The following is a 41,440-nucleotide window of genomic DNA, read 5'->3' as shown; positions in this document are numbered from 1 at the left end:
GCCCCGGCGCAGCCGGGGCGACGGCGGGGTTTTTCTCGGAGAGGGTTGTTCGGGGCCGCGGGGGCTGCGGTTGTTACTGGGGTTGCTGGGTATGCGGTGCACTCGGCGGTTGACACTCAACCTACTCAGGCTGCCGACACCAACGGGCCGGTGGATTTTCACGGGCAGCATCAGGCGGGGATTGTTACGCCGGTGCAGGATCGGCTGCACTTCGCGGCGTTTGATGTGACGACGACCAGCCGTGACGACCTGATCAGCTTGCTGAAGGAGTGGACGGCCGCGGCCGCGCTGTTGACGGCTGGGAAGGACATCGGCCAGTACGGCGCGGTGAACGGACCCGGCGAGGCACCGCCGGAGGACACCGGCGAAGCGGTCGGCCTGCCACCGGCCCGTCTGACCCTGACGATCGGCTTCGGCCCGGGCCTGTTCGACCAGCGCTTCGGTCTCGCCGCGAAACGACCGAAGGCTCTCGTCGACCTGCCGCATTTCATCGCCGACAACCTGGATCCACAGCGATCCGGCGGCGACATCGCCGTACAGGCCTGCTCCGACGACCCGCAGGTAGCAGTTCACGCGATCCGCAACCTGGCCCGGATCGGCTTCGGCCGGGTCGCGGTCCGGTATTCACAGCTCGGCTTCGGGCGTACGTCCTCCACCTCGCGCGCGCAGTCCACCCCACGCAACCTGTTCGGCTTCAAAGACGGCACGAACAACCTCAAACTCGAAGAGGCCGACAAGCTCGAGCAGCAACTGTGGGTACAGTCCGAGGACGGCCCCGACTGGATGGTCGGTGGGTCGTACCTGGTGTCGCGCCGAATCCGGATGCACATCGAGACCTGGGACCGTACGTCGCTCGGCGAACAAGAAGCGGTGATCGGCCGCGGCAAGGGGACCGGCGCCCCGCTGGGCAAGGCGAACGAGTTCGACGCGATCGACTTCGGGTCGAAGAACGCGGACGGTGAGCCGAAGGTACCGACCGATTCGCACGTCCGGCTCGCGCATCCGCAGTTCAACAACGGCGCCGAGTTGCTTCGTCGCGGGTACAACTTCGTCGACGGATCGGACGGTCTCGGCCGCTTGGACGCCGGCCTGTTCTTCCTCGCGTACCAGCGCGACCCGCGCAAACAGTTCATCCCGATCCAGAAACAACTGTCCCGCAACGACAAGATGAACGAGTACATCGAGCACGTCGGCTCCGCCATCTTCGCCTGCCCACCCGGCGTCACCCCCGGCTCCTACTGGGGCGAGAAACTCTTCGCCTGAACCGGCCGCGCACTAAATTGTGGCGGTGGGCAACCAGCCGTTCGATCAGCCGCCGTACCACGAGCAACCGCAGCAGCAACCAGAGCAGCAGCCCCAGTACCAGCAGGGGTACCAGGGGTACCAGCAGCCGCAGTTCGGGCCTGGGCCGTACACCGCGCAGTTCCGCCCGCCGCGCCGCCGCGGCGGTCTGCTGGCGCTGGGTGTGGTGCTCTCGGTGGTCCTGGTGCTGCTCCTGGTGGGTGCCGGCATCTTTCTCCTCACGCCGAAGAAACAGTCCACGAGCGGCCCCGTCGCCCCGAGCTCTGCGACCGCCGGTTCAACCACCTCCGCGTCGAACGGTCCGACCGTGCCGACCGCCGGACCTGCGACCACCGCCCCCACCACGGTTGTCCCGACGTCCGGCCTGGTGCCGTGCGTTGCCGGTCACAGCTTCCAATGCCTGCCGAAGGCGACGCTGGCGAGCGCGTCGGCCTATCTGAAGACCAAGGGTGCGGTCTGTTCGAAGGATGACCGGAACTCGATCAAGTGCGTCAAGGGCGGCAAGGACGAGAGCATCGACATCACGCTCGAACCCGTCCCGCTGGACTCGATCGGCATCGGCCGGATCTCGACGTTCCGGGCGATGACGTTCAGCAACGGCGCCGGCGACAACCCGAAGGGCCGCGCCCTGGTGATCGCGAACCTGCATCGCTCGATGAAGAGCCTGATGGCGGCGGCCTTGCCCGGCGACGCGGCCGGTGCGCAGATCATCAAGTGGCTGCCGAAGGACATGGAGCAGTGCACCGGGGTGCCGGCAACGGTGTCGGGCTACCAGGTGATGTGCGCCAAGCCGACCCGGTTCAGCATCACCGACCACGGCAAGACCCTCTCCAGTTGGTCGGCCTCCTTCACCCTGAGCGGCGTGTACTGAGGCACGTACCTGAGTCCTCGTCGACCGCATCGGCCGGTTCAGGCCCAGCTTGGCAAGTTGCCGGGTGCTCCGTCGGTGTCGAGGGAAAGCACGGCGAGGAAGTTGAGCACCTCGCAGGAGAACACGCGGACGTTGTCCTGGTTGAACAGCTCGGCCCTGGTCCGTACGATCCCGCGATCGGGCTTCGACTGCGACACCCGGGCTTCCATCACCTCGGTACGCAGCCGCAGTACGTCACCTGGACGCACCGGAGCGAGCCAACGCAGCTTGTCGATCCCCGGTCCGCCCAGGCTCGCGACCTTGGTCAGGTACTGGTCGGCGAACAGCCGCATCATCAGGCCGGCAGTGTGCCAGCCACTCGCGATCAGGCCCTTGAACGGCCCGTCGGCAGCCGCGTCGGGATCCGTATGGATGTACTGCGGGTCGAACTGTTCGGCGAATTCGATCAGGGCTGCCTGGTCGACGGTGACGGTGCCGGGATGGTCGGTACGAACGCCCGGCACATAGTCCTCGAAATACATAGGGTCCCCTTTCATCAGGTGCGGCGCAGGAGATTACCCGCTGAAAGGGGACCGCGAAATTGATACTTGCTATTTAACTGCGCCTGCAGTTACCCCCGCAACAAAATGCCGCTGGGCGAGGAGGAAGCCGATGACTACCGGGATGCTGACGATCAGTGCGGCGGCCATGATCTGGTTCCAGTAGATGTTGGTTTGGGTGGAGTACTGGCGCAGACCGACCGACAACGTGCGGTTCGCCTCCGTCGTCATCACCGACGCGAACAGCACCTCGCCCCACGCAGTCATGAACGAGTAGATCGCCACCGCGATCACACCAGGCCGCGCCGCCGGTAGTACGACCCGCCAGAGCGCGCCCATCGGACCGCAGCCGTCCACCAGCGCGGCCTCGTCCAGCTCGCGGGGAATGCTGTCGAAGTACCCGGCCAGCATCCAGATCGAGAACGGCAAACTGAAAGTCAGGTACGTGATGATCAAGCCCAGTCGCGTACCCACCAATTGCAACCCGAACGAGTTGTTGATGTTCACGAAGATCAGGAACAAGGGCAGCAGGAAAAGTACGCCCGGGAACATCTGCGTCGACAGCACCGTCGTGGTGAACACGGTCCGCCCGCGGAACTTGAACCGCGACACCGCGAACGCGGCGAGAATCGCGATCGCCACCGAGAACACCGTCGCCGCCACCGAAACAATGGTGGAGTTCACGAAGTACCTGGCCAGCGGCACTGTTTTCCACATGTCCACGAACGGCGTCAGCGTCAGGTTCGACGGCCACCAGGTGAACGCGCCCTGGACGTCCTTCAGTGGTTTCAGCGAGGACGTCACCATCACGTACAGCGGGACGAGGACGAACAGCCCGAGCACAGTCAGGACGACACCGCGGTAGATCTTGAAGCCCCTGGTCTCACGCACGACGCGACCTCCTTCCGGTGATCAGCAGGTACGCGCCGGTGACGATCATCAGGAAGATCAGCAGCAGGACGGACATCGCCGCGCCGGTGCCGAAGTTCCAGGTCAGGAACGACGCGTTGTAGATGTGGAACGTGATCAGGTCACCGGCCGGCGGCTGCGCGGTCCCGAACAGCACGTACGGCGTGTTGAAGTCGCTGAACGTCCACAAGAACAGCACCAGGACGAGGACGAGATTCACCGGCCGCAGCGAAGGCAACGTGATGTTGCGCCATTGCCGGATGTTGCCGGCGCCGTCGACCGACGCGGCCTCGTACAAATCGCGCGGAATGCTCTGCATACCGGCCATCAGGGTCAGGAACGCGAACGTCCACAGTTTCCACCCGGCCACCGTGATCAGGGCGATCAATGCATTGCCACCGATCAGCCAGAACGTCTTCCCGTCGCTCAGGTGCAATTGGTTCAGGACGTGGTTCACCGCGCCGGTGTCGCGCTGGAGCATGAAGTTCCAGGTCAGGATTCCGGCGTACGCGGGCAGGGCGTACGGCACCAGGAACAAGGTCCGTACCAGGCCACGCCCGCGAAACTCGGGCTGCAGCGCGACCGCGGCCGCCATCCCGAGCACCCACGAGAACGCGACGGTGATCAGCGAGAACGCGATCGTGACGCCGAAGGACTTCAGCAGGCCCTGCCCGACCGCGTTGTTGAAGTCGAGCGCGACCTTGTAGTTGCCGAGCCCGGCGCTGGGGGCGGCCGACCAGTTCGCGATGAAGAACTTGGTCAGTTTGATGAAGCTCATCCAGATCCCGACCAGCATCGGGACGATGTGGATGAACAGTTCCAGCAGGACCGCCGGGGCCAGCAGCGCGTACGGCAGCCACCGTTTCAGCCCGGGCCGGTGCTCGGGGCGGCCCCGGCGCTTGGTCGGCGCCGGAGCCGCGGTCTCGGTTGCGACGGCCATCGTCAGCTGCTCGCCGCCACCTGGTCTTCAGCGGTCTTGAGCGCCGCCTTCACCTCGTCCGCGCTGACCGTCCCGCCGGTCGCGATCTTGGCGAACATCGTGTTCATCGCCTTGCCGACGGTGCTCTCGAACTGGTCCTCGGCCGGCACCAGCGGCAGCGGCTTGGACTTGGTGTTGTAGATGTCCTGGAAGGTCGCCGCCTCGGCCGCGTCGGTGGTGAAGTTCGGCTTCGCGTCCTTCAGCACCGGCAGCGCGGAGAACGGCTTGTCCAGCGTGCTCTGCGTGGTCGCGTCGGTCATGTACTTGACGAACTTCAGCGCCGCGTCCTTGTGCTTGGTGTTCTTGAACACCGACAGGTTGATCCCGGCAACGTGGCTGGCCACCTGCTCACCGCCGGCCGGAGCCGGGAACGGGACCACCCCGTACTCGCCGGCTTTCATGCCGTTGGCAACGATCGAGGAGTCGGCGTTGTTCTGGTTGATCACCATCGCGACCTTCTTGGTGGCGAAGTCGTTCACCGACTTGGTGCCGTTGTCGTACTGCGCGTTCGACGGGTTCGCGACCTTGTCCTTCTGCATCAGGTCGAGGTACCGCAGCACGCCCTGCACGTTGCCGTCACCGGTGAAGGTCGGCTTGCCGTCGCCGTTGAACCAGTCGGCCTTGTTCTGCGCGGCGTTGATGAACGCGAAGTGCACGTTCTCGGTGTAGCTGCCGGCCGCGAGCGCCATCCCCCACTGCTTGCCCGGGACGGTCAGCTTCTTCGCGTCGGTGACCATTTCCTCCCAGGTCTTCGGCGGCTGCAGTCCGGCCGCGGCGAACATCGCCTTGTTGTAGTACAGGCCGTACGCCAGACCGTAGAGCGGGACCGAGGTCGGGTCCGTGCCTTCCTTGCCGCCGGTCGCCAGGGCCGTCGGAACGAACTTGTCCTTGCCGCCGATCGCCGTCATCGCGTCCCCGTCGAACGGCAGGAACGCGTCGGTCGCCTGCAGCGAGGCGGCCCAGGTGTTGCCGATGTTCACCACGTCCGGGGCCTGGCCGGAGGTGATCGCGGTCTGGATCCGGGTCTGCAGGTCGTTCCAGCCGATCACCTCGAGGTTGACCTTGATCCCGGTCTCGTCGGTGAATTTCTTCAGCACCGGGGTCAGCACCTCCTTGTCGTTGTCCAGGCTGGTGCCCTGGTTGCTGGCCCAGTAGGTCAGCGTCTGATCACCGGAGCTGCCGCCGGAGGAGCCGCTTTTGTCGTCGCCACCACCACAGGCGGCGAGGCTGATTCCCATGGCGGTCGCCGCAACCGCGGCAACAAGCGAACGCAGTCTCACGTCGGACTCCCTCGTCCCGTCGAGCCCCCGCGGACCTGCGGGGGCGGATCGGGCCCATCCTGACCTAACCGGTTAAGTTTAGAAACCCTAACCGGTTCAGCAACCCCCTGTTCGTTACGACCTCGTAATCTGTAACCACCCACCCCACACCCCAACCCCGCGCCCTCCGCGCCCCACACCTGCGCCCAACCCCGCGCCCCCACACTCCGCGCCCCTCACACTCCGCGCCCCTCACGCTCCGCGCCCGACAGTCCGCGCCCCCACACTCCCCGCCCCCACACTCCGCGCCCCCCACACTCCGCGCCGCGCACCTACGCCCCGCGCCTGCGTCTCCGCGCCCGCGCCTATACCTGCGCCCCCGCACCAGCCCCCCGCACCAGCGCCCCCCCGCGTCCCGCGCCTGCACTTGCGCCCCGCGCCAGCAGCCTGCGCATCGCACCTGCGCCCCGCGCCAGCGCTCCGCATCTGCGCCAGCGCCCCGCCCTGCGCCCGCGCCCGTGCCCCGCCCTGCGTCCCGCGCCAGCGCCCGTGCCTCGCCCTGCGTCCCGCGCCAGCGCCAGCGCCCGGGCCTCGCCCTGCGTCCCGCCAGCGCCAGCGCCCCGCCCTGCGTCTCGCGCCAGCGCCCGCGTCGCGCCAGCGCCTGCGTCCCGCGCCCTCACGCCGGCGCCCCGTCCGACGTCATTTCAGGGGTCAACCCCTCAGATGGTGGGTTCGCCTACCTGTATGCGAGGGGTCAAGGGGCCATCTCAGGGGTTGACCCCTGAAATGGCCAGCTGCTGCGGGACGGCCGACGGCTCGCGGGCAGCTAGCGGCTCGCGGGCGGCCGGCGGCTGGTGGCGTGTGGGCGGTCAGTGCGTTGGGTGCGCCAGCGGGTTGGGGCTAGGGGTGGGCGAGTGCGCTGGGGTGCGCCACCGGGCTGGGGTGCGCCACCGGGCTGGGGGCTGGGGGGTGGGTCAGTGTGCTGGAGTGCGCCGGCGTTCTGGGCTGTGCCAGCGGGCTGGGGGAGTGAGTGTGCTGGGGTGCGCCACCGGGCTGGGGTGTGAGCGTGCTGGTGTGCGCCACCGGGCTGGGGGTGTGAGTGAGTTGGGGTGGGACCACCTGGGCGCGCCGGTGTACGCGCTCGGCTTGGTGGTACGCAGGTTGCCGACCTTTCACCTGATCAGTTGGTGAGCGGGCTGGGGGTGGGTCAGCGGGCGGGGCCGGTGGATTCGCGGCGGTGGAGTTCGCCGGCGGGGGCCTGCTCGTGGACGACGGTGCCGCCGGTGACGATGCGGAGGAGCAGGTCGGCGGCGGCGCGGCCGCGTTCCATCGTCTTCTGGTCGACCGCGGTGATCCCGGGCCGGGCGAATTCGCACAGTGGCGAGTCGTCCCACGCGATCACCGACACCTGATCGGGTACGGCGGTACCCAGCTCGGTCGCGACCCGGAGCGCCGCGACCGCCATCAGGTCGTTGCCGAGCACGATCGCGGTCGGCGGGTTCGGCCCGGTCAGCAGTTCGCGGGTCAGTTCGGCACCGTCGTCGTACCGGTAGCTGCCCTCGATGTGCCGCACGGTGATCCCGCGCCGCGCGGCCCGGTCCTGCAGGATCTGCATCCGCAGCCGTTCGTGTACGAACGTGAACGGCCCGCTGATGTGCGCGACGTTCGTGTGCCCGAGCTCGTCCAGATGATCGAGCAGCAGTGTGACGGTCTCTTCCGGCGAGCTGATCAACCGCCCGACCGCGTCGTCCGGCGCGTTCGAGCTGACCACCACGCACGGCACCCCGAGCTCCTTCAGCAGCGGGATCCGCGGGTCGTCGTCGAGCTCGTCGAACAGGATGAACCCGTCCACCCGGCCTTGCCGCGACCACCGCCGCAGTACGTCGAGGTCTTCGCCGTGCTCGCCGGTGAGCCGGAGCAGCAGCGACGAATCGACCTCGTTCAGGTACTGCTCGATGCCGACCAGGGTGCGCATGTAGAACGCTTCGGTCGAGATCAGCGTCGGGTCGCGGGCGATCACGATCCCGATCGTCCGGGTCCGGCTGGCCGACAGCGCGACCGCGGCCGAGTTCGGGTGGAAGCCGAGTTCTTCGGCCAGGGCGAGCACCCGCTGGCGGGTTTCCTCGCTGACGCCGGCGCGGCCGTTCAACGCGTACGAGACCGACGCCTTGGAGATCTCCAGCCGCCGGGCGAGATCGCTGATCGTGACTCGATGGCTGCGGCGCGTACTGCCACCGGCCCCGTCCTTGTCGCCGCCACCGTCCGTCCCGGCACCGCTCGTGGTCATCGCCTGGCTCCCCGCACAGACGGGAGATTAGCAGCGGCCTGCCGGCGCCGACTGCCCTGAGGCGGAAGTTCGACTCGGGGCACTAGCGGCGCGGCGAAGTTTTGGATAGCGTTTTCCCATGTCTCCGACGGAACCGTTGCGCCTGGATTTCCTGCCCTGGGAGTACGCCCGGAACGCCGCGGATGCGGAGCGTGCGCGGCAGGCCGAGCGGCAGGCCCGGCTCGGCGGGTCGCTCGAACTCGCGGCCGACGCGTACGTTGCCGAGTCCGCCGCTGTGTACTGCGACGAGCTGCGAATGGGTGATCGGTCGTACATCGGCGCGCACGCGTACGTGACCGGGAAGATCGCCCTCGGGCCGGATTCCACCATCAACCCGTTCTCGGTGGTTCGGGGCGAGGTGACGATCGGCGACGGCGTCCGGATCGGCGCGCACACCTCGCTGCTCGCGTTCAACCACGGCACCGCGCCCGGGCAGCCGATCTTCAAGCAGCCGCACACAGCCCGCGGCATCATCGTCGGCGACGACGTCTGGATCGGCTCGAACGTGACCATCCTGGACGGCGTCACGGTCGGTCCGCACACCATCATCGGCGCCGGCGCGATCGTCACCAAGGACATCCCGGCGAACTCGGTGGCAGCCGGCAACCCGGCGCGCGTTCTTCGCTCACGGACAGGAGAGTCCATGTCAGCTGCACGGACAGGAGCGTCGGTGTCAGGTGATCTCGGGGCCAAGCTGAAGGACTTCGCCGCGCGGGCGCGCGAGCAGGTCGACGACGTGCTGGCGCGTTGCTGGGACGGTGAACGGTTCGTCGACCGGCCCGGTCCGCGGCGGGAGCCGGAGATCCGCCCGTGGTGCGATGCGGTCGAAATCGCGGACGTGCTGGTACGACGTACGCCAACGGGCCACGCCCGCGACGACCTGATCCGGCGCTTCCGCGCTCGCCAGGACCCGGTCAGCGGACTGGTATCGCCGGGGGACCTGTCCGACGACGGTATCGGCAAACCATCTGATGCCAAACTCGCTGTCCTGGAAGGGCCTGCGAGCTACCACGTGCTCTGCGTCGGGTACGCACTGCAGGTCCTTGGCAGCAGCTTTGAACACCCGATCGCGATCGACTACACCCTCGACGATCTGGACAAGTTGCCCTGGGCAAGGAGGGCGTGGTCGGCCGGCTCGGGCATCGACGCATTGGGTACGGCACTGGCCCGGAACCTCCATGATCACAAGCAATCCGGGCCACTCGAACCGTTGATGGGATGGTTGCTCACGCGCGCGGATCCGACGACCGGGGCATGGGGTGAACAGCACCCGGACGACGGTTGGCTGCAGGTGGTTAACGGATTCTATCGCCTGACCCGTGGTACGTACGCACAGTTCGGCCTGCCGTTGCCGTACCCCGAACAAGCTGTCGCCACGGTACTTGCTCATAGCAATGATCGGCGGATGTTCAGCGGCGACAACTACAACGCGTGCAACGTACTCGACGTCATCCATCCGTTGTGGCTGGCCCGAAAGCAGACCGCGTACGGGGAGCAGGATGGGCGGCGCTGGGCGGAGCAGCAGTTGCAGGCGATCCTGCCCCGGTGGGTCGACGGCGAGGGTTTCGCGTTCGCACCGGACGGTACCGATGACCGCGCGATTCCCGGTCTGCAGGGTACGGAGATGTGGCTGGCGATCATCTGGCTGTTGTCCGACTACTTGGGCCGGTCCGACGACCTCGGTTACCGGCCACGCGGAGTGCACCGGCCCGAACCCCTGGTCAACTCGCGTTGACCAGGACCTTCCGCCTACCCTGACGGGGTGGACCCCCGCACGCGCCGATTGGTGACCTCGCTCGTACTGGCCGCCCTCGTCGCCATCGTGGTGGTCGCGGCGCTCCTCCGGTGACGCTAACGTCGGGCGCATGACTGCCACCTCCACCAGCCCGCGGTCGTCGTACCTGATGCGAGCGGGCCTGGTCCGCAACGTCCGGTCGGGGGAGCACCTGACCACCTTCGTGGTGTCCGGGGTGGCGACGGTGCTGATCACCCGGCTGCTGCTCAGCCTGAGCGGGTACCCGCAGATCGGCGGCAAGGGCCTGCACATCGCCCACGTACTGCCGGGTGGTCTGCTGATGCTGATCTCGATCGCACTGCTGCTCGGGTACGTCGGACCGGTCGTCCGGCCGGCCGCCGCGACCGTCGGCGGCATCGGCTTCGGGCTGTTCATCGACGAGGTGGGGAAGTTCGTCACCTCGGACAACAACTACTTCTACAAACCGACCGCCGCGATCGTGTACGTGGTCTTCGTACTGATCGTGCTGGGCTTCCGGTTCCTCACCACGCGGCGGCCGATCGACCAGCGGGAGGAGTTGGCGAACGTGATCGACCACGCGGTCGAGGGCATCGCCGGTGGCCTGTCCCGGCGGCGCCGTGCGGAGGCGGTTGAGCTGCTGGGTGTGGTGGACCGCGGTGTACCGGGGCGGCGTGAGACGGAGGACCTGCTGGCTGTCTGTCCGCCTGACGAGGTCGAGCTGGCCGCTCCGGTCGATGCGGCCTGGCGGGCGCTGCAGCGCGGGTTCGAGCGGCTCGCCACGCACCCGAAGGCGCCGACTGTTGCGGTCGTGGTGCTGGCGGTCCAGGTGGTTGGTGAGATGGTCATCGCGGCTGTGGCGGGGGAGGGCATCGACCACCTGCCGGTACTCGGCGTGACGGTCGGGAGCTTGCTGTCGGCAATGTTCACGGTGCGGGGCGCGCTGGCGCTGCGGAAGGGCAATCGGGCTCGTGCGGTCCGGCTGTTCGAGCTGGCGGTGCTGGTGTCGTTGCTGATGACGCAGGTGTTCCAGTTCGCCGCTACTCAGTTCGCTGCTGCCTTCGGGATGCTGCTGGACCTGGTGATGCTCGGTCTGCTGCGTGCGGAGCGCGAGCGGATGCGGCGGGTGCTGGGCGACACCGGGCTGGGTGGCACCGGGAAGGCGGCTGTTGGCACTCCCAAGACTCCGCGGCAGGGCGTCAGGATGCGCTCACTGCCACCTGACCCGGCTCAGCCGCCGTTTCCGGAGGACCCGTCGGACCCGGTGTAGCTTTCCAGTTCTCGTGCCGGCCGATCAGCACTGGTGACATGGTGGCGATGAGGTAGATCGCGCCACCGGCCAGTAGGGCAGGTGCCATGCCGATCCCTGCGATGGCGACACCGGCGATGACTCCACCAAGCGGTACGCCGGTCCAGCAGACCGCGTCGGCCAGTGAGTTGACCCGGCCGAGCAAGTGCCGGGGGATGCGCTCGATGAAGAGTGCACCGAGTACTGGGTTGATGAAGCCGGCGCCGACACCGCCCAGCGCGTACACGGCCATCAGCGTCCAGACCGGTGCGTCGGTAGCCATCGCCACGAACCGTGGCGCACCGGCGATCAGGAACGCGATCGTGAAGACCAGCTTGCGCGGTATCCGCTCGCCGATAGCTGCCGCCAGCAACGCGAAGGCGGTGGCAGTCGCTCCGAAGCAGGTGAGGATCAGGCTGGTGTGGCCTGGACCGTAGCCGTGGTCCTTGATCCAGACCGGTAGCAGTACGGCGCCGACTGCGGCATCGAGCAAGTTGGTGACCGCGATCATCAGCACCAGCGGCAGCATCAACTTGTCGGTCCGGAGGAAGCGCCATCCCTCCAGCAAGCGGCGCCCGTACCCCTGCTCGTCCTCCTGCTCCGGCGCTTCGACTCGCTCTTGCTTGGGCAGCCAGCGGGCGATCAGTACCGCACAGATGCCGAAGGATGCGGCGTCGATCCACAGTGCGTTGACCGAGCCGACCAAGGCGATGAGTCCGCCGGCCAGTGCGTACGCGAAGAAGCCGGCCAGGCGTTCGGTCGTACTCTCCAGGCCCGTGACCCGCTCCAGCGGGACCTTGGCGGCGCGGGCGATGTCCGGGATCAGCGTGCCCTTGGCGGCATCACCTGGTCCACGGAGTGCGCCCGCGACCGCGACCAGTGCGATCAGGGTGGGGAAGTGCAGTAGGCCGAGAGTGTGCAGAAGGGGGATGAGGCCTACTACTGCCGTACTCGCTGTGTCGGCCACGATGCTGATGCGGCGGGCGCCTACCCGGTCGATCAGGGGGCCGCCGATGGCCTTCGCGAGTACCAGCGGCGCCATCTCGGCCATGGCGACCAGACCGGTCTTGACCGGCGATCCGGTAGTGATCAGGACGAACCATGGGATCGCGATCGAGCTGACCCGAGTACCGCAGATGGACACCACGTTCGCCACCAGGAACGCCGCCAGTGGCGCCCGGTTCCGTGACTCGCTCATCGTCTTGCCCCCCTTACTTGTCGCTGCTAGCGCGTCTCGCGCGGGAATGCCTGGATCTGGACGGTCACTTGCTCGGCGCCTTCGGGCAGCGGAGCTCTGAGGTCGGTCGCGCGGTACTTGTCCAGCACCGCCAGGACCTCGCGCATCATCTCCGCGAGCTGATCGGGCCGTAGCTGGAAGGCGTAGTCCGCGAGCAGGCTGGCGTCGCGCCAGTCAGCCGGCATGGTCTGCATCGCGTCGATGTAGCTGAAGATGTTCTCCGCGTACGTCTGCCCGACTCCGTGCAGGAAGCCGAGAGCCAGCTCCGGCTCCTGGTCCAGCAGCTCGGACGAGTCGAACTCGGTGCTCTGATGCGCCGCCTGCCACCAGCGGTCGCGGGCGTTGCCGCGGCTGTCGTCCTCGACCACCAGGCCGGCGTCGGCCAGCTGGCGGAGGTGGTAGCTGGTCGCGCCCGTGTTCACACCGAGCCGGCCGGCCAGCGTGGTCGCGGTCTGCGGGCCGTAGACCCGGAGCAGGCCGACGATCCGGTTCCGCATCGGATGCGCCAGGGCGCGGACCAGATGCCGGTCCAGCCGGACGGAGTTCGTCTCGTCGTTGTCGCTCATGGGGTTGAGCATAGAACTGCAAAGACTCTTTGCAAAGAGATTCTGCAAAGAAGTTTTGCGATTGGTTGTCCACAGGGTGCGAAGTCGTGGGCGCGGCGGGGGCGGATCGCGGCATCTTCTCTGGCGATCGGAATCCCGCTGCGGCGAAACCCGATCCCCGCGGGACCCGACCCCAGTGGGAGCAATCCGAGCGGGACTCAATCTCTGCGGGACCCGATCCAGCGAGAGCCAATCCAGTGAAACGGAGTACAGCGATGATGCGTGTGATGCTCGAGGAGGCCGACTACTGCGATGTCGCGGCCGATGTGATGACGTTCGACGAGGGCGCGGTGGTGTTCTGGCGCGACGGCGAGGAGGTCGGCCGGCAGCGCCAGGCCCGGATCCTCTCGCTCGAGGTCCTGGACGAACGCTCGACGAAAAAGCGCATCCAGCGCGCCCGGAAAAACCACCCCAAGGCCTGGCTCCAATGGAGCGCCGAAGACGAGCAAACCCTGATCACGATGTTCAACCAGGGCTCCAGCAAGGACCAACTCGTCGAAGCCCTGGGCCGCCAGGAAGGCGGCATAGCCTCCCGCCTGAGAATGCTAGGCCTCCTGGAAGAAGACCAAAAACTAACCTGACTGCCGCGCCAGAGTGCCGTCGCAGTCCCGCATCGAGGTCGCGACGTGCGCCGGATGGTCAGACGGCGATGACCTCAACCAGTCCGCGGAGTGCGTGGAAGTTCTTCGGGTTCCGGGTGTACAGAGCAGCCTCGTGGGTGGTCGCGGTCGCCGCGATCACCAGATCGTAGGCACGGGCGCGTGGTTGCGCCCCAGCCGCCGCGACCGTCGCCGCGAATGCACCGTAGGTGCGTGGGTGGTGCCTGCGGAGGTGAGGGGTGGGTTGTCGTCGGGTTGGTGCTTGGGAGATTGGTGCTTGGGAGAGTGGGGCGGCACCGGACGGGAGGTGGGTTTTGCGGCGGTGGGAGAATGGCGCGATGCAGTCTGAGGTGCGGTCGGAGGGTTTGGCGCGAACGGCGGAGGCCGGCGCGCGGATGTCTGCTGCCCAGCCGCATGAGTCTTCCGCGGTGCACGACGCCTCGCCCGCAGCCGACGGAGCGGCTTCGGCGGTGCGCGGCGCGGCAGCTGCAGTGGATTCTGAATCGCGTGGTCAGTCGGCTGATGCGTCTGGTTCGCCCGGTGGGCTTGGGGTGGTTCGGGGGGCTTTGCTCGGGCGCGAGAGTTTGGTGCGGGGGCTGGCTTCGGGGCGGCGGCGTGGGGTGGACGGGCCGCCGTACCTGCGGGTCGAGCTGCGGTACGTGGATCTGAAGGGCGTGCGCCACCTGCAGATCACCGAGTTCGACGAGCGCCAGGCACACACCCGCAACGTCGCGGCAGCGGAGCTGGAAGAAGCTGTCGACGAACTGCTCGGTCAGGCGTACGGGTCGTGGCATGTGGAGACGACCAGCGAGACGCTGCGGCTGCGCTACACCAAGAAGGGCAAGGAGTTGCTGCACCGGCAGGACGATCACCGGGAGCAGGAGACCCGCCACGACCGGGTGAAGCGCCGGGTGCTCGACCCGGCGGCGCCGTTCCTGATCGAGCTCGGGATCAGCGATCACCAGGGCCGGGTGAAACCGTCGCGGCAGGCGAAGTACAAGCAGATCGAGGAGTTCTGCAAGCTGCTCGCCCCGGCACTCGACGAGGCGATCGCGGCCGGGCGGATCGCGGCCGACCGGCCGTTGCAGGTCGTCGACCTCGGCTGCGGGAACGCGTACCTCACGCTCGCCGCGTACCACCTGCTGACCGCGGCCGGGCACGACGTACGGATGACCGGGATCGATCACAACCCGGCCGCGCGGAAGCGGAACACCAGGGTGGTCGAGGCGCTCGGCTGGCAGGAGCACCTGCGGTTCGTCGACGCGACCATCCAGGCGGCCGAGCTGGACGTCCAGCCGGACGTGGTGCTGGCGCTGCATGCCTGCGACACCGCGACCGACGACGCGCTCGCCCGGGCGGTCGGGTGGCAAGCATCACTCGTTCTGGCGGCTCCATGTTGTCATCACGACATCCAAACGCAGCTCAAGAGCGTCTCACCACCGGCGCCTTACGCGCTGATGACCAGATATGGCATCGTTCGTGAGCGGTTCGCCGACGTCCTGACAGACTCCCTGCGGGCGGCGGTGCTCCGACAGGTCGGTTACCGGGTGGAGGTCGTGCAGTTCGTGGACAGTCAGCACACGCCGCGCAATCTACTGCTCCGCGCGGCCCGAACCGGCGCCAAGCCGACCCCGGACCTCCAGTCCGAGTACCAGACCCTGATCGCCGAATGGCAGGTGAACCCCCGCCTGGCCCAACTCCTGCTACCCCCGCAGCCGGCGGACGCTGACGGCCGCGAGGTGCCGGCCGACGCCGCGGCATCCGAGTCACGCGGGGCGTCAGACGCATCCGGCGCATCCGGCGCGGCTCGGCAGGCAGGGGTGGTTTCGTGAGGTGGTTGCGGGCGGCTCTTGCTCTGGCCGGGGCGACGGTTTGTGTACTGGCGGGTGTGGCGCTTCCCACAACCGCCTCCGCGACCCCGACGGCCGATCCGACCGCGCCGAAGAAGCTGTTCACGATCCAGGACGACCGGCTCAAGGAAACGACCGGCCTGGCGAAGAGCGTGAAGCACGACGGCATCTACTGGGCCGTCAGCCGCTCTGGCGAAACCGGCCGGGTGTTCGCGGTGGACCAGACCGGCAAGGTTAAGGCGGTCCTGCGGATCAACGCGAAGGTGGTCGACGTCGAAGCGGTCGGCGTGGACCGGAACGGCTTCATCTACCTCGCGGACATCGGCGACACCAAGGGCAACCGGGACCAGGTCGAGGTCTACACATTCCCGGAGCCGGAGACGCTGCAGGACCAGGACAAGATCCCGTACCACCGGTACGACTACACCTATCCCGACGGAGCGCACGACGCCGAGACACTGCTGATCGAGCCGGGTACGAGCCAGCTGTACTTCGTCACCAGGTCCTCACAAGGTGCCGGGTCCATCTACGCGGCACCACCCTCGCCGTCCCGTCAGGGGACGAACAAGCTCACCAAGTTCTCGGCGGCACCGCCCGGGGCGATCACCGACGGGACGTTCCTGCCGGACGGTCAGCGGGCCGTGCTCCGAAGCTCGACCGAGGTGTCCACGGTCGCCTGGGGTGACACCCCCACCGTCGTCGCCCGCGCCGCCGCGTCGACAGGCGCGGGCAAGTCGGTCGCGGTCGGTCCGGCCGACGGGACCGTCGTGGTCGCCAGCAGCGGTACGGGCGCGGCGTTCTACCAGCTGACCGCCCCCGCGAAGGCGGCCGGCACCACCACCAGTACGCCGCCGTCGGCGACTGCCACTCCGAAGCCGGCCACCACCTCGGACTCGAGCAGTTCCACCGCCGGCAAGAGTCACAACCTCCGCTGGATCATCATTGGCGCCGCCGTGTTCGCGATCGTCATCACCGTCCTCACGTTCCCGCCCGGCCGCCGCGAACGCCAAGACCGCCAAGCCGAAAACGACCGCCTCACCGGCCAATCCCCCCCCCCCCCCCGCCGCCGCCAGCCCCAGTAGCAGTCACCCGGCAAGCACTTCCCCGTACCACGACCAACTCGCCCCACCGCCCACCTCAATCGGCAATTGCGGCCACGCCCGGCGGCTGCCTGCCTGACGTGGCGGACGTCTCTGCAGCAGCGGTGATCCACCGGGGCATGGAGCACCAACGGTGGTGCCATCGACCGTCATCCGCCTGCTCGGCGCGCGACCTGTGTGGTTCGTCTGGCATCCATGTGCTCGGCTCCTGGTTCGCGGAGGTCCGCCTGTTCGGTGAGCGGTCTGCGGTTGCGCGGGGTGTCCGCGTGCTCGGTGCTCGGTGCTCGGTGCGCGGTTCGTGGGGCGTCGGTGTGTTGGGTGCGCGGTCTGTGGTTCGCCGGGTGTCCGCTTGCTTGGCGCGCGGTACGTGGTTCGCGCGGTGTCGTCTCCCCGGGCTGGTTGTTCTGCGGACTGCTGCGTCGTGGTTGGCGGTGTTTGCGGAACATTTGTTGCGTTATTTGGCGAATTGTTTCCGAGGAGGCGGCGGCGATCGCTGGGGAGCACTGATCGGCAGGCGGGACGCGGCGCGCTGGTCGTGCGGCGGTGCGGTGGTGGGTGGTGGCGTGGGGAAATGGGACAGCCGCCAGGCCCGGGTGGGGTGGCGGCTGTGGGGGATGGGGTTGGGTTATTTGAGGTTTTCGACTACGTAGTCGATGGACTGGGTGAGTTTTTCGACGTCGTCGGGGTTGACCGCGGGGAACATGGCTACGCGGAGCTGGTTGCGGCCGAGTTTGCGGTATGGCTCGGTGTCCACGATGCCGTTGGCGCGGAGGGTCTTGGCTACCGCGGTGGCGTCGATCGAGTCGTCGAGGTCGATGGTGCCGACGACGAGGGAGCGGGCGTCGGGGTCGGTGACGTACGGGGTCGCGTACTCCGACTTCTCGGCCCAGGTGTACAGCCGGTTGCTGGAGTCGGTGGTGCGGGCGACGCTCCACGCCAGACCGCCCTGGTTGTTGATCCAGTCGGTCTGCTCGGCCATCAGGAACAGGGTGGCCAGCGCCGGCGTGTTGTACGTCTGGTTCTTGCTCGAGTTGTCGACCGCGGTGGCGAGGTCCAGGAACGCCGGAATCCAGCGGCCGGAGGCGGCGATCTCCTCGACCCGGGCGAGCGCGGCCGGGCTCATCAGCGCGATCCACAGGCCGCCGTCGGAGGCGAATCCCTTCTGCGGCGCGAAGTAGTACACGTCGGCCTCGTTCAGGTCGACCGGGAGGCCCGCCGCGCCCGAGGTGGCGTCGATCGCGACCAGCGCGCCCTCGTCGGCGCCTTCGACGCGGTGGACCGGGGCCATCACGCCGGTGGAGGTCTCGTTGTGCGGCCACGCGTACAGGTCGACGCCGGCTTCGGCCACCGGGATCGGGCGGGTGCCGGGATCGGACTTGATCACCGACGGGTCGCCGAGGTGCGGGGCGAGCTGCGACGCCTTGGCGAACTTCGAGGAGAACTCACCGAAGTTCAGGTGCTGGCTCTTCTCCCGGATCAGCCCGAACGTCGCGATGTCCCAGAACGCGGTCGAACCACCGTTGCCGAGCACCACCTGGTACCCGTCCGGAAGCTGGAAGAGCTCGGCCACGCCGTCCTGGACCCGCTTGACCAGGTTCTTCACCGGGGCCTGGCGGTGCGAGGTGCCGAGCAGCTTCGCGCCCTCGGACGCGAGCGCGGCGATGGCTTCCGGACGGACCTTCGACGGTCCGGCGCCGAAGCGGCCGTCAGCAGGCTTGAGCTCTTCAGGAATCTTGATGTCGCTGGTCACCAGCGTCTTCCCTTCGTCGTCTGCATCTCAAGTAGCCGACGACGCTGTCAGCAGCCCCATCCTCGCACATGCCCGCCAACCCACGTCCGCGGGTGCCCAAGACGAGAGACTTACTCGTGCTTGCGGGTGATCGTCTCCGTGCCGGTCAGTACCGCGACCGGGCCGTCCGGCGTGTCGGTCCACTCGCCGCAGGCGCCACCACCTTCGGCGACCTCCAGCGTGAGCTCGGTCCCGTCCATCCGCAGCGCCGGGTGGTAGTAGTGCGCGACCCGCTCCGCCTCGCCCTCGATGTAGTGGCCGATCAGCGCGCGCCGGAACCGGTCGGTGGTGACGTTCGGGTTGCTCCCGTGCACCAGCGCGCCGTGGAAGAACAGCACGTCACCCGGTTCCATCTCGACCGGTACGGCGTCCGTGGCCGACGGCAGCGGTACGGTCACGTCCGTGAAGCTGACCGTCGTATCGGCCTTCTCGGTGCAGAGGATCGGCCACCGGTGCGATCCGGGTACGACCTCGAGGCACCCGTTCGCCTCATCGACCTTGTCGAGGGCCATCCAGGCCGCGACGCACGTACCCGGGTCGGCCTTCAGGTAGAAGTTGTCCTGGTGCAGCGCCTGCCCGCGGGAGCCCGGCGGCTTGAAGTACACCATCGTCTGCACCGCGTACGGCGACCTGCCGAGCAATCCGGTCATCACGGCGTCGATGCGCGGATCGGTCAGCCACTGCAGTGACGCGTCGTCCCAGCGGTGCATCTGCGCCATCCGCGGGTACCGCTTGAGCGGGTCGCGGTCGGGCGAGTCGTGGCCGGCGAAGTTCTGCCCCTTCGGCCCGCGGTGCCGGGCGTCCATGTAGTGGTCGCGCAGCCGCTCGGCCTCGTCGGTACTGAACAGCCCGCGCACCATCGTGTACCCGGTGCGCTCGAACTCGTCTTTGAGGACGCGATCGTCGATGTTGGATGAAACGCTCATGCACAACTCCCGCATTCGTGCCGTACTGTGCCTGACATCAGCAATTCTCCGGCCGGTACTGGGCCCGTGACGACGGACGATTCACGCGAGGACTTGAACTTTTGAAGCAGAACGTGCCGATCGTACGAGTCGCGCTGAGGTCCGCGCCGACGTTGTGGCGCTGCGAACCGAGCTGGTCCTGGACGTGCCGCCCACTGGCCGATCACCTGCTCTGGTGCGTACTCGACGGCCGGGGCGTACTGGAGTACGCGGATCGCCGGCATGACCTGCACCCAGGTGTCTGCGCCGTGTTCCGGCCGGGTGACACGCCCCGCGCGACCCATGACCCGCACCGCCGGCTGCTCGTCTTCGGCATGCACTTCAGCGCCGTACCGACCGCGGCGCCGGACCCGCGGTGTGGTGAGGTGATGGACCGCGAGCTGCTCGGCATGCTCGCGCGGACCAGCGACGCGGCGTACCAACGGAAGGACGAGCTGGGGATGCATCAGGCCGAGCTGTGCCTTCAGCAACTGATCACGCTGGTCTGGGACGCCGTCCGCAACCCGGGCCGGAGCGGCGGCGATGCGGCGATCGACGAGATCGCCCGGTTGCTCCGGCAGGACCCGGGGCGGGTGTGGTCGGTCGCCGAGATGGCGCAGCGCGCGTTGCTGAGCCGCGCGCAGTTCACCCGCCGGTTCGTCGCGCGGCTGGGGATGTCGCCGGCGCAGTACCTGATTCAGGCCCGGATCGACCGGGCGCACCAATTGCTCACCGAGAGCGGCATGACCGTCACGGAGACGGCCGCCGCTCTCGGGTACACAGATGTTCCGTACTTCAGCCGGCAATACCGGCAACGCACCGGCCGCTCACCCAGCCAGGACCGCTGAGCCAAGACCGCTGAGCCAGGACCGCTGAGCCCGGGACCCTCAAGCGAGCGTCAGGCCCAGTCGTTGTTCCAGCCCTCGACCGAATCCGCCGGCCGGGAAGCGGGCCCGGAGTAGATCGCCGACGGCCGGATCAGCCGCCCGGTGCGCTTCTGCTCCAGCACATGCGCGCTCCACCCGGCCGTCCGCGCGCAGGTGAACATGGACGTGAACATCGGCGGCGGCACCTCCGCGAAGTCGAGCACGATCGCGGCCCAGAACTCCACGTTCGTCTCCAGCACGCGGTCCGGCCGCCGCTCGCGCAGCTCGGCCAGCGCGGCCTGTTCCAGCGCCTCGGCGACCTCGTAGCGCGGCGCCGCGAGTTCACGCGCCGTCCGGCGAAGCACCCGGGCGCGCGGGTCCTCGGCCCGGTACACGCGATGCCCGAAGCCCATCAGCCGCTCGCCGCCGTCCAGCAGACCTTTCACGTACGAGCGCGCGTCACCCGACTTCTCGACGCCCTCGATCATCGTCAGGACGCGCGCCGGCGCCCCGCCGTGCAGCGGACCGGACATCGCACCGACCGCGCCGGACAGCGCCGCGGCGACGTCCGCTCCGGTCGACGCGATCACCCGCGCGGTGAACGTCGAGGCGTTCATCCCGTGCTCGGCCGCGGACGTCCAGTACGCGTCGACCGCCTGGACGTGCTTCGGGTCCGGCTCGCCACGCCAGCGGATCATGAACCGCTCGGTGATCGTCTTCGCCTTGTCGACCTCACGCTGCGGCACCATCGGCTGCCCGGTACCGCGAGCCGCCTGCGCCACGTAAGACAGCGCCATCACCGCCGCGCGGGAGAGGTCGTCACGGGCCTGCACGTCGTCGATGTCGTACAGCGGCCGCAGGCCCCAGGCGGGTGCGAGCATCGCCAGCGCGGACTGCACGTCGACGCGGACGTCGCCGGTGTGGACGGGCAGCGGGAACGGTTCGGCCGGCGGCAGGCCCGGAGTGAACGCGCCGTCGACCAGCAGGCCCCAGACGTTCTCGAACGGCACCCGGCCGACCAGGTCCTCGATGTCCACCCCGCGATATCGGAGCGCCGAACCCTCCTTGTCCGGCTCGGCGATCTGCGTGTCGAACGCGATCACGCCTTCCAGCCCGTGCTGCACCTCGGTCGTCGGATCTGACATACGCTCCCTCGTCCTCTTGGTCGGCGCGAGGCCCACCAGGAGAGCCGCGCACCGTCGGCGCTCAGGCAGCATAGTTCGCCGGCCTCGGGACCGGACAGCTTTGTGACCGGTTCGAGCAACGGCGCGCCCGCACCACGCCGGAGCCGGGGCTGGTTGACCGGTCAGAGGTCTAGTCTCGGCCCATGGTGAAGCCCCTCCCCGCCCTCGGGTTCGTGATCGGCATCCCCGTCGCCTACGCCGGGATCGTCGCGGCCCAGTACGCAACCACGCGGCTGCTGTTGCGGATGCAGACGTACCGGTTCGACGCCAGTCACACGCTGCCGTGGATCGCGATGATGGTGGCGATCGCACTGGTGCTCGGTGGTCTGATGATCGTCCGGAGCATCGGACCCGGTGTGACCGCCGGGGCCGGTGCGTTCCTGTCCGTGGTCGGTCTGGTGATGGTGCTGCTCCCGCCGCCGCAGGCGTTCGAGCTGTCCGACTACTTCCGGGTTCCCGGCAGCAAGTTCAACAACGGCGTGATGCTGTTCGACGGATCGTTCATCGTGCTGGGCATCCCACTGCTGCTGGTCGGCATCCGCCGCTGCGTCCTGGACGCCAAACTGGCCAAACTGCCCCAAGGCCCCGGTGCGCTGCAGAACCCGGGCTACCAGCAGCAGAACCAGTGGGGCGGCTACCCAGGCCAGCCGCAACCGCAGGACTACCGGCCGCACCAGCCCGGCCAGCCGCAGCACTCAGGCCAGCCGCAGCACCCGGGCCAGCAGCCGCCTCAGTACCCCGGACAGCAGCCACGTCAGTAGGCTCGTCGTGTGGACCTAGCGGAGATGCGGCGTACGTACGGACTCGGCGAACTGCTCGAGAGTCAGGTGAACCCCGACCCGATCGAGCAGTTCCAGGTCTGGCTAGAACAGGCAAGAGCAGCCGGACTGGCCGAGCCCAATGCGATGGTGCTGGCCACCGCGGACGGCAACGGGCGCCCCTCCGCGCGCACTGTGCTGCTGAAGCGTGTCGACGAGCGCGGCTTCGTCTTCTATACCAATCAGCAGTCCCGCAAGGCCGACGACCTCGCGGCCAACCCGCACTGCGCTCTGGTCTTTCCCTGGCATGCGATGGAACGCCAGGTACGAGTAGAAGGCGCCGTCACCAAGCTGCCGACCGACGAGGTGGACGAGTACTTCGCGAGCCGCCCACGTGAGTCACAGCTTGGTGCCTGGGCATCGCAGCAGAGCCAGCCGGTGGAGTCCCGCGAGGACCTGGACCTGCAGTACGAGTCGTACGAGCGCCAGTGGCCGGAGGGGACCGAGATCGCCACGCCGTACTTCTGGGGCGGCTATCTGGTCGTCCCGGAAGCGTTCGAGTTCTGGCAGGGCCGCACCGGCCGGCTACATGACCGCCTGGCCTACCGCCGCGCCAGCTCCGGTTCCGACTGGGAGCTGTCGCGGCTCCAGCCCTGACTTTCCTCCCGGAAGCCGTGCTGCTTCCACCAGCGCGCCAGCGGCCGTGGAGCCCACCAGTTCAGCCGACCGAGCAACCGCATCGTTGCTGGTACCAGGAGCGCCCGGACGATGGTCGCGTCCAGTGCAATGGCGATCACCAGCCCGACGCCGATCATCTTCACGAACACGATGCCGGACGTGGAGAACGCGGCCACCACGATGATCAGCAGTAGCGCAGCACTGGTGATGATCCCGCCGGTGCGCTGCAGTCCGAGTGCGACGGCCTGGGTGTTGTCACCGGTCCGGTCGTACTCCTCCCGGATGCGGCTGAGCAAGAACACCTCATAGTCCATCGACAGTCCGAACAGTACGGCGAACAGCATCACCGGATTGGTCGAGTCGATGAACCCGGCCGCAGTGAAGTGCAGCAGCCCGGACAGGTGCCCTTCCTGGAAGATCCACACCATCGCACCGAACGCAGCCGACAGCGACAGTACGTTCATCAGCAGCGCCTTCGCGGGCAGTACGAACGACCCGAACGCCAGGAACAGCAGCACGAACGTCACCAGCACAATGAATCCGACCATGTACGGCGTGCGCTGCTTGAGTACATGCAGTAGGTCGATCACGGATGCGGTCTCCCCACCGACCTGCACCTGCGTACCGCTCGGCGCAGCCACCGCCCGTACGCCATGCACAACGTCCCGCGCCGGCAACTCCTGCCCGGTGTACTTGGTGTGTACGACAACCGATGCGACGCCATGGGCATACCCACCGACGCGTACGTCCTCCACGTCCCGCACTTGCTTCAGCTTCGCAATGTACGGCGCCAACGCGGCGGAAGGGTCACCCGGCAGTGCATCGAACCGCACCGCGGAGTAGATGTCCGATCCACCCGCACCGGGGAAGTCGCGCTGCAGCGTCTCGGTCACCGTACGAGAGGTCGCACCGGGCGGCAACGACCGATGATCGACACCACCCAACTGTGCACTCAGGAACGGGATGCCGAGCACCAGCAACACCGGTACGAGCACCAGCACGTACCGCACCGGGCGCCGCATCGCGCTGTGCGCCAGCCGGTACCAGGCGCCATGCTCCGCGGCGGCCTTGCGTGGTTTGAAGATCCGCAAGCTGTTCACCCGGTGCCCGAGCACAGCGAGCAACGCCGGCAGGGCAGTCAGCGCGGCGAGCATCGCGATCGCCACCGCGGCCGCGCCGCCGTACGCCATCGACTTCAGGAACATCACCGGGAACAGCACCTGGCTGCTGATCGCCACGCCAACGGTGATCCCGGAGAACGCGACCGTCCGGCCGGCGGTTGCCATCGTCCGGGTCAGCGCCGTCTCCACATCGTTGCCGTGCGCAAGCTCTTCGCGGAACCGGGTGACGATGAACAGCGCGTAGTCGATCGCCAGCCCGAGCCCGATCATGGTGACGATGTTGATCGAGAAGATCGACACGTCGGTGATCGCCGACAGACCGCGCAGCAGCACGAACGCGCCGAGGATCGCGAGCCCGCCGACGAACAGCGGCAGCGACGCCGCGACCAGGCCGCCGAACACGATCACCAGCAGCACCAGCACGATCGGCGTCGAGATGGTTTCGGCCCGGACGATGTCGTGCTCGGTCTGCGAGTTCACCTCGTCGAAGACCGCGACCTCGCCGCCGACCTTGCTCTCCAGGCCGGGCGGCGTGGCGCGTACGTCCGCCGCGATCCGCTGGAAGGTGGCGAGCCGGTCTTCCTGCGTCGCACCGGCCAGCGTGAGCACGGCGTACGTGCTGTGCCGGTCCTTCGAGACGAACGCGGGGGACTTGGTGCTCCAGTACGTCATGGTGCCGACGACATCGGCCTTCGGCAGCCCGGACAGATGCTGCTCCACGGACCGCTGGAAGGCCGGGTCGGCGACCGTCTCCGACTGGCTGCGGTAGAGCACGATCACGTCCGTACCGGTCCGGCCGACGTTCTTTTCGATGGTCTTGATCGCGTTCGCGGACTCGGTGTCCGGCGCGTCGAAACCGCCGTTCGCGAGTGAGCCGAACACGCCGGTGCCCCAGACCAGCCCGAGGGCGACGAAGACTCCGGTCAGGGCGAGCACCAAACGGCGCCGGCGGTAGGCGAAATGGCCGAGCTTCTCGAACACGAACGCTCCAAGACAGCGTAGATTGAACGGCAAGAGATAAGTGTGAACACCGTTAACTGTTAACGGTGTTCACTCTACGGCCGGGACCTACAGTGATGTCAAGGAGTGTTTGCGCAGTGGATTCACCGACGACCGGACGGGACCGGCGCCGGGCGGCGACAGTGGCCGAGATCAAGGCGGCTGCGCGGCGGCTGCTGGTCGGCGGCGGGACGGCCGCGGTCGGCCTGCGCGCGGTGGCCCGCGAGCTCGGGCTCACCCCGCCGGCCCTGTATCGGTACTTCCCGAGTCACGAGGCGCTGCTCAGCGCACTGGTCGCGGACCTGTACGACGAGCTGACCACCGCGTTGCTGGATCTGCAGAACGCCGACCCCGACATCGATCTCGGCACCCGGCTGTACCTGCTGGCGAACGGGCTCCGGGACTGGGCGCTGGCACATCCGGCCGAGTTCGGGCTGCTGTTCGGTACGGCCGTGCCCGACCCCGAGGGCGACTGTCACGACCAGACGCCGGGGCATCGGGCGGCGATGCGGTTCGGCGGGTTGTTCAAGGAACTGGTCGCCGCGGTCTGGCACCAGAAGCCATTCCCGCATCCGTCCGAGGAGCAACTCGGACCTGTGCTGGTCGAGCAGTTGAGGGCCGAGTCGGAACACTTCCGCGGGATGCCGGCCGGCGCGATCTACCTGTCGCTGAACTACTGGACCAGGCTCTACGGCCTGATCTGCATGGAGGTCTTCGGCCAGCTGCACTGGGTGCTCCCCGACGCGGCGGCGTACTTCGAGGCCCAGCTCTTCGAGATCGGCGAGGCCCTCGGCCTGGACTGCCCGATGCCGGAATAGTCCTGGGCCTGAACAGAAAGAAGCCCGCGGGCGCTTCCGTGACACCCCGACCGGGTGGTCGAAGCTCAGGGTCAGGCGGACTACCTGACTGCCCGCGGGCCCGGTGGCGGCGTTGAATTGGCCTACCACTTGCCCACAACTAGTGGTTGGCGGTCAGCCCGCCGCCACCTCACGAGTCCGATAGCACTTCATGCTTTGGACCACCTCCCTTCGCGTGTACTGCGAACCTACTGCCGGGCGGTTCGCCCTTCAACCGGTTTTCGCCCTGAGATGAACCGGCAAGATAGGACCATGAACGCGCTGCCGTCCCATCTCGAGCTGGTACGGGGCGTCGTCCTGCCCAAGCCGGTCGGCGCGCACCCGGTGCTCGACTTCGTCAACACCCGGTCCGAGTGGACCAGCCGTGCCTCCGCCCGGACCGAGTGGCTGACGTCGTACGAGGCCTTCCTGATCTGGAGCGCGTACGTCGGCCTGCAACCGTCCGGTCTGATCGACCGGCTGATCGAGCAGGCCGATCCGGTGGAGGGTCCGCGGCTGCTCAGGACCACCCTGGACTTCAGGGGCGAGCTGTACGACGTGCTGACCGGTGCGCCCGGCAATGCGTTCGAGCCGGTCGCGCGGTTGATCGAGAAGGCGTCCGGCCGGCGGCGGTTGGTGCAGTCCGGCGACGGCACCAGCTGGGAGCTGCCGGAGGATCTCGTCCTCCCGTTGCATCACCTTGCGGTGCTAGCGGGGGAGTTGCTCACCGGAGCGTCCCGCGAGTACATCAGGACCTGTCCGTCCTGCGGGTGGCTGTTCCTCGATCAGCGCGGCCGCCGCCGGTGGTGCTCGATGGCGACCTGCGGCAACCGCGCCAAGGCGCGGGCCCACGCGGCCCGAGTGCGGTGAGACCGCTCAGCCAGGACGGCTCAGCTGGGACGGCTCAGTTGAAGGCGGCTCAGTTGAAGGCGGCTGGGTCGACGGTGATCCAGGTGTGCTTCGCGCGGGCCAGGACGCGGCCGTCGGCGTCGTACAGGGTGCTGGCGGTGTAGGTCTTGCGGCCGTCCTCGCCCAGGTAGCGGCCGAGCGCGATGCATTCCTCGCCGATCTGTGGGCGGGCATCGATGCACGCGGTCAGCTGGCCGAGCACCGATGGGCGGCCGTCGAGGTCGATCGTCCAGCCGCCGGGGCAGTCGAGTGCTGCCCACAGGAACAGTTCGTCGACCAGGCCGTCGGTGCCGAGGTCGGACGCCGGCCGCCAAGTACAGGCCGTACGCCCGTCGCCGATCGGACCGGGCTTCAGCTGCAGACCGCCCTGGTTCGCGGGACCACAGACGAAGCAAGTCGGGAACGGATGGTTGTGCAGTCCGCGGTACGACTCCTCGGCCGCACGCGCTTCCTCCGGTGCGACCGGTTCGATCGTCGCGTCCGCGAGGAAATCACTGCCGACCGGTACGCCGTCAGCGACCAGCACGTCACCGTCGGTGAGGCGCGCACCGTCGCCAGTCGTCGCCAGTTCCAGGTCCTTCTGCAGCGGCGGTGGCATTCGCAGTGTGACTTTGGGTACGTGCGATTCATCGAGTCGCGCTGCCAGCGCGGTCCCGACCAAGCCGGCCACGTACCCACCGTTTCCGGACCGTTCCGGACCCTGGAACCGCCGCTCGACCCGCACAGAAGTCATGGTCCACGACCTTAGGCCATGTACGGAAAAGAGCAGCGCACACACGGGGCGTAGACAGGTGTGAGAGGTGTGGCCGGTGGGAAGAAAAGGGATTCAGGGAAATCTGAGGATTTCTCGGAGACAAACCGATTGGGCCCTCCAGTCAAACGGCCGTTTGACCTATGCTGACAGCAAGCTACTGCGCGTGAGCAGGTGGGGTGCCTGAGCGAGTGGTAGCCGGGGGGAAGGAGAACTCTGTGGAAACACCGGTCGAAACGACCCGGGAAAGATTGCTCAACGTCGCCGAGCAGCGGTTCGGCGAAGGGGGCTACGAGGGGACGTCGCTGCGCGCCATCACGGTCGCGGCGGCCGCGAACATCGCGGCGGTCAACTATCACTTCGGGTCGAAGGAAGCGCTGTTGCGGGCCGCGGTCGGCCGGGCGATGGCGCCGGTCAACACCGAACGAAGGCGCCGGCTGGACCAGCTGGAGGCGGCCGGGTCACCGACGCCCGAAGACCTGATCCGGGCGTTCATCGAGCCCGGCCTGGAGCTGGTGCTGCGCCGCGGCGAACGCGGCGCGGTGGTGGCCCGCTTCATCGGCCGGATCGCGTTCGACCCGAGCCGGCGGATCCGCGAGCTGTACGCGGCCGAGTCCGAGCCGGTCGAAAGCCGCTACCTGGCCGCGCTGCAGCAGGCCCTGCCGCACGCCTCCCCGGAAGCGGTCGCGTTCGGGTACCTGAACATGCTCGGCCTGCTCGCCCTGCACCAGTCCCAGGCCCTCTCGCCGACCCCGAGCGTCGAGAAGGCCGGCGCCGAGGGCCTCGGCGCGGACGACCCGGGCAAGCTCGCCGAAAACCTGATCGCCTTCCTGGTCGCCGCCTTCAACCAGGGCCTCCGCCCGTAACCCACACCAAGCACCGCAGCCCGTACACACCCGGTACGCCGGCCCGCCGTACGCCGCCCGCCCCTGCCTGGCCGACCGCCCTGCCAGGCGGCTCCGGCCGGGGCCATTTGAGACGTGAACCCCTCAAATGGCTGGGAAGTGGGACCGGGGAAGGTGGGGGTGGGGCACGGCTGGGCGCGGCTGGGGTGGGCTGACTGCCCTTTGGTGTGGGGCTTGGGGTGGGTGAGTTTTGTCCGGGTTTTGCTCATGGATGTTCGGACTGTCAGGTAACGCTGCATAATGGCGCTCTGTGGACCCCTGTGAAGTCGTGGTTGCCGTCGACCTCGGTGGAACCCGGATGAAGTGTGCCCTGGTCGCCGCCGACGGTGCCGTGCTGCACCGGGAGACCCGGCCGACGCCGCGGGCAGCCGGCGGCCGGGCCGTCCTGGACGCCTTGCTCTCGACCGTGGTCGAGCTCGGGCAGAAGGCGACCGCCGAAGGTCATCGCGTCCGCGCGATCGGTGTCGTGGTGCCGGGCGTGATCGACGCCGAGCACGGCACCGTCGGCGCCGAGAACCTCGAATGGGTCGGTACGCCGGTGCTCGCCGAACTGCAGGCAGCGGTACGAGCCGCGGGCAGCGACGACGTACCGATCGTGCTTGCCCACGACGTCCGCGCCGGTGGGTACGCCGAACTGCGCCACGGCGCGCTCGCGGGGACGACGAACTCGATGTTCCTCCCGCTCGGGACCGGGATCGCGGCCGCGATGGTGGTCGACGGCTCGCTGGTCAGCGGCGACGGGTACGCGGGCGAGCTCGGGCACTCCAAGTTCATCTACGGTGACGCCGCTGAGTTGTGCGCGTGCGGTCAGTGGGGCTGCCTGGAGACGGTCGCCTCGGCCGCCGCGCTGGCCCGGCGATACACGGCGCGTACCGGGCGAACGGTCGACGGTGCGCGTGAGGTGATGGAGCTGCTGGCGGCCGGCGACGAGGACGCCGCCGCGGTCTGGCAGGTCGCGCTGACCGCGCTGATCGACGCCTTGGTGCTCTACACGACACTGGTCGCGCCGACCCGGATCGCGATCGGCGGCGGACTGATCGGCGCCGGGGAGACACTGCTGCAGCCGCTGCGCGAAGGCGTCCACGCGCGGATCACGTTCCAGCGCGAGCCGGAGATCGTGGCCGCCGTCCTCGGTGACGAGGCTGGCTGCCTGGGCGCCGCGCGGATGGCCTGGGACCGCGCCGACGAGGAGGAAAAGAACGCATGACGACCTATCGGGTCGGCCGGGTGGTTACGCCGGATGACGTGCTGGAGCATGCCTGGATTCAGGTGGTGGGTGAGGACATCCACGCGTTCGGGCGGCGGTCCGAGGGGATGCCGGCGGACGGCAAGCGGCCCGAGGACCTCGGTGACGTGACGGTGGTGCCGGGGTTCGTCGACATCCACACGCACGGTGGTGGCGGGTCGTCGTTCTCGACCACCGATCCGGAGGAGGCCCGCAAGGTCGTGGCCTTCCATCGCCGGCACGGTACGACCACCACGCTCGCCAGCCTGGTGACGTCACCACTCGACGTACTGGTCGCGCAAACCGCCTGCTTGGCGGAGCTGGTCGCCGACGGGGACATCGCCGGCGTACACCTCGAGGGACCGTTCTTGTCCGAGGCGCGATGCGGCGCGCACGAGCCGTCACTGCTCCGGCCGCCGCTGACCGAGGACATCGCGACCGTGCTGAGCGACGCGGTGAAGATGGTGACGATCGCGCCGGAGCTGGAGAACGGACTGGAGGCGATCCGTCAGGTCGTCGACGCCGGTGTGGTCGCCGCGCTCGGTCACACGGACGCGACGTACGAGCAGATGGTCGCCGGCGCGGATGCCGGCGCGACTGTCGCCACGCACCTGTTCAACGGCATGCGGCCGTTCCATCACCGCGACCCGGGCCCGGTCGGCGCCGCGCTGAACGACGAGCGGCTGCTGCTCGAAGTGATCAACGACGGCATGCACCTGGACCCGCAGGTGGTCCGGGTCGCGCTGGCCGCGGCCGGCGTGCACCGGATCGCGCTGATCACCGACGCGATGGAAGCGACCGGCATGCCGGACGGCCGGTACAAGCTCGGCGGTCTCGAGGTCGACGTCGACAACGGCCTGGTCACGCTTGCCCACGGCACGCATTCGATCGCGGGCAGCACGCTGACGATGGATGTCGCGTACCGGAACGCGGTGAAGTCCGGGGTGTCCCTGGTGGATGCGTCCCGGATGGCCTCGACCACCCCGGCGCAGACCTTCGGCTGGTACGACGTCGGCTCGATCGAAACCGGTAAGCGGGCGGACCTCCTGCTGCTGGACGAGGAGTACACCGTCCAGAAGGTGATGCGGGCCGGGTCGTGGCTGGATCGATGATCGGCACGGTCACCCTCAACCTCGCGCTGGACGTCACCTACGAGGTGGACGAGCTGGTGGTCGGCGGCAGTCATCGCGTCGACCGAAGCCGGCAGCGCGCCGGCGGGAAAGGCGTGAACGTCGCGCGGGTGGCGGCGACGCTCGGGCATCAGGTGCTCGTCCTCGGCTTCGTCGGCGGCGTCACCGGTGAGCTGGTCGCCGAGGAACTGTTCGACGCCGGCCTCACCGCGCTGCTCACCCCGATCGCCGGTGAGACCCGCCGAACCGTTGCCATTGTCAACGGTTCGGACGGCGACGCGACGATCTTCAACGAAGCCGGGCCGACGGTCAGCGCGGACGAGTGGCGCGCGTTTCTGGACCGGATGCCGTGGGGCCGGCTCGGTGTGCTGGCATGCTCGGGCAGTCTGCCGCCGGGTCTGCCGGCCGACGCGTACGCCGAACTCGCAGTGCACGCCCGGCATCACGACGTGCTTTCGGTGATCGACACCGGCGGTGACGCCCTGACCGCGGCGGCACGCGCCGGTGCGGTCGTCCGTGCGAACGCGGCCGAACTGCGCGCCGCGGTCGGCGACGTCGAGGTCGAAGAAGGCGCGTCCGAGCTGGTCGCACAGGGCGCGGCCGCCGCGGTGATCACCGACGGACCACGCGGGATGGTTGCCGCCAGCAAGAATGGTGTCTGGCGCGCGCTGCCGGTGGAGACCGTTCGCGGCAACCCGACCGGCGCGGGTGATGCGGCTACGGCGGTGGTGGCCGCCGCGGTCGCGGAATCGGCCGAACCGGACTGGAGCATGGTGCTCAAGTCCGCCGTCGCCGCGTCCGCCGCGGCTGTGCTCACACCTGTTGCCGGCGACATCGATCTCGGCGCGTACCGCCGTTGGCAGCCCCAAGTTTTCGTTCAGTAGAAGGAGTTCTCATGCCGTTGGTTTCCGGAGCCGAGGTGGTCCTGGCGGCCGCCAAGGCCGGGCGGGGCGTCGGTGCGTTCAACGTGATCCAGCTGGAGCACGCGACCGCGCTGATCGCGGGCGCCGAGCAGGCCGGTGCGCCGGTGATCCTGCAGATCAGTGAGAACGCGGTGAAGTACCACGGCGCGCTGAAGCCGATCGGCGTCGCGACGCTGGCAGCAGCCGCGGACGCGACGGTGCCGGTCGTCGTACACCTCGACCATGCGATGGACCGCGACCTGGTCACGGAGGCGGTCGCGCTGGGGTTCACATCAGTGATGTACGACGCGTCGAAACTCGAGTACGCCGACAACGTGGCGAGTACGACCGAGGTGACGAAGTACTGCCACGACCACGGCGTTTTCGTCGAGGCCGAGATCGGTGAGGTCGGCGGCAAGGACGGCGTGCATGCTCCTGGTGCGCGGACCCGGCCGGACGAGGCGCTCGCGTTCGCCGAGGCGACCGGGGTCGACGCGCTGGCCGTTGCGGTCGGCTCCTCGCACGCGATGACCGAGCGGACCGCGACGCTCGACTTCGACCTGATCACCCAGCTTCGGCAGGCAGTGCCGGTTCCGCTGGTGCTGCACGGTTCGTCCGGGGTCGCGGATCCGGATCTGACCCGCGCGGTCGAGGCCGGGATGACGAAGGTCAACATCGCGACGCATTTGAACAACGTGTTCACCAGGGTCGTTCGGGAAACCCTGGCGGAGAACCCGAAGCTGGTGGACACCCGCAAGTACCTCGGCCCGGCCCGCGACGCGGTCGCCGCCGAGGTCGCCCGGCTGCTGGGTGTGTTGAAAGCAGTCTGATGTCCGACCAGCCCGGTTTGGCGCGGCGGCTCGGGGTGGGCGACGCGGTACTGATCGGGCTGGGGTCGATGGTCGGCGCCGGCGTGTTCGCGGTCTGGTCGCCGGCCGCCCGCGCCGCCGGCAGTGGCCTCCTCATCGGCCTGGTGATTGCGGCCGTCGTCGCGTACTGCAACGCCGCATCGTCCGCGCAACTGGCTGCTGTGTACCCGGTTTCGGGCGGCACCTATGTGTACGGGCGGGAACGGCTGGGGGAATGGTGGGGTTTCGCCGCCGGATGGTGCTTCGTGATCGGCAAAACCGCATCCTGCGCGGCGATGGCGCTGACCTTCGCGACGTACGTGACCTCGATCGGCTGGCTGCAGCGCGTACTGGCCTTGGCGGCGGTTGTGGCGCTCGCGGCAGTCAACTATCGCGGCGTGACCAGAACCGCGCGACTCACCCGAATCCTGGTCACCTGCACGCTCGCCGTACTCGCGCTCGTACTCGTCCTGCTCTTCACCACCGACTCGCAGCAGCACGTATCGACCGCGACCTCTCCTTACGGCGTCCTGCAGTCAGCCGGGTTGCTCTTCTTCGCGTTCGCCGGGTACGCCCGGATCGCGACCATGGGCGAAGAAGTCCGGGATCCGGCGCGGACCATCCCGCGCGCCGTCACGATCGCGCTGACTGTTGCTATCGGCATCTACCTGCTCGTCGCCTTCGCCCTGCTCCGGCACGGCGACCCCGCGTCGACCGCGGCGCCCCTCGCGGCCGCGGTCGACGGGGCCGGTGCGGCCTGGGCAGTACCGGCCGTCCGGGTCGGCGCCGCGCTGGCCAGTCTCGGTGCCTTGCTCGCATTGATCGCCGGCGTCGGCCGTACGACCCTCGCGATGGCCCGGAACCAGGACCTGCCCAGCTGGCTGGCCGCCGTACATCCCCGTTATCAGGTGCCGCACCACGCCGAGCTCGCCCTCGCCGCGGTCGTCGGCGTCCTCGTTCTCAGCACCGATCTGCGGGGTGTGATCGGCTTCTCCTCGTTCGGAGTCCTGCTGTACTACGCGATCGCGAACGCGTCTGCCTTCACCCAGCCGGCCGAGCAACGCCGCTGGCCACGGGCCGTCAACGTGCTCGGCCTGATCGGGTGCGTGGTCCTCGCAGTCACGTTGCCGTGGACCTCCGCAGTGGTGGCCGCGGCGTCCCTCGCCGCGGCCCTGCTGGTCCGGCGGTTCACGAAAAGTCGCGCCGGATCCGCCAGAAGCTGAAGCCGGTCAGCAGCAGCGCCAGTACGAAGAACAAGCCGAACTCGCGCCACTGCAAGGCCCAGAAGGCGTCCGCGGTGAAGTACTTGACGTGCTGCCGGTAGCCCTCGTCTGCGAGGCGCTGGTAACACGCGGTCGTGTCGGCGCGGGGCGTCGGCTTCTCCACACCGGATGGATTCGGCGGTGCCATCGGCGCGCACTTGATCGCCCAATCGGGGAGCGTGTCCACTACCTTGCCCGACTTGTCGACCGTCCGGTCATACAGCTTCCACGCGCCGATCGAGTCGACCGCGACCTCCATCGACTTGACCTCGGGGTTCGCGTCCGGGCCGGTGAGCTGGAATCCGCGGACGGTTTCGGCGGTCGCCGCCACGAGCTTGTCGGTCGGCGCCAGGAGATGCGGCCGGAGGTACGTCGGCGTGACGATCTGAATCAGGATCACCGCCGCCAGCGTGATCGCCAGCGCGACCAGCGTCCGGCGTACGACCAGACCGACCGCGACGCCGAGCGCGAACGCGAACGCGGCGTACCCGACCGGGACCAGACCGCGCGCCGAGAAGGTGGGTGGGAACATCCGCGGCAGGTACGTGTTCGAGTCCTGCCCCGCTTGCAGCGCATCGTCGATCGGGTCCGACCACCAGGTGACCGCGAAGCTGAGCAGGCCGGTGATCCCGACCGCGGTCAGCCCGGTCACGCCGAGCTTCGTCGCCAGCCAGCGGGTGCGCGAGATGCTCTGACTCCACGCCAGCCGATGCGTACCGGCCTCCAGTTCGCGGGCGATCAACGGCGCTCCCCAGAACGCGCCGATCACGGACGGGATGGCGTACAACATCACCTGACCGACCCGGTAGAGCAACGGGTTCAGGCGTTCGAACGCAAGGTTCTTGATGAAGCTGTCGGTCAGTTGGTGATAGCTGTCCAGCAGTCCCGGACCAGTGGCCGCGAATAAGATCCCGGCCGCCAGTACCACCCCCGCGATCACCAGGAACTGCACGCGGAACTGCCGCCACGTCAGCCAGATCATCGCTGCACCTCCAGCACCGGTCGCTCCGGTTGAACGTCGCGGCCCATATACGCGAGTACGAGGTCCTCGAGGGTGAGTTGGGTGACCGTCCAGGCCGGATCGAGAATCGGCTTGTCGGTGCGGATCAGGTACGTGGACTGGCGATCGGTGTGGCTCGCGGTCACCACGTGCTGATCGCGCGGCAGGTCCTTCTGATCGCGGCGCGGCCCGGTGAGCCGGAAGTGCGTTGCCAGCAACGTGTCGATCTCGCCACTGACCTGTACGCGCGAATCCACGAGCACGATCAGGAAGTCGCAGGCACGTTCCACGTCGGAGACCAGATGCGAGGACAGTACGACGCTCAGCTCCTGCTCCGCGACCGCCTCCATCAGGTCCTGGAGGAACTCGCGTCGCGCCAGCGGATCGAGCGCGGCGACCGGTTCGTCGAGGATCAGCAGCTCGGGGCGCTTGGCCAGGCCGAGGGTGAGCGCGAGCTGCGCGCGCTGACCGCCGGACAACCGGCCGGCTCGTTGTTTCGGGTCCAGTTTGAGGTGCTCGATCCGGCTCTGGGCCAGGGCTTCGTCCCACGCCGGGTTCAGTCCGGCGCCGAGCCGCAGATGATCCGCGACGCTCAGCCGGGCGTACGTCGGGGTGTCCTGTGCGACGTACCCGACTTTCGCCTGCTGCGTACCGGCCGGCGCACCGAGCACCTCGACCGAACCGCCGGACGGCGTCAGCATGCCGACGGCCAAGTTCAGCAAGGTGCTTTTGCCGGCGCCGTTCGGGCCGACCAGACCGACCACGTGCCCGGCCGGAATCTCCAGTTCGCAATCGGTCAGCGCCCAGCGGCGCCCGTACTTCTTGCCCAGATTGTGGGCCTGCAAGACAGCCGTCACGCTATGTCCTCCTGAGCGGCGGACCGAAAGGTGGTCAGGAACAACGCCTCGATGCTCTCGTCGTCGAGCCCCGCCTTGCGGGCCTTGGCGAGCCAGCGCCGCAGGTCCTGCCGGAGCGGGCCGTGCGCGGCGAGCGTGTTGTCGGTGAGGGTCCGGGTGACGAACGTGCCGCGCCCCGGCCGGGCCTGCACCAGGCCCTCGTGCTCGAGCTCGCGGTACGCCTTGAGCACCGTGTTCGGGTTGATCGCCAGCGCCGCGACGACGTCCTTCACGGTCGGCAGCTGATCACCCTCCCGCAGCAGTCCGAGCCGCAACGCGTTCCGGACCTGCTGAACGATCTGCTGGTACGGCGAGACCCCCGACCGCCCGTCCAGATGAAACTCGATCATCCGTTACCCCATTCATCTAGTTAACTAGCACTATAGGGGTGTGACGCACGGATGCGTCAAGATGGTGGCGTCAAGACGGCGCGTCAAGGCGGCGGGTCGAGTCGGTGGGGTCGAGACGGCTTGGTCGGTCGGTGCGCTGAGGTCAGCGGATTGCTTGGTACCGGCGGAGGGCCTCGCGCCGGGCCTCGTCGTGATCGACCACCGGAGCCGGGTACCCGGCCGCGCCGCCGTGCTTCCACGGCTGATGCGCCGCCTTGCCGTCCAGGTGGCGCACTTCGGGCACCCAGCGCCGTACGTACGCACCGCCCGGGTCGAACTTCAGGCCCTGCGTGACCGGATTGAAGATGCGGAAGTACGGCGCCGCGTCCGCGCCGCAGCCGGCCACCCATTGCCAGTTCAGTGCATTGGAGGCGAGATCGCCGTCGCGCAAGGACCGCATGAACCAGCGGGCGCCGTGCTTCCAGTGGATGTGCAGGTCTTTGACCAGAAAGGACGCGACGACCATCCGGACTCGGTTGTGCACGAAGCCGGTCGCTTCGAGCTGGCGCATCCCGGCATCCACGAACGGAAAGCCGGTACGGCCGGTGCGCCAGGCGTCGAACAGTTCGCCTGGCTCGTCGTACTGCAGCTTGGTGAACTCAGGGCGCAACGGTTCCCAGGCGGCACGCGGGTACCGGGCGAGCAAGTCGGCGCAGAACTCCCGCCAGGCGAGCTCCCGCCGGTACGCGTCCGCGCCCGCACTCTGATGCCGAGCCAGGTCGGCGAGCATGGTGCGCGGGTGAATCTCGCCGTACTTCAAGGGAACGGACATCCGCGAAGTACTGTCCAAATCCGGCCGATCCCGCTCAGTGTCGTACGCCTTCACACCTCCCAACCACCCCCGCCAACGCTTACTGGCAGTCACCTCACCCGCCGCGACATCCTTCACCCGCGGCACTTCGTCGGCAGACGCTTCCACCCAGTGCACGTTTGCCGGTGCGTCCACCGGTTTGCGCCAGCCGTGCTCCAACCACGCCCGGTAGTACGGCGTGAACACCTGATAGGACCGCCCCTGCTGGTTGAGCACCCGCCTCGGCGCCACCGCGTACGCCGATCCTGTCCGCACCAACGGGCACCCCAACGCCCGTTCAACCGCCAGATCCCGCTCCTGCCCGTACGGTCCGTAATCACCGCTCACATGGACACTCGCCGCCCCCACCTCACCCGCGACCGCCGGCACCACCTCAGCCGGATCGCCCGACCGCACCACCAACCGCCCACCCATCGACGCCGACAGCGCCCGCAGCGACGCCGCCAGCTGCTCCCGTCGCGGATCCCCCGATCGCCCCCACAACAACGAATCCAGCACGAACAACCCGAGCACCCGCCCGCCACCCGCAGCGACCGCGTCCAAAAGCGCCGGGTTGTCCGCGAGCCGGAGGTCGCGCCGGAACCACATCACTGCCGTCATCGCGCCCATCCTCCGCCTGTACCCCGGGGAATTGGGTAAGGCTTGCCTGCATAGGTGAGAATGGTTGTCGTGAGCGAGCTGATCGATACCACCGAGATGTACCTGCGGACCGTCTACGAACTGGAAGAAGAAGGCATCCTGCCGCTGCGGGCGCGGATTGCCGAGCGGCTGCACCAGTCCGGTCCGACGGTCAGTCAGACGGTCGCGCGGATGGAGCGGGACGGTCTGATCAAGGTGGAGGGCGACCGCCACCTGGAGCTCACCGACGTCGGGCGCAAGCAGGCGGTCCGGGTGATGCGCAAGCACCGGCTGGCCGAGCGGCTGCTGGTCGACGTGATCGGGCTCGAGTGGGAGGACGTCCACGCCGAGGCGTGCCGCTGGGAGCACGTGATGAGCGACGCGGTCGAGCTGCGGCTGCTGCAGCTGCTCGGCAACCCGACCGAATCGCCGTACGGGAACCCGATTCCGGGCCTGGAGGAGCTGCAGACCACGAGCCAGGCCAGCGGGATCGAGGAGTTCCGGATCGGCGTCGAGCCGCTCGACCAGGTCCTCGACCAGGCCACCGGCGAGAGCGTCCGGGTGCTGGTCCGCCGGATCGCCGAGCCGGTGCAGACCGACGACGGCGCGATGGCGGTGCTCCGCAAGGCCGGTGCGCTGCCCGGTCGCGAGGTCGACTCGACCCTCGACGCCGAGGGCGTCCTGGTCGGCAGCCACGAAGCCGGCGGCGTGATCAGCGACGAAACGGCCGGCCACATCTTCGTCAGCCGAGTCTGACAAGTCAACTCTCTGTTAACGCTGCGCACCCGGCGGGCGACGCCGGGTCGTCAGCGGGTACGGTCGGGCCGCTATGTCTGAGAATGATGCGATCGATTGGCCGGAGTACCTGCGGGAGTTCCACTCCGCGGCTCCGGGTTGTACCGAGGCGCTGCTGTCGCGGGCGGTGGCCGGCGACCACACGCCGTACCGCTGGCTGGTCCGTGCCGTTTCCGGTGAGGCACGCCGGGTGCTCGACCTCGCCTGCGGCAACGGCCCGGTGGCGCGCGAGCTGTACGGGCGCTGGGTGGTCGGTGTGGACAACAACGCGACCCAGCTGGCCGGTGCGCCGAACCCGCGCGTGCAGGCCGACGCGGTGCACCTGCCGTTCGCGAACGAGGTCTTCGACGTCGTCACCTGCTCGATGGGCCTGATGGTGCTGCAACCGCTTCCGGATGTACTCCATGAGGCAGCACGGGTGCTGCGGCGCGGTGGCGTACTGGCCGCGATCGTGCCCGCGGTCCGTCCGCTGCGGCGCGGTGATATCCGTACGCTCAGCGGACTGACCACGCGGCTGCGGTCGACGCCGCAGTTCCCCGCCGGTGGCGAGATCACCGAGCTGAAGGACCAGCTCAAGCACGCCGGGTTCGACGTGATGGAGAGCCAGCGCGAGCGGTACTCGTACCTGATCCGCACCCGCGACGACGCGCTCCGGCTGGTCAACGCGATGTACCTGCCCGGTACGCCGGACGTCCGCCGCGACGCCGCGATCACCTGGCTCGCGGACCGTGCCGAAACCAAGGACGGCCTCGAGGTGGCGATCCCGATCCGGCGGATCACCGCGATGCGTACCAAGGTCGCACTGACCGGCTCCTGAGCACTCAGCTTCCCGCCGGGCATTTGCTGGGTACGGTGTGCCTGTGAGTGCGCTGCGCTGGACCGTCCGGACGCTCGACCGGGCGCTCGACGGTGAAACGGTCTACCGCGAGCTGCTGGCCGGGGAGCCGGTGGCGTTCTGGCTCGACGGCAGCCTGACGGACCGGCTGCCGCGGCGGGTTTCGGTGCTTGGTACGACACTCGGTGCCGGCGCTGAGGTCCTGTCGCGGGATGTCGCTGATGGTGACGTGTTCGATGAGTTGGACAAGTTGCTCGCCGGGCGCGTGGGGGAGCCGCCGGGTGAGTTGGACGGGTTGTTCTGTGGTGGGTACGTCGGTTATTTCGGGTACGAGCTGAAGGCGCTGACCGGTGGCGCCGCCGCGCACCAGGCAACCACGCCGGACGCACTGTGGATCTGGGCCAACCGCTTCGTCGTCATCGACCACGACCGCGACGTCACGTACTTGGTCGCCGTTGACGATCGCGGCGGGCCGGTCGCCGGCCGGATCGACGAGCCGGGCGCCTCCGGGGAGGACTGGCTGGAGCGGGCCGAGCGGGTTGCTGCGGACTGGTGGATGTCCGGGGTGGACGTGCCGGCGATTGCCCGGCTGGATCTGGAAGCGCATCTCGAGCAGGACCGGGCGACGTACCTCGCGGGAATCGAACAGTGCCTGGCCGAGCTGACAGCCGGGGAGACGTACGAGGTCAATCTGACAAACCGCATCCGCCTACCCGCCGTACCCGACCCGTTCGAGTTCTTCTGCTGGCAACGCGCCGCGAACCCGGCGCCGTACGCCGCCTTCATCAGGTACGGCGACCTGGCGATCGCGAGCTCGTCACCGGAACGCTTCCTCACCGTCGACGCCGACCGCTGGGCCGAGTGCCGCCCCATCAAAGGAACCGCCCCGCGCGACCTGGACCCGACCCAGGACCAACTGGCCGCGAAGTCGCTCGCCGAGGACGACAAGACCCGAGCCGAAAACCTGATGATCGTCGACCTGATCCGCAACGACCTGGGCCGAGTCAGCGAACCCGGCACCGTGCACGTCCCGCAGTTGATGCAGGTCGAGAGCTACCGGACCGTACACCAGCTGGTGACGACAGTACGCGCCCGGTTGCGCCCGGCTGTCACCACGATCGGCGCGATCCGGGCCTGCTTCCCACCTGGATCGATGACCGGCGCTCCCAAGATCCGCACCATGCAAATCATCGACCACCTGGAGTCAAGTGCGAGAGGCGTGTACTCCGGCGCCCTCGGCTACCTGACGGTGGACGGCCGCGCCGATCTCAGCGTGGTGATCCGCACTGCGGTGCTGACCCCGGAAACAACCGATATCGGCGCCGGCGGCGCAATCGTCCTCGACTCCGACCCCCAATCCGAATACCAAGAAATGTTGCTCAAGGCAACAGCAACTCTAGGCAGGGAAAGCGGGGCCAACACAACTGATGGGTGACCCAACATCCCCGCTAGAGCGCACAGAACCTCCCGCGCCCACGCCCGTGCCGTGCGCCTGCGCCCGCCCTGCGCCTACGCCCCGCACCCCGCGCTTGCGGCTGCGCCCCGCGGCTGCGGCTGCGGTGGGGATGGGGTCCGTGCGAGCCGGGGGAGGTGGGGTGAGTGAGAGGTGTGGGCGGGATGAGTGAATTGGGTGGGCTGGGCGGATGAGTGGTTCAGAAAGGTGGGGGAGATGACTGAGTTGCTGGTGGCGGATTCGTTTCTGGTGGCGGGTGGGAAGGTTCGGGGGCTGGAACTGCACCGGGAGCGGTTTGTGGGTTCGTGTGCCGCCGCGGGGGTGGCTGCGGAACGGTTCTGGGATGAACAGATCGCCCGGCTCCCCGGGTTCGGCCGGTGGTTCCCGCGGTTCGAGCTGACCTCCGCCGGAGAACTCGCGGTGCAGTTGCGTCCGGCACCTCCGATCGGCGGCCCGGTGCGCGTCGCCGTACACGACGGACCGGACCCCCGAACCGCACCCCGGGTCAAAGGCCCCGACCTCGAACTCCTGGGCAAACTCAAAGCAGCCGCCCCGCACCGCGCCGACGAAATCCTCCTCCTCGACACCGACGGAACAGTCCTGGAAGCGGCGTACGCGGCAATCGCCTGGTGGGAGGACGACACCCTCTGCTTCCCCCCGTCCGACCGCCCCCTCCTCCCCTCCGTCACCGCCCACCTACTCCGAAACCTCGCCACCACCCAAGGCGTACAGATCGCCGAACACCCCATCACCCCCACCGAACTCCAATCAACCGAAGCCTGGCTCCTTAACGCCCTCCACGGCATCCGCCCCATCCACGCCTGGAACTCGTCCCCCATAGACCCCCTCCCCAACTCCCAAGCCCCCCACTGGCAATCCCACCTAACAACCCTCGCCACCCCCCTCCCATAACCCCACC

The 41,440-nt window shown here is 68.3% G+C and carries 38 protein-coding genes; 22 read left to right on the top strand and 16 right to left on the bottom strand.

Features of this window, described 5'->3' with window-relative positions:
* Both efeB and ABD260_RS35730 read left to right on the top strand, forming a co-directional pair.
* A partial coding sequence (gene efeB / locus ABD260_RS35735; protein WP_344241106.1) for an iron uptake transporter deferrochelatase/peroxidase subunit occupies nucleotides 1–1,263 on the top strand: 1,263 nt, incomplete at its 5' end.
* Between the two features lie 25 nt (nucleotides 1,264–1,288).
* Complete coding sequence (locus ABD260_RS35730; protein WP_344241104.1) at nucleotides 1,289–2,173, top strand: hypothetical protein; 885 nt, start codon at nucleotides 1,289–1,291, stop codon at nucleotides 2,171–2,173.
* A 38-nt stretch (nucleotides 2,174–2,211) separates the two neighbouring features.
* On the opposite strand, the gene ABD260_RS35725 is transcribed toward ABD260_RS35730, so the two are convergent.
* From ABD260_RS35725 to ABD260_RS35705, 5 genes are all read right to left on the bottom strand, one after another.
* The gene (locus ABD260_RS35725) at nucleotides 2,212–2,694 is read right to left on the bottom strand and encodes a MaoC family dehydratase (protein ID WP_344241102.1); all 483 of its coding nucleotides are present in this window, start codon (nucleotides 2,692–2,694) and stop codon (nucleotides 2,212–2,214) included.
* A 69-nt stretch (nucleotides 2,695–2,763) separates the two neighbouring features.
* The gene (locus tag ABD260_RS35720; RefSeq protein ID WP_344241100.1) at nucleotides 2,764–3,603 is read right to left on the bottom strand and encodes a carbohydrate ABC transporter permease; all 840 of its coding nucleotides are present in this window, start codon (nucleotides 3,601–3,603) and stop codon (nucleotides 2,764–2,766) included.
* The gene (locus tag ABD260_RS35715) at nucleotides 3,596–4,561 is read right to left on the bottom strand and encodes a carbohydrate ABC transporter permease (protein ID WP_344241098.1); all 966 of its coding nucleotides are present in this window, start codon (nucleotides 4,559–4,561) and stop codon (nucleotides 3,596–3,598) included. The genes ABD260_RS35720 and ABD260_RS35715 overlap by 8 nt, the downstream gene beginning before the upstream one ends.
* 2 nt (nucleotides 4,562–4,563) lie before the next feature.
* Nucleotides 4,564–5,880 carry an ABC transporter substrate-binding protein gene (locus tag ABD260_RS35710; protein WP_344241096.1) on the bottom strand — a complete coding sequence of 439 codons (1,317 nt, stop codon included), beginning with the start codon at nucleotides 5,878–5,880 and terminating at the stop codon, nucleotides 4,564–4,566.
* 1,186 nt (nucleotides 5,881–7,066) lie between these two features.
* On the bottom strand, nucleotides 7,067–8,146 hold the full coding sequence (locus ABD260_RS35705; protein WP_344241094.1) for a LacI family DNA-binding transcriptional regulator: 1,080 nt from the start codon (nucleotides 8,144–8,146) through the stop codon (nucleotides 7,067–7,069).
* A gap of 118 nt (nucleotides 8,147–8,264) precedes the next feature.
* On the opposite strand from ABD260_RS35705, the gene ABD260_RS35700 reads away from it, so the two are divergent.
* Together ABD260_RS35700 and ABD260_RS35695 are read left to right on the top strand one after the other, a co-directional pair.
* Nucleotides 8,265–9,920: an acyltransferase gene (locus ABD260_RS35700; RefSeq protein ID WP_344241092.1), complete on the top strand. Its 1,656-nt coding sequence runs from the start codon at nucleotides 8,265–8,267 to the stop codon at nucleotides 9,918–9,920.
* 130 nt (nucleotides 9,921–10,050) lie between these two features.
* Nucleotides 10,051–11,208: a hypothetical protein gene (locus tag ABD260_RS35695; RefSeq protein ID WP_344241090.1), complete on the top strand. Its 1,158-nt coding sequence runs from the start codon at nucleotides 10,051–10,053 to the stop codon at nucleotides 11,206–11,208.
* Here ABD260_RS35695 and ABD260_RS35690 read toward each other — a convergent pair.
* Together ABD260_RS35690 and ABD260_RS35685 are read right to left on the bottom strand one after the other, a co-directional pair.
* Nucleotides 11,138–12,424: an MFS transporter gene (locus tag ABD260_RS35690; protein WP_344241088.1), complete on the bottom strand. Its 1,287-nt coding sequence runs from the start codon at nucleotides 12,422–12,424 to the stop codon at nucleotides 11,138–11,140. The genes ABD260_RS35695 and ABD260_RS35690 overlap by 71 nt on opposite strands.
* A gap of 26 nt (nucleotides 12,425–12,450) precedes the next feature.
* Entirely contained in the window at nucleotides 12,451–13,029 is a 579-nt protein-coding gene (locus tag ABD260_RS35685; protein WP_344241086.1) for a helix-turn-helix domain-containing protein, read from the bottom strand.
* Between the two features lie 254 nt (nucleotides 13,030–13,283).
* Between ABD260_RS35685 and ABD260_RS35680 the strand changes: the two genes are divergently transcribed.
* From ABD260_RS35680 to ABD260_RS35670, 3 genes are all read left to right on the top strand, one after another.
* The gene (locus tag ABD260_RS35680; protein WP_344241084.1) at nucleotides 13,284–13,649 is read left to right on the top strand and encodes a hypothetical protein; all 366 of its coding nucleotides are present in this window, start codon (nucleotides 13,284–13,286) and stop codon (nucleotides 13,647–13,649) included.
* Between the two features lie 356 nt (nucleotides 13,650–14,005).
* The gene (locus ABD260_RS35675) at nucleotides 14,006–15,499 is read left to right on the top strand and encodes a class I SAM-dependent methyltransferase (protein ID WP_344241082.1); all 1,494 of its coding nucleotides are present in this window, start codon (nucleotides 14,006–14,008) and stop codon (nucleotides 15,497–15,499) included.
* On the top strand, nucleotides 15,496–16,599 hold the full coding sequence (locus ABD260_RS35670) for a hypothetical protein (protein ID WP_344241080.1): 1,104 nt from the start codon (nucleotides 15,496–15,498) through the stop codon (nucleotides 16,597–16,599). The genes ABD260_RS35675 and ABD260_RS35670 overlap by 4 nt, the downstream gene beginning before the upstream one ends.
* Before the next feature lie 643 nt (nucleotides 16,600–17,242).
* On the opposite strand, the gene serC is transcribed toward ABD260_RS35670, so the two are convergent.
* Both serC and ABD260_RS35660 read right to left on the bottom strand, forming a co-directional pair.
* A complete protein-coding gene (serC, locus tag ABD260_RS35665; RefSeq protein ID WP_425553481.1) occupies nucleotides 17,243–18,367 on the bottom strand; it encodes a phosphoserine transaminase in 1,125 nt (374 codons plus the stop codon).
* 110 nt (nucleotides 18,368–18,477) lie between these two features.
* Nucleotides 18,478–19,332, bottom strand: coding sequence for a phytanoyl-CoA dioxygenase family protein (locus ABD260_RS35660; RefSeq protein ID WP_344241078.1), 855 nt, complete (start codon nucleotides 19,330–19,332; stop codon nucleotides 18,478–18,480).
* A gap of 113 nt (nucleotides 19,333–19,445) precedes the next feature.
* Between ABD260_RS35660 and ABD260_RS35655 the strand changes: the two genes are divergently transcribed.
* Nucleotides 19,446–20,198 (top strand): AraC family transcriptional regulator, encoded by a 753-nt coding sequence (locus ABD260_RS35655; protein WP_344241076.1) that lies wholly within the window; start codon nucleotides 19,446–19,448, stop codon nucleotides 20,196–20,198.
* 50 nt (nucleotides 20,199–20,248) lie between these two features.
* Here ABD260_RS35655 and ABD260_RS35650 read toward each other — a convergent pair whose 3' ends face one another.
* Entirely contained in the window at nucleotides 20,249–21,361 is a 1,113-nt protein-coding gene (locus ABD260_RS35650; RefSeq protein ID WP_344241074.1) for a citrate synthase 2, read from the bottom strand.
* Nucleotides 21,362–21,543: 182 nt separating this feature from the next.
* Between ABD260_RS35650 and ABD260_RS35645 the strand changes: the two genes are divergently transcribed.
* Both ABD260_RS35645 and pdxH read left to right on the top strand, forming a co-directional pair.
* The gene (locus ABD260_RS35645; protein ID WP_344241072.1) at nucleotides 21,544–22,161 is read left to right on the top strand and encodes a hypothetical protein; all 618 of its coding nucleotides are present in this window, start codon (nucleotides 21,544–21,546) and stop codon (nucleotides 22,159–22,161) included.
* 9 nt (nucleotides 22,162–22,170) lie between these two features.
* The gene (gene pdxH, locus ABD260_RS35640) at nucleotides 22,171–22,815 is read left to right on the top strand and encodes a pyridoxamine 5'-phosphate oxidase (protein WP_344241070.1); all 645 of its coding nucleotides are present in this window, start codon (nucleotides 22,171–22,173) and stop codon (nucleotides 22,813–22,815) included.
* On the opposite strand, the gene ABD260_RS35635 is transcribed toward pdxH, so the two are convergent.
* Entirely contained in the window at nucleotides 22,761–24,938 is a 2,178-nt protein-coding gene (locus tag ABD260_RS35635; protein WP_344241068.1) for an MMPL family transporter, read from the bottom strand. The two genes, pdxH and ABD260_RS35635, sit on opposite strands and share 55 nt — an antisense overlap.
* 116 nt (nucleotides 24,939–25,054) lie before the next feature.
* On the opposite strand from ABD260_RS35635, the gene ABD260_RS35630 reads away from it, so the two are divergent.
* A complete protein-coding gene (locus tag ABD260_RS35630) occupies nucleotides 25,055–25,774 on the top strand; it encodes a TetR/AcrR family transcriptional regulator (RefSeq protein ID WP_344241066.1) in 720 nt (239 codons plus the stop codon).
* 291 nt (nucleotides 25,775–26,065) lie between these two features.
* The gene (locus tag ABD260_RS35625; RefSeq protein WP_344241064.1) at nucleotides 26,066–26,662 is read left to right on the top strand and encodes a CGNR zinc finger domain-containing protein; all 597 of its coding nucleotides are present in this window, start codon (nucleotides 26,066–26,068) and stop codon (nucleotides 26,660–26,662) included.
* 49 nt (nucleotides 26,663–26,711) lie between these two features.
* On the opposite strand, the gene ABD260_RS35620 is transcribed toward ABD260_RS35625, so the two are convergent.
* Nucleotides 26,712–27,434, bottom strand: a complete 723-nt coding sequence (locus ABD260_RS35620; protein WP_344241062.1) for a hypothetical protein — start codon at nucleotides 27,432–27,434, stop codon at nucleotides 26,712–26,714.
* Nucleotides 27,435–27,670: 236 nt separating this feature from the next.
* Between ABD260_RS35620 and ABD260_RS35615 the strand changes: the two genes are divergently transcribed.
* From ABD260_RS35615 to ABD260_RS35590, 6 genes are all read left to right on the top strand, one after another.
* On the top strand, nucleotides 27,671–28,318 hold the full coding sequence (locus tag ABD260_RS35615; protein ID WP_344241060.1) for a TetR/AcrR family transcriptional regulator: 648 nt from the start codon (nucleotides 27,671–27,673) through the stop codon (nucleotides 28,316–28,318).
* A 289-nt stretch (nucleotides 28,319–28,607) separates the two neighbouring features.
* Nucleotides 28,608–29,564: an ROK family protein gene (locus ABD260_RS35610; protein WP_344241058.1), complete on the top strand. Its 957-nt coding sequence runs from the start codon at nucleotides 28,608–28,610 to the stop codon at nucleotides 29,562–29,564.
* A complete protein-coding gene (nagA, locus tag ABD260_RS35605) occupies nucleotides 29,561–30,694 on the top strand; it encodes an N-acetylglucosamine-6-phosphate deacetylase (protein WP_344241056.1) in 1,134 nt (377 codons plus the stop codon). Before ABD260_RS35610 ends, nagA begins: the two co-directional genes overlap by 4 nt.
* Nucleotides 30,679–31,596: a 1-phosphofructokinase family hexose kinase gene (locus tag ABD260_RS35600; RefSeq protein WP_344241054.1), complete on the top strand. Its 918-nt coding sequence runs from the start codon at nucleotides 30,679–30,681 to the stop codon at nucleotides 31,594–31,596. Before nagA ends, ABD260_RS35600 begins: the two co-directional genes overlap by 16 nt.
* A gap of 11 nt (nucleotides 31,597–31,607) precedes the next feature.
* Nucleotides 31,608–32,444: a class II fructose-bisphosphate aldolase gene (locus ABD260_RS35595; RefSeq protein ID WP_344241052.1), complete on the top strand. Its 837-nt coding sequence runs from the start codon at nucleotides 31,608–31,610 to the stop codon at nucleotides 32,442–32,444.
* Nucleotides 32,444–33,685 (top strand): APC family permease, encoded by a 1,242-nt coding sequence (locus ABD260_RS35590; RefSeq protein ID WP_344241050.1) that lies wholly within the window; start codon nucleotides 32,444–32,446, stop codon nucleotides 33,683–33,685. Before ABD260_RS35595 ends, ABD260_RS35590 begins: the two co-directional genes overlap by 1 nt.
* Here ABD260_RS35590 and ABD260_RS35585 read toward each other — a convergent pair.
* The 4 genes from ABD260_RS35585 to ABD260_RS35570 all read right to left on the bottom strand — a co-directional run bounded on the left by ABD260_RS35585 (nucleotide 33,651) and on the right by ABD260_RS35570 (nucleotide 37,420).
* Nucleotides 33,651–34,706 (bottom strand): ABC-2 transporter permease, encoded by a 1,056-nt coding sequence (locus tag ABD260_RS35585; protein ID WP_344241048.1) that lies wholly within the window; start codon nucleotides 34,704–34,706, stop codon nucleotides 33,651–33,653. The two genes, ABD260_RS35590 and ABD260_RS35585, sit on opposite strands and share 35 nt — an antisense overlap.
* Complete coding sequence (locus tag ABD260_RS35580) at nucleotides 34,703–35,581, bottom strand: ABC transporter ATP-binding protein (RefSeq protein WP_344241046.1); 879 nt, start codon at nucleotides 35,579–35,581, stop codon at nucleotides 34,703–34,705. The genes ABD260_RS35585 and ABD260_RS35580 overlap by 4 nt, the downstream gene beginning before the upstream one ends.
* A complete protein-coding gene (locus tag ABD260_RS35575) occupies nucleotides 35,578–35,970 on the bottom strand; it encodes a GntR family transcriptional regulator (RefSeq protein ID WP_165549724.1) in 393 nt (130 codons plus the stop codon). Before ABD260_RS35575 ends, ABD260_RS35580 begins: the two co-directional genes overlap by 4 nt.
* A 142-nt stretch (nucleotides 35,971–36,112) precedes the next feature.
* Nucleotides 36,113–37,420, bottom strand: coding sequence for a cryptochrome/photolyase family protein (locus tag ABD260_RS35570; RefSeq protein ID WP_344241042.1), 1,308 nt, complete (start codon nucleotides 37,418–37,420; stop codon nucleotides 36,113–36,115).
* 60 nt (nucleotides 37,421–37,480) lie between these two features.
* Between ABD260_RS35570 and ABD260_RS35565 the strand changes: the two genes are divergently transcribed.
* The 4 genes from ABD260_RS35565 (at nucleotide 37,481) to ABD260_RS35550 (ending at nucleotide 41,433) form a co-directional block, all read left to right on the top strand.
* Entirely contained in the window at nucleotides 37,481–38,194 is a 714-nt protein-coding gene (locus ABD260_RS35565; protein ID WP_425553485.1) for an iron-dependent transcriptional repressor DtxR, read from the top strand.
* 73 nt (nucleotides 38,195–38,267) lie between these two features.
* A complete protein-coding gene (locus ABD260_RS35560) occupies nucleotides 38,268–39,050 on the top strand; it encodes a class I SAM-dependent methyltransferase (protein ID WP_344241038.1) in 783 nt (260 codons plus the stop codon).
* A gap of 43 nt (nucleotides 39,051–39,093) precedes the next feature.
* A complete protein-coding gene (gene pabB / locus ABD260_RS35555) occupies nucleotides 39,094–40,503 on the top strand; it encodes an aminodeoxychorismate synthase component I (RefSeq protein ID WP_344241036.1) in 1,410 nt (469 codons plus the stop codon).
* A 234-nt stretch (nucleotides 40,504–40,737) separates the two neighbouring features.
* Nucleotides 40,738–41,433 carry an aminotransferase class IV gene (locus ABD260_RS35550; RefSeq protein ID WP_344241034.1) on the top strand — a complete coding sequence of 232 codons (696 nt, stop codon included), beginning with the start codon at nucleotides 40,738–40,740 and terminating at the stop codon, nucleotides 41,431–41,433.
* Nucleotides 41,434–41,440: the final 7 nt, after the last annotated feature.

The organism is Kribbella hippodromi (genome assembly GCF_039531045.1).
Lineage (GTDB): Bacteria > Actinomycetota > Actinomycetes > Propionibacteriales > Kribbellaceae > Kribbella > Kribbella hippodromi.
This window is presented reverse-complemented; position numbering and strand designations above follow the sequence as displayed.

Coding starts and splice junctions, on each gene's coding strand:
- ABD260_RS35690 (WP_344241088.1), bottom strand. CDS start 12,424: ATGAGCGAGTCACGGAACCGGGCGCCACTGGCGGCGTTCCTGGTGGCG.
- ABD260_RS35700 (WP_344241092.1), top strand. CDS start 8,265: ATGTCTCCGACGGAACCGTTGCGCCTGGATTTCCTGCCCTGGGAGTAC.
- ABD260_RS35575 (WP_165549724.1), bottom strand. CDS start 35,970: ATGATCGAGTTTCATCTGGACGGGCGGTCGGGGGTCTCGCCGTACCAG.
- ABD260_RS35695 (WP_344241090.1), top strand. CDS start 10,051: ATGACTGCCACCTCCACCAGCCCGCGGTCGTCGTACCTGATGCGAGCG.
- ABD260_RS35650 (WP_344241074.1), bottom strand. CDS start 21,361: ATGTCAGATCCGACGACCGAGGTGCAGCACGGGCTGGAAGGCGTGATC.
- ABD260_RS35570 (WP_344241042.1), bottom strand. CDS start 37,420: ATGACGGCAGTGATGTGGTTCCGGCGCGACCTCCGGCTCGCGGACAAC.
- ABD260_RS35565 (WP_425553485.1), top strand. CDS start 37,481: ATGGTTGTCGTGAGCGAGCTGATCGATACCACCGAGATGTACCTGCGG.
- ABD260_RS35715 (WP_344241098.1), bottom strand. CDS start 4,561: ATGGCCGTCGCAACCGAGACCGCGGCTCCGGCGCCGACCAAGCGCCGG.
- ABD260_RS35550 (WP_344241034.1), top strand. CDS start 40,738: ATGACTGAGTTGCTGGTGGCGGATTCGTTTCTGGTGGCGGGTGGGAAG.
- ABD260_RS35585 (WP_344241048.1), bottom strand. CDS start 34,706: ATGATCTGGCTGACGTGGCGGCAGTTCCGCGTGCAGTTCCTGGTGATC.
- ABD260_RS35645 (WP_344241072.1), top strand. CDS start 21,544: ATGGTGAAGCCCCTCCCCGCCCTCGGGTTCGTGATCGGCATCCCCGTC.
- ABD260_RS35660 (WP_344241078.1), bottom strand. CDS start 19,332: ATGAGCGTTTCATCCAACATCGACGATCGCGTCCTCAAAGACGAGTTC.
- ABD260_RS35725 (WP_344241102.1), bottom strand. CDS start 2,694: ATGTATTTCGAGGACTATGTGCCGGGCGTTCGTACCGACCATCCCGGC.
- ABD260_RS35590 (WP_344241050.1), top strand. CDS start 32,444: ATGTCCGACCAGCCCGGTTTGGCGCGGCGGCTCGGGGTGGGCGACGCG.
- ABD260_RS35595 (WP_344241052.1), top strand. CDS start 31,608: ATGCCGTTGGTTTCCGGAGCCGAGGTGGTCCTGGCGGCCGCCAAGGCC.
- ABD260_RS35680 (WP_344241084.1), top strand. CDS start 13,284: ATGATGCGTGTGATGCTCGAGGAGGCCGACTACTGCGATGTCGCGGCC.
- nagA (WP_344241056.1), top strand. CDS start 29,561: ATGACGACCTATCGGGTCGGCCGGGTGGTTACGCCGGATGACGTGCTG.
- ABD260_RS35675 (WP_344241082.1), top strand. CDS start 14,006: ATGCAGTCTGAGGTGCGGTCGGAGGGTTTGGCGCGAACGGCGGAGGCC.
- ABD260_RS35560 (WP_344241038.1), top strand. CDS start 38,268: ATGTCTGAGAATGATGCGATCGATTGGCCGGAGTACCTGCGGGAGTTC.
- ABD260_RS35685 (WP_344241086.1), bottom strand. CDS start 13,029: ATGAGCGACAACGACGAGACGAACTCCGTCCGGCTGGACCGGCATCTG.
- ABD260_RS35625 (WP_344241064.1), top strand. CDS start 26,066: ATGAACGCGCTGCCGTCCCATCTCGAGCTGGTACGGGGCGTCGTCCTG.
- ABD260_RS35705 (WP_344241094.1), bottom strand. CDS start 8,146: ATGACCACGAGCGGTGCCGGGACGGACGGTGGCGGCGACAAGGACGGG.
- ABD260_RS35620 (WP_344241062.1), bottom strand. CDS start 27,434: ATGACTTCTGTGCGGGTCGAGCGGCGGTTCCAGGGTCCGGAACGGTCC.